Consider the following 57,053-nt stretch of genomic DNA (forward strand, 5'->3'; position numbering starts at 1 on the left):
TTCAAGCAGAAGACGGCATACGAGATGCTCAGGAGTCTCGTGGGCTCGGAGATGTGTATAAGAGACAGGTCGCGGGCGGTGTGGGCGGGCTGTCAGGCAGGTGGGGTGGGCGAGCAGCCGGGCAGGTGGGGTGGGCGGACGGTCGACTGGGGCGCGCGGTGGCGGGCGTGGTGGTGATCACGCCTCTCGGGCCGGGACGTGGTCGGTCCTGCCGCTCTACGATCCCCTTCATGACCCCAGGGCTCAGCACGCGCGTCAGCGACGGCACGGCGATCGTCACGATCAGCAATCCCGCCAAGCGGAACGCCATGACGGCCGACATGTGGCGCGCGGTCCCGGAGCTGGTGGAGCGGCTGGCCGGTGACCGGTCCGTCCGCGTCCTCGTGCTGACCGGCGAGGGGAGCACCTTCTGCGCGGGCGCGGACATCGGGTCGCTGCGGGAGTCGGGGGACGAGAACCGGGGCCTCGCGCTGGCCGCCGAGGAGGCGCTCGCCGCCTTCCCCAAGCCGTCGCTGGCCGCGATCCGCGGTTACTGCGTGGGCGGCGGCAGCCAGCTTGCGGCCGCCTGCGACCTGCGGTTCGCCGAAGAAGGCGCGCTGTTCGGCATCACGCCGGCGAAGCTGGGCATCGTCTACCCGGCCGCGTCCACCCAGCGGCTGGTGCGGCTGGTCGGCCCGGCGACCGCCAAGTACCTCCTCTTCTCAGGTGAGTTGATCGGCTGTGAGCGGGCGCTGCGCACGGGGCTCGTGGACGAGGTGCTGCCGGAGGGCGAGCTGGACAAGCGGGTCACGGACTTCTCGGCCGTGCTGGCGAGCCGGTCGCAGCTCACCCAGGCGTCGGCGAAGGAGTTCGCCGACGGCCCCGCGAGCCCGGAGCGGCGCGCGTACTGGGAGGAGCAGGCGCGCGGCAGCGGCGACACGGCGGAGGGCGTCACCGCCTTCCTGGAGCGCCGGGCACCGCGCTTCGACTGGACGGTGTGAGCCGCCGGGCCATCACTGCCGGTCCGGCCCCCCTCGGCTCCCCGGCCCCCGACTTCCCGGTCCGTGGCCCTCGGCCCGTCGCCCCCTCGGGGCTCAGCCGAAAGAGACCCGGTCCAGCCAGAAGTCCAGCAGCTCCGCGTCGCCGAGGATCTCTATGCCGTCCCGATGGGCGGGCCGCCGCCGATAGACCGTCAACAGCAGCTCGGTCAGCGGGCCGCGCAGCGCGACAGCGGACTTCTCATGCGCCCGGCGCCACTCGATGGCCTCGCCGGTGAGGTCGACGACCCACTCCGCCTGCGCCTCGGGCGCGGTGTCCGTGGCGTGGAAATGCAGGGTGCGGCCGGGGCCCAGCAGTTCCCGCAGCTCCGGGTGGTACTCGAACATCACCGGCAGCGAGCCGAGCTCCAGCCACTCGTCGAGCGCGTCCAGCGCCACCTCCTCATCGAGGACGTACTCCACGCCGAGGGCCAGCGCGGCGTCGGCCCGGTGGATCACCGTCTCGTGCGCGAAGCGGCGGGCGAAGAACGTCGAGCCCCGTCCGGCGTTCTCGGGGAGCGGGGTCCACATCTCCGCGTCGGGTCCCGCCTCGCGCAGCGCGTCCGCGAGCAGCCCGGCCCCCTCGGCGAGCCAGCCGTCGAGCTCGGCCGGGTCCTCGCCGGCGTATCCGGAGAGGTCGCGGAAGAAGTCGTCGGGCGGCGGCGCCGATGCCCGGCCGCGGACGATCTCCGCCGCCCAGCGCTGTGCGCCACCGAGGTGGCGCAGCAACTGATTGACGGTCCAGCCGGGGCAGGAGGGCACCGGCCGCGAGAGGTCGGCGCCCTTGATGTGGGAACGCAACAGGTCGGTCTGCGCCACGATTTCGGCGCGGTGTCGGTCGTAGCGCAGTCGAGTCATGGAATGACGGTAGACCGCACCACTGACAACGCCCCGCCGAACCGCTGCCGTCAGGCCGATCCCGTCAGGAGGAACCGGCTGCGCCCGCGCAGCGCCTCGACGATCGCGGCAGGGGCCTTCTCCGGCGAGCCGCTGTCGTACGGCGGCTGCGGGTCGTACTCGATGCCGAGCTGCACGGTCTGCGCGACGGTGTCGTCCGCCAGCCGGCCGAGCAGGGCCAGGCCCATGTCGATGCCGGACGAGACGCCGGCGGCCGTGACGTACTTGCCGTCGACGACGACCCGCTCACCCGTGGGTTCCACGCCGTACTGCTTCAACTGGTCGAGCGCGAGCCAGTGGGACGTGGCGCGGCGGCCCTCCAGGAGGCCGGCGGCGGCCAGCAGGAGCGAGCCGGTGCACACGGAGGTCGTCCAGGTGGTGGTGGCGTCGACGGTTCGCAGCCACTCGTGGAGCGGCCCGTCGGCCATCAGGTCGCTCTGCCCGGGGCCGCCGGGGACGACCAGGACGTCCGGCGCGGTGACCTCTTCCAGGGTCGCGTCGGCGACCAGCGCGAGGCCACCGCTGTCGTTGCGTACGGGGCCGGTGCGCTCGGCGACGAAGACGGTCTCCGCGCCGGGCAGCCGCCCGAGCGTGTCGTACGGTCCGACGGCGTCCAGCGCGGTGAAGCGGTCGTAGAGCAGGATCGCGATCTGCATGAGAATCCTTTCAAAGCGGCGAGTTACGTGGTCTGCGCGTGCGGCCGGAACCGGCGCCGGTACTCCGCCGGGCCGGTGCCGAGGGCGCGCACGAAAGCGCGGCGCATGGCTTCGGGGGTGCCGTAACCGCAGCGCCGGGAGACGCGTTCGACGGCGTCGGTGGTGTCCTCAAGGAGCCGCCGTGCGGCCTCCAGCCGGACTCTGTCGACATAGCGACCTGGCGTCATGCCGACTTCGTCGCGGAAGGCGCGGGCGAAATGGCGAGGTGAGAGTCCGCAACGGGCGGCGAGCGCGTCCACCGACAGATCGGCGGCCGGGTGCTCGGTGATCCAGTGCTGCACCTCGCGCAGCGGCGGGCGCTCGGCGGTCTGCGCGGCGAGCTGGGCGCTGAACTGCGTCTGATTGCCGGGTCTGCGCAGGAAGACGACGAGATGGCGGGCGACGGTCAGCGCGACCTCCCGGCCGAGGTCCTCCTCCACGAGGGCCAGCGCGAGGTCGATGCCCGAGGTGACGCCGGCGGACGTCGCCAGGTCGCCGTCCCGGATGAAGATCGGCTCGGCGTCGACGTCGACGCCGGGAAAGCGGTCGGCCAGCGCGTCGCACAGCGCCCAGTGGGTGGTGGCGCGGTGACCGTCCAGCAGCCCGGCGGCGGCCAGCAGGAACGCGCCCGAGCACACGGAGACCTTGCGGCGGGCCCGTGGCGCCTGCGTGCGCAGCCAGTCGACGAGCCGCGGGTCGGGGTCGCGGGTGCCCTGTCCGCCGGGCACGAGGAGGGTGTCCGGGGGCGCCGCGTCGGCCAGCGCGAGGTCCGGGGTGATCCGCAGGCCGCTGGAGGTGCGGACCGGGCCGCCGTCGAGCGTGGCGGTACGGACCCGGTAGGCGCCGGGCACGCAGAGGCCGGCGCCCGTGAAGACCTCCAGCGGGCCGGTGACGTCCAGGCTCTGGACGTCGTCGAAGAGAACGACCAGTACGTCGTGCGGTGGCATGGCCCCATCCTGGGCGCGCGACCGGATGGCGGCAATGACGCCTTTCCCACCTTTCCTGCCATGCCTGGCCGCCACCTCCCCCATGCCGGGTGCGTCCCTTCTTGGCCGCCCCGGTCTACCGGCCATACCGACGGGTCGGTAACGTGCCGCCATGACCACAACGGCTTCCCCGCAGGACCGCTCCGCGCTGCCCGACCGCGCCGGACGACGCTGTCACAACGTCATCAACCCGCTGCACTCCACGGTGTACTTCTCGCCCGACTTCCCCCAGGAGCTGGCGAAGCTCGGCATCGAGGACCGCAGCGCCGCCTACTTCCTGGGCCGGGCCGCCGCCATGGGCCCGGTGGGTCCCGGCGTCATCGCCGCGACGTTCTACAACTTCAAGTACGAGCTGATCGCCCGGCACATCCCGGACGCCTGGGCCGCCGTCACCCCGCAGCAGGTGCTCGACGCGCGGCTGCGCGCGGCCGACAGCACGCTGCGCCGGCTGCTGGGCGACGAGCTGGTGGAGTCCGACAAGATGGCCGAGGCCGCGCGGCTCGCGCTGCGCGCCGCCGAGGCGTGCTCCCGGCACGCCCGTCCGCTGTACGCCGCCCACGCCGACCTGCCCGTACCGGACGCGCCGCACCTGGCGTACTGGCACGCCGCGACCCTGCTGCGCGAACACCGCGGCGACGGCCACCTCATCGCGCTCGCCGACGCGGGCCTGGGCCCCCTGGAGGCGCTGGCCTCGCACACCGCCAGCGGCCGCGGCATGAGCACCAAGTGGATCCTGGCGACCCGCGGCTGGTCGGCCGAGGAGTGGCAGGGCGCGCGCGACGCGCTGCGCGAGCGCGGCATCCTGGACGCCGACTTCGGCCTGACCGAGGCCGGTACGCAGCTCCGCGCCGAGCTGGAGGAGGCCACCGACCGGCTGGACGCGGCCCCGTACGAGCACCTCGGTGCCGAGGGCGTCGCCCGGCTGACCGAGCTGGCCACGGAGTTCACCACCACCGCGGTCGGCAACGGAGCTTTCCCGGCCGACCTGTTCGGCCAGGGCTGAGCCCGGCCACGGGGCGGGCCCCCGGTCGTACGGCCGCCCGCCCCCGTGCCGTGCCTCTTGTCACACCTGTGCCCTCCTGCCCGGGTCACGCGACAGGCCGTACCGCGACCCTGCACAATGCAGGCTCAAGCACAGCGCGAGAAGGCAGGTCGGGAGCATCGTGACGGCAACCACCGAGTCCACCGGACCCACCCAGGCCCCCGGGGCCGCCGTGGCCCTCGGGTCCATCGAGAGCAGGATCGCCGGGGAGCTCGGCGTGAAGGAGCGGCAGGTGAAGGCCGCTGTCGAACTGCTCGACGGCGGCTCGACCGTGCCGTTCATCGCCCGGTACCGCAAGGAAGCGACGGAGATGCTCGACGACGCGCAGCTGCGCGCGTTGGAGGAGCGGCTGCGGTACCTGCGTGAGCTGGAGGAGCGCCGGACGGCGGTCCTGGAGTCCGTACGGTCCCAGGGGAAGCTGGACGCGGCCCTGGAGGCGCAGATCCGGGGCGCGGAGTCCAAGGCCCGCCTCGAGGACATCTACCTGCCGTTCAAGCCCAAGCGGCGGACGAAGGCACAGATCGCCCGTGAGGCCGGTCTGGAGCCGCTCGCGGACGGACTCCTGAGCGACCCCTCGGTGGAGCCGCAGGCGGCCGCCGCGGCGTTCGTGGACGCCGACAAGGGCGTCGCCGACCCGGCCGCGGCCCTCGAAGGCGCGCGCGCCATCCTCACCGAGCGGTTCAGCGAGGACGCGGACCTCATCGGTGAGCTGCGCGAGCGGATGTGGACCCGCGGGCAGGTGGCCTCGAAGGTCCGCGAGGGCAAGGAGGAGGCGGGCGCGAAGTTCGCCGACTACTTCGACTTCGCCGAACCGTTCACGGAGCTGCCCTCGCACCGCGTACTGGCGATGTTCCGCGGCGAGAAGGAGGAGATCCTCGACCTCGCGCTGGAGCCGGAGACCGAGCCGGCCGAGGGCCGGACGTCCTACGAGCAGGCCATCGCGCACAAGTTCGGGATCGCCGACCGCGGCCGCGCGGCCGACGGCTGGCTGCTGGACACCGTGCGCTGGGCCTGGCGCACCCGCGTCCTGGTGCACCTCGGCATCGACCTGCGGCTGCGGCTGCGCCAGGCCGCCGAGGACGAGGCGGTACGGGTCTTCGCGTCGAACCTCCGCGACCTGCTGCTGGCCGCGCCGGCCGGCACCCGCGCCACGATGGGCCTGGACCCCGGCTTCCGTACGGGCGTGAAGGTCGCCGTCGTGGACGCGACCGGCAAGGTGGCCGCGACGGACACGATCTACCCGCACGTGCCGCAGCAGAAGTGGGACGCCGCGCTGGCCACTCTGGCGAAGCTCGCCCGTGAGCACGATGTCGAGCTCATCGCGATCGGCAACGGCACAGCCTCGCGCGAGACGGACAAGCTGGCCGCCGACCTGATCGCCGCGCAGCCGGAGCTGAAGCTGACGAAGGTGATGGTGTCCGAGGCGGGCGCCTCGGTGTACTCCGCCTCCGCGTTCGCCTCCCAGGAGCTGCCGGAGCTGGACGTGTCGCTGCGCGGTGCGGTCTCCATCGCGCGCCGCCTTCAGGACCCGCTGGCCGAACTGGTCAAGATCGACCCCAAGTCGATCGGCGTCGGTCAGTACCAGCACGACCTCTCCGAGGTGAAGCTCTCGCGCTCGCTGGACGCGGTGGTCGAGGACTGCGTGAACGGCGTGGGCGTGGACGTCAACACCGCCTCCGCGCCGCTGCTCTCGCGGGTGTCGGGCATCGGCTCGGGGCTGGCGGACAACATCGTGGCGCACCGCGACGCCAACGGCCCGTTCCGTACCCGCAAGGCGCTCAAGGACGTGGCGCGGCTGGGCCCGAAGGCGTACGAGCAGTGCGCGGGCTTCCTGCGCATCCGGGGCGGCGACGACCCGCTGGACGCCTCCAGCGTGCACCCGGAGTCGTACCCGGTGGTGCGGCGGATCGTCTCTGCAGCGGGCAGCGACGTGCCCACGCTGATCGGCAACACCGCTGTCCTGCGCACCCTGAAGCCGGCCGACTTCGTGGACGACTCCTTCGGTCTGCCGACGGTGACGGACATCCTGGGCGAGCTGGAGAAGCCGGGGCGCGACCCGCGGCCCGAGTTCAAGACGGCCACCTTCAAGGAGGGCGTCGAGAAGATCGGCGACCTGCAGGCCGGGATGCTCCTGGAGGGCGTCGTCACGAACGTCGCCGCCTTTGGTGCCTTTGTCGACATCGGCGTCCACCAGGACGGTCTGGTGCATGTCTCGGCGATGTCGAAGACGTTCGTGAAGGACCCGCGTGACGTGGTGAAGCCGGGCGACATCGTGCGCGTGAAGGTGCTCGACGTGGACATCCCGCGCAAGCGGATCTCGCTGACGCTGCGGCTGGACGACGACCACACGGCGGCCGCCGGTCAGGGCGGCGAGGGCGGCGCCCGCGGCGCGCGGCGCGAAGAGCGTGGCGACCGCGGTGAGCGGCGTGGGGGCGGTGCCCCGCGGCAGCGGCAGGGCGGCAGCCAGGGCGGCGGCCAGGGCCGGCGTGGTGGCGGCAACGACCGCGCCGGGCGCGGCGGCGGCCGGGACGCGGCCCCCGCGAACGGCGCCATGGCCGACGCGCTGCGCCGTGCGGGCCTGCTCGGCAAGGACAAGGGCGGGCGCTGATCCCGTAGGCAGCGCGGCGCCGGGGCACGTAGGGCGGCGGGCGGGGCGTACGTACGCCCCGCCCGCCGCCCTACGTATGCTCCGGCCGCCGTCAGTCCTCGCCGACGTGCGTCAACCGGTCGTCGCCGAGCCGGTGCTGCACGTCCTGGAGGACGGTGCGGAGCAGGTCGGTCAGCTGGGCCTGCTTCTCGGGGGCGAGGCCGTCGAGCAGTTCGGTTTCCCGGTGGAGCACCTGGTCCACGGTCGCCTCGACGACCTCGTGTCCGGTCGTGGTCAGCGTGACCTCGACGGTGCGCGGCCGCCCCTGCGCGGGGTGTCGGGCCACCAGACCTTCCCGTTCGGCACGGGCCACCCGTTGTGAGACGGCGCCGGCCGTGATCATGCTGCGGCGGCCGATCTCGCGGGTGCTGAGGGTGTAGGGCTCGCCGCTTCGCCGCAACACGCTGAGCAGGTCCAGGGTGGCGGTGTCCACGCCGGCCCGGGCGAGGACCCGGCGCCGGTCGTCGCCGAAGAGCTTGGCCAGCTGCCAGATGCTCGTGACGATCCCGATGGACGAGACGGGTGTACCCGGGCGCTCGCGTTCCCACGCGGCGGCGATGTCGCGCACCGGGTCGGAGGGAACCCCGCCCTCCGGTCGGCCGCCCCCCGCCTTCGTCCTCGCTTCACTTGCCACGGTACCCCTTCCGACTGCTACGTTTAGCTCTAAATTTAGACCTGAATGAACGTGAGGGGTTCAGTTTATGGCACGCAACGTCCTGGTCACCGGCGGCGGTACGGGCATCGGGTACGCGATCGCGCAGCACTTCGCCGAGCAGGGGGAGACCGTCTTCGTCACCGGACGCCGCACCGGACCGCTCAAGGAAGCGGCGGACCGTATCGGCGCCCGGGCCGTGGTCTGCGACCACACCGACCCCGAAGCGCTCGCCCGGCTGCTCACCGAGCTGCCCGAGAGCGTCGACGTGCTGGTCAACAACGCCGGCGGCAACACCGACTTCGACACCGGGGCGGCATCGGACCTGGCGTCCTACGCCAGGGACTTCCGCGCCAACCTCGACGCGAACCTGGTCAGCGCCGCACTGACGACGAAGGCCCTGGAGGAGCGGCTCGCCGCTGGGGGCGCGGTGGTGCACATCGGGTCGATCGCCGGCAACCGGGGCGGCGGTTCGTACGGTGCGGCCAAGGCCGGGCTGGCGACGTGGAACATCGACCTGGCCGGTGCCCTGGGGGCGCGCGGCATCACCGCCAACGTGGTCGCGCCCGGTTACATCGCCGACACCGAGTTCTTCCGGGACCGGCTCACGGACGAGCGGCGTACGCAGCTGGTGACCGAGACCGCCGTCGGCCGGCCCGGCTCCCCCGCGGACGTGGCGGGCGCGGTGGCGTTCCTCGCCTCCCCCGCGGCGCGGCACATCACGGGGCAAGTGCTGCACGTGAACGGGGGCGCGCACCCCACCCGATGAGGCGAGGGGCGCCCCCCGTGCGTCTCACACCGCCCCCGCGTACCCCCGCATCCGCTCCAGTTCGGCCGCGACGTCGCTGAGCGTGGCGCAGTCCGGGGCCGACTCCAGGGCGGGCGGCGGCAGCGGCCGGGGGCGGTGGCGGCGCGGCGCGTTCAGCGCGGCCGCCATGTCCGTGAGGACGGCGCACAGCCGCCGCGCGTCCTCCTCGCTGGGCCGCTGCGCGCCCTGGTCCAGGCGGACGGCCGCCGCCGTGGTGGCGTCCACGATGCGCTCGGCGGCCTTGACGACGGTCGGCCAGTCGGGGTCGCCGCGGCGGTGCGCGAGCAGCTCGGCAGCCGCCGTCTCGGCGGCGGTACGGGCCTCCCCCAGCGCCTGGTAGGCCGCCCGGCGCAGCGCCAGCCGCTCCCCCGTGTCCGTCCCCGGCTCGGTCGCGAGGACCTGCCGCAAGTACGCCTCCGTGCAGTGCAGCGCGGCGGCGACCCGCGGCCCGACCCGGCGCCGCGGGTCCGCCAGCCGTGGCAGGTGGCCGACGACCAGCACGATGAGGCAGGCGATCGAGGTGTCGACGATCCGCTCGGGCGCGGCCTCCGGTGCGCCGCTGACGTGGACGAACGACAGCACCATGAGCGTGATCGCGACGGTCTGCAGGGCGAAGTGCCGGGTGGCGAAGGGCAGCAGCGCGCCGCCCGCCGTGGCCATCACCACGGGCCACCACGCGTCGGGGAGCGCCAGTCCGGCCAGGGCGAAGATCAGCACGCCGCAGGCGGTACCGGCGAAGCGGTTGACCGTACGGGAGAACAGCGGGCCGAGGTCGGGCTTGACGAGGAACGTGGCGGTGGCGGGCAGCCAGTACCAGTGCTCGGCGCGCAGCAGCAGCGCCATGGCGGTGCAGGCGGCGATGCAGATGCCGACCCGCAGGCCGTAGTCGCGCCCGGCGGGCCCGAAGACGCGGCGGCCGGGCCCGCGCCGCCAGGCGAACACGCCCGCGACGCCGCGCGCGAAGGAGGCCCAGCGCCCGGTCTCGAAGGCCGCGCGCGACCCGAAGGGGGTCCAGGCGCCGCTGTCCTCCTCCGGTACGGGGCGCTCCAGCGCGTCTACGGGGGCGACGGGACGCAGCCCCCGGAGGAGCCGCTCGTCCGTGGCGCCCGCCGCGGTGCCGCCGGCCGGCGGCTGGGTGCGCGCGAAGACCACCGCCGCGTCCAGCAGCGCCCGGTCGAAGGCGCTGCGCGCAGGCGTGGAGGTCTCGGGCGCCGGCAGCCGGCCCGGCGCCCGCCCGGTGCGCAGCGCCCTGGCGAGGGCGCGCGGGCCCTGTGCGACGCGGGCCGGCAGCGGCTTGGCCTCCCAGAGCAGGGCGACGCTGGCCTCGCAGAGCGTGGTGGCGGCGGCGAAGCGTTCGATGAGCCGGCGCTCGTCGGTGCGGGGCCTGCGGCGCAGCAGCCGGCGCAGCCGCATGGCCTCGTCGGCCCGGTCCAGTGCCGTGGTCAGCCGGCGCCTGGCCGGTTCGGCGCCCGGCGTGCCGACGGCCACCAGCGCGTCGGCGAGCGCGTCGAAGACGGTGGCGACGGTCGCGCGCTCGCCGCTGAGCGACCCGCCCGGGGGCCGCGGCGAGCGCAGTACCAGCCGCAGCAGGAGCAGCCAGCCGGCGCCGGCCAGCGTCAGCAGGCCCTTGGTCCACGGCTCCAGGTGCGGCAGCGGCATGCCGGCGCCGAGGATCGCGGCGGCCAGCATCTGCATGCCGGCGGTGGAGCGCACGGGCCCGGCGACGCTGCCGGCGCCGGAGACGAACCCGATGCCGAAGAGGGCGAGCACCAGCCACCAGCCGACGTCCGCGAGGGAGGCGCCGGCGAACATGCCCAGGGCAACGGCCAGCGCGGGCAGCCCGATGTGCACGACACCCCTGCGCCGGGTGCCGGGGCGGTCGTTGACGCCCGCGAGCATCGCGCCCAGGCCCGCGAGGACGCCGGCCGCCGGGTGCCCGGTGGCGACGCCCGCGCCCAGCAGCGGCCCGGCGCACAGCGCCCCTCTGACCACCGCCGACCACGGCACGGGCAGCCGCTGCCAGCGGAAGGGGTGGGCGAGCCAGACGGGTACGGCGGGGGGCATGGGCCTCCTTGAGTCGGCTGCGTACGGGTGCGGGACGGTGCGTCAGGGGTCTTCGCTGCGTACGAGTACGGACGGTCCGTGGGGCGTCGTCGGCCGACGGTCTGCTGGTACCAGCCTAAGTGCCGGGATTGTCCCGGTCGCTGCCGGAGGGTTAACCCAAGATCACAAACGTGCGGCGGTGCTCCGGATACGGTCCTGGCATGACGAACGATGTGATCGTGGTGGGAGCCGGTGTCACCGGTCTGACCTGCGCCGTCCAGCTCGCCGAGACCGGCCGTGCGGTCCGGGTGATCAGCCGGGACCGGGCCGCCGGCACGACGTCCTCCGTGGCGGGCGGGCTGTGCTGGCCGTACCGCATCCTCCCGGAGGAGGCGGCGGTCCGGTGGTCGGTGCGCGGCTACGAAGCGCTGGCGGGACTCGCCGGGACCGAGGGCACGGGCGTACGGATGGTGACGGGCACGATGGCGGCGGCCTCGGTGCCGGACCGCTGGCGGGACGCCGTACCGGGACTGCGCGCCGCGCGCCCCGAAGAGCTGCCCGCCGGCATACCCGAGGGCCTGCGGGCCCGCACTCCTCTGGTGGCCATGGACGCACATCTCCAGTACCTGGAACGGCGGCTGGCCGCGGCCGGCGGCACCGTGGAGCGGCGCCCGGCCGGCTCCCTGGATGCCCTGACCCTGGAGGCCGGCGCGGTGGTGAACTGCTCGGGCCTGGGCGCCCGGGAACTGGTGCCCGACCCGGACGTGCGTCCCGTACAGGGCCAGCTCGTGATCGTGGAGAACCCGGGCGTCGAGGAGTGGTTCGTCGACGCCGACGGCCACGCGGACACCACGACGTACATGCTGCCGCAGCCGTACGGCGTCGTGCTGGGCGGTACGGCGGTCGAGGGGGCGTGGTCCACCGAGCCCGATCCGGCGGTCGCCGAGGCGATCGTGGCGCGCTGTGCGCGCATCCACCCCGCGCTGGCCGACGCGCGGATCCTCGCGCACCGGGTGGGGCTGCGCCCGGCCCGGCCCGCGGTGCGCCTGGAGGCCGAGCGGCTGCCCGGCGGCGGGCTGTGCGTGCACAACTACGGGCACGGCGGCGCGGGCGTCACCGTGGCGTGGGGCTGCGCGGACGAGGTGGTGCGGCTGCTGGACGCGGCGGCCTGAGACCCTCCGGACGCGCCGGAGCGGAGGGCCACGACGGCCCTCCGCTCCAGTGACGCACACGGCACCGACAAGGCCGGTGACGCGCCTGCCGATCAGTCCTTCCCGGTACCCGCCGGAGCCGGCCCGTCCGTGTCGCTGACGACCGTCGTCTCCTCGGCCGAGCCGCCGTTGGACGGCCCGATCCGGATCTCGAAGTCGCCCTCGTACTTCTCGTGTCCGGCCACGACCGCGGCCTCGATGACCTCCTCGCCGATCTGGCCGCGCACGATGAGCGGGTCGCTCCGCAGGTCCTTCAGCAGCGCCCAGCACATCATGATCATGACCAGTGTGAACGGCGCGGCGACCAGGATCGTGAGGTTCTGCAGACCCGTGAGCGCGTCGCCGCTGCCGCCGCCGATGAGCAGCATGATCGCGGCGACCGCGCCCGTGACCACGCCCCAGAAGATGACGACGGGCTTGGTCGGCTCCATGGTGCCCTTCTGGGACAGCGTGCCCATCACGATGGACGCGGCGTCCGCACCGGACACGAAGAAGATGCCGACCAGGATCATGACAAGCACGCTCATGAGGGTGGCGACCGGGTACTGATGCAGCACATCGAAGAGCTGCCCCTCCACGGAGGCGGTGTCCGAGAGCTGCTTGTGCTCCTTCAGGAACATCGCGGACTGCCCGAAGATCGCGAACCAGATGAGGCTCACGACGCTGGGCACCAGGATCACGCCGCCGACGAACTGACGGATCGTGCGGCCCCGGCTGATGCGCGCGATGAACATGCCCACGAAGGGCGTCCAGGAGATCCACCACGCCCAGTAGAAGACCGTCCAGCTGCGCAGCCAGGCGTCGACGTCCTCACCGCTGCTGGCGCCCGTACGGCCGGCCATCTGCGACAGTTCGCCGAAGAACGTGGCCACACCGGTGGGCACCATGTTCAGGATGAGGATGGTCGGCCCCGCGATGAACACGAAGACGGCCAGGATCAGCGCCAGCACCATGTTGATGTTGGACAGCCACTGGATGCCCTTGGCGATGCCGGAGACCGCGGAGAGGATGAACGCGACCGTCAGCACGGTGATGATGACCACCAGCAGGGTCGTGCTGACGCTGTCCTTCCAGCCGAGCACCTTGATGCCGCTGCCGATCTGCAGCGCCCCCAGACCCAGCGAGGCGGCCGAGCCGAAGAGCGTCGCGAAGATCGCCAGGATGTCGATGACCCGGCCGCCCGCTCCGTTGGCCCGGCGGACCCCGATCAGCGGCGTGAAGACGGCACTTATCGTCTGCCTGCGACCCCGCCGGAAGGTGCTGTAGGCGATGCCGAGCCCGACCACCGCGTAGATGGCCCACGGGTGCAGCGTCCAGTGGAACAGCGTGGTGGCCATCGCCGTGTCCATGGCCTGCGCGGCGTCCCGGGGGTGGGTGCCCGGCGGATGGGTGCTGAAGTGCCCCAGCGGCTCGCTCACGCCGTAGAACATCAGGCCGATGCCCATGCCGGCGCTGAACATCATCGCGATCCAGGAGACCGTACGGAACTCGGGCTGCTCGCCCTCCGTTCCGAGCGTGATGCGCCCGTACTTGCTGATCGCCAGCCAGATCGCGAAGATCACAAAAGCGGACGCGGCCAGGACGAAGGCCCAGCCGCCGTTCTTGATGAGCCAGTCGAGCATCGTGCTCGACGCGTTCTCGAGTGACTTGGTGGAGGTCGCTCCCCAGACGATGAAGGCCAGGGTGAGCAGTGCCGTGACGCCGAAGACCACGCGGTCGGTCTGGGCGGGGCGGGCACTTTGCGACTCCGGGGGCAGGTCGATCCGGGCCGTTGGCCCGCTCCCGCCCCCCGGTTCGTTCTCTCTGTCCGTCACGTGGTGACCTTTCGATGGGCTGGATTTCCCCTAGCCATTACCCCCTACCACGGTTTAACACGCGGTCGACGGCTTCGCGGCCGTAAGGTGATATGCCGATCGTTCATCGAGCAGCAGCGGCACGAGCGCCCGCTGGGGCTGGCGCAGCCGTACGACGGCACCCTCGCCGTCGCGTTCGGCCTGTACGCCGTGCAGCGCGAGCTCGTCCCCGACCTCCGCATAGCTTCCCTTGTCCAGCCGGTAGGCGCACGGCGGGTCCTGGAGGATCTCCTCGTCCGTTGCCGGATCGTTGTCGGCGCCGCCGAAGTAGACGGGCCCGCGGTCCGCGTATCCTGCCAGCCGCGCCGCCGTGGTGGCCGCCTCGATCCGGCCACGGCGCTCCCCGAGGAAGGCGAACGCGCCCTCAAGCCCGGCGAGCTGGGAGATCAACCGGCGCCGGTTGTTCACGGCCGGGTCGTCCTTCTCGGCCTGCGTGAGCGGCGTCGTACGGGTCTCGACGAGCAGCCCGACGGAGTTCTTCACGCCTGCCGTGTTGCGCAGGATGCGTTCCTGTCCGTCGCCCGCCACCTGCTTGATGGGCTCGCCGGTCTCCGGGTCGGTCCAGATGCCGTAGATGCCGGTGCTGAAGCCGTTTTCCTGCACGGTGGGGCGTACGTACCGTTCGGAGAGCGTACTGGCCTCCTCGTGCACCGCGTCCTGGGTGTTGAGGCTGCGCGGCCACAGGGACAGCAGGTCCTTGTCGTAGTACGGCGGGGTGGCTCCGTACTCGTGCAGGTCGTAGACGGTGTCCGGGCGGTAGTCGCGGAACAGCGTGGCCATCGTGCGGGCCTCGGCGGTCTTCAGAGCGAGGTGGTCGCGGTTGATGTCCACGCCGTCGGAGTTGCCGCGGGTGTTCGCGGCCCGGCCGTCGGGGTTGGCGGTCGGCAGGACGAGGACGCTGGTGTGCTCCAGGAAGCGGCGGGTGGCCGCGTCGGTGGCGTACGCGAGGTTCCGGACCGTGGACAGGCACGCCTCGCGCCCGGACGGCTCGTTGCCGTGCTGGGAGCAGATCAGCAGGACGGAGTTGCCGCGGCGTATCCGGTCGGCGGTGGGCGGCTGCGTGGCGCCGATACGGACGAGCTGGAGCGGGCGTCCCTGCTTCGTCGAGCCGATGCGGTCGACGCGCGTGCGCGCGCTGTCCCGGTCGAGGCGGGCGAGGAACTCCTGCTCCTCGGGCTGGGTGGTCCAGCGCGCGCCGTTGCTGGTCTCGAAGCCGGTGCGCGGCCCTTCGTGCGCCGCGGCCGTGGCCGGCGCCGGTGCGGCCAGGAAGGCCGTGGTCAGCGCGGTGGTGACGGCGCCGAGGAGCGCGGCGCGGAATCTGTACCTCACGAAGCGGTGCCTCCTTGGTGGAGCGGACAGGGTGCTCCGGGCCGGGACCGTGTGCGTACGCCGCGGCCCCGGCCCGGTGGTCAGCGGGCGTCCGGTACGGGCCGGCCGGGACGCGGCGCGTCCAGTCCGGCGAGCGGCCCTGCCTCGGTGTGCGTGGCCTTGGGCGTACCGGAGAGAGCGCGCGTTGCGCCCGTGAGCGGCAGTTCGGCCTTGGTGCGGGACAGGTCGAGGGCGAGCGTCGGCCGGGTGGACGGCGGGTCGATGAGCCCGGCGTCCGTGCCGCCCACGATCAGCGCGAGCCGGTGCCCGGCGGGCACGACATGGTCGGTGGCGGCCAGGTCCACGGTGATCGTGTACGGCTTGCCGGGCGTCAGCGGGCGGCCCTTGTGCGGGTCGGCGTACGTGCCGAGGTCGGCCCAGCCGCGGCTGAAGACGGTCTGCCGCACCTTCTCGGTGTCGGGCGCGGTCTCCTTGAAGCAGGCGCTGTCGCCGTCCCGGCTCGCGCCCCAGCAGGTGCGCCGGTCCAGCGTGGTGATGCCTTCACCCTCCCCCGCGTAGTCGCGGACGGTGGCGGGGCCGAGGTCGACCAGTACGGCCGAGAGGTGGGCGGTGGCGGTGGACGGGGTGGCGGTCACGGTGACCTTGCCGGAGCCGGACAGGCGCAGCGGTGCCGCCAGCGGCGCGGTGCTGAACGCGGCCTTGGCGGCGGTCGGTTGGTCGGCGTGCGCCGCCCAGTCGGTCTCGCTCAGCTTCGGGTCGTCGGTGAAGGTCTCGGTGGCGCCGGGCGGCGCGGGCTTCGTCCCGAGCACCCCGACACCGGGCTGCTCGCCCTTGCCGGGCCGCAGGGTCGTACGTGCTGCCGTGCCGGGCGCGGGCCAGACGCGGTCCATCGACCACTCCCCGGGCGCCCGCTCGATGTCGGCCATCGGGGCGCGGTCGACGCCGTTCTCGTAACCCATCAGGTAGTGGTCGAACCACCGGTGCAGTGCCGGAACCCAGTCCGTGCGCCGGAAGTCGAACGGATCGACGTGCCCGGTCCGGGAGAGCCAGATCTTGCGCTCGACGCCGTTCTTCGCCAGCGCGTCCCACCACTGCCCGAAGTGCTTGGTGCGGACATTGAGGTCCTGCATGCCGTGCACAACGAAGACGCTGGCCTTCACCTTGCGCGCGTCCTTCACGTAGTCGCGCGCGTCCCACAGGTCCGTCCAGTCGCCGGTGCGCGGCGCGCCGTCGACGAGCTGCTTCTGTACGGCGGCGCAGCGGGTGCGGGCCGCCGGGCTCTCGACGTAGTCGGACAGCCACTCGGGGCCGGAGTCGTAGAGCGGCGCGCCCTGGGAGAAGTAGTAGTCGTACCAGGAGGAGATGGCGCCGATGGGCACGATGGTCTTCAGGTTCGGCACACCGGTGGCGGCGACACCGTTGGCCACCGTGCCGTCGTAACTCTTGCCGATCATGCCGGTCCTGCCGTTGGACCAGTCGGCGGCGACCCGTTTCCCGCCCGTGGGGGCGTCGTAGCCGCGGGCGCGGCCGGCCAGCCAGTCCACGACGGCCTTCGCGGACTGCACGTCGGAGCGGCCGCCGACGTCCACGCAGCCGTCGGAGTGGTTGGTGCCGGCCAGGTCGACCAGGACCGTCGCATAGCCGCGCGGCACGAAGTAGTTGTCGTAGAAGAGCGGGAACTGCACGGGGCGGCCGTCGGCGCCGTAGGTCTTCTTCTGGCTCTCGTTGCCGCGGCCGCAGCAGGAGTAGTACGGACTCGCGTCCATGATCACGGGTATCCGGCGGCCCTGCTGCGCCGGTTCGCGCGGCCGGACGATGTCGACGGCGACCCGGTCGGTCCTGCCGTCCGAGTCGCCGTCGATCCTGGTGTCCACCCATACCGACTCGCGGATGGCGCGGTCGTAGGAGTACACGGGTCTGCTCTCCCCGGAGGCGCCGGGTGCGGCCTGCGCGACGCCGCCGGGCGGGAGCAGGACGGCCAGTAAGGCGGCGGTGGCCGCCACGACGAACGCTTGCCACGGTGTGCGGCCCAGCCGCGTGCGTATGGTCACCCGCGGGACCGTAGCGCGAGGCCAGGCGGGTACGTAAGGGTGCGGCAGGGACGGAAGTGACCATGACGACCCGATGTCGGTCATGTGTCAGATATGGCCATGCACCTGACGTGGGGCGCGGCAGTACATAGGGTCAGAAGCGATCCCGACCAGGATCGGCACCACCCCCCACGAAGGCCGGAACCGACCGGCCTCTCCGACGAGTTGGAGGACTCGTGCGTCACAGACTCCTCGTGCCGGGCGCCGCCGCGCTCAGCCTGCTGCTGGCGATCCCGGCATCGGCTGCCGACTACTCCCCCGGCGCGCCGGGCGTGGGTGACTCGTACTACCCCGAGAGCGGCAACGGCGGGTACGACGTCTCCCACTACGACCTGCGCCTGAAGTACCAGCCGAAGACGGACCTGCTGGAGGGCACCGCGACCCTCCTCGCGAAGACCACGCAGGACCTCTCGCGCTTCAACCTCGACTTCGGCCTGAAGGTCAGCGAGGTCCGCGTCAACGGCAAGAAGGCGGCCTTCAAGGCGTCCGGCAAGCACGAGCTGGAGGTGACGCCGGCCGCGCCGCTGCCCAAGGGCAAGGACATCAGCGTCGTCGTGCGCTACGCGGGCAAGCCCTCCGAGCTGAAGATCGACGGCTTCACGGCCTGGGCGCGCACCCCCGACGGCGGCGTGGTCGCGCAGGAGCCGGACTCGGCGGTCTGGTGGTACCCGAGCAACGACCACCCCACCGACAAGGCCACGTACGACATCTCGGTGGCCGTGCCGGACGGCACCCAGGCGCTCAGCAACGGCTTGCTGCTCTCGCAGTCCTCCAAGCTCGGCTGGACGCGCTACAACTGGCGCTCGGACAAGCCGCAGGCGACGTATCTGACCACACTCGCGGTCGGCAAGTTCGACATCACCAAGGACACCACGGCGAACGGCCTGCCGGTCATCAACGCCGTCAGCAAGGACCTCGGGAGCAACGAGGGCGCGGCGAAGTCCAGCATCGAGCGCACCACCGAGGTCGCGGAGTGGCTGGAGACCGTCTTCGGTCCGTACCCGTTCAACGCACTCGGCGGTTACGTACCGAACGTCCCGGCCGGTTACGCGCTGGAGACCCAGACCCGCCCCTTCTACGGCAAGAAGGCGTTCGACGCGGGCACCAACGTCTCCGTCGTCGTCCACGAGCTGGCCCACCAGTGGTACGGCGACAGCGTCTCGCTCAAGGACTGGAAGGACATCTGGGTCAACGAGGGCTTCGCGCGCTACAGCCAGTGGCTGTGGTCGGAGAAGGAGGGCGAGGGCACGGCGCAGGAGCTGGCGGACTACGTGTACGACCAGCACCCCGCCGACGACGCCTTCTGGACGGTGAAGCCGGGCGACCCGGGCCCGGACAACCAGTTCGACATCGCGGTCTACGACCGGGGCGCGCTGGCCCTCCAGGCGCTGCGCAACAAGCTCGGCGACAAGACCTTCTTCTCGATCCTCAAGTCCTGGCCGACCGAGAACAAGTACGGCAACGCCTCGGTCGCCGACTTCGTGAAGTTCGCCGAGGAGAAGTCCGGCAAGCCGCTCGCCGCCTTCTTCGACACCTGGCTGTACCAGCCCGCCAAGCCGTCGGCCCCGGCGGCGAAGGGCGCCACGATCGCGGCCGCCGAGACCCGCGCGGAGCGGCCGAAGTCCTGGAAGTCGATCGCTGCGACGAACGACGTCCACGCGCACGGCGACGTCCATGCGCAGGATGGCCACCGCCCGGAGTAAATCTCCCCGCCGACCGGCGGTTACCAGAAGGTAATGACTGCTGATTGGATGTGCGGCGCCGGATCAACACCCCTACCCCACAGGGAGATTCAGTGCCGCACTCCACGCCGCGACGTCACCGCGCCGCCGTCCTCGCCACCGCGATCGCCGTCGCCTCGTCGCCGCTCCTCACGGCCGCCACCGCAACGGCCGCACCGGCCGCCGCCGCGGACACCCCCGCGCTCAAGGTCCTCACGTACAACGCATTCCTGTTCAGCAAGACGCTCTACCCCAACTGGGGCCAGGACCACCGCGCGAAGGAGATCCCCGCGGCGGACTTCTTCCGCGGCCAGGACGTCGTCGTCCTCCAGGAGGCGTTCGACAACTCTTCCTCCGACGCCCTGAAGGCGAACGCCGCCGCGGCGTACCCGTACCAGACCCCGGTGGTGGGCCGCGGCAAGGACGGCTGGGACGCCACCGGAGGCGCGTACTCCTCGCTCACCCCGGAGGACGGCGGCGTCACCCTGCTCAGCAAGTGGCCGGTGCTCCGCAAGGAGCAGTACGTCTACAAGGACGCGTGCGGCTCCGACTCCTACTCCAACAAGGGCTTCGTCTACGCCGTACTGAACGTGAACGGCACGAAGGTGCACGTCGTCGGCACCCACACGCAGTCCACCGACCCCGGCTGCGCCGCGGGCGAGGCCGCCACGACCCGCGCGAAGCAGTTCACCGAGATGGATGCCTTCCTGGACGCCAAGAACATCCCGGCCGACGAGGAGGTCATGGTCGCGGGCGACTTCAACGTCGACTCCCGCGGTGACGAGTACGGGGCGATGCTCAAGGCGGCCGATCTGGCGCCCGCCGACGCCCGCACCGGCCACCCGTACTCCTTCGACACCCAGGAGAACTCCATCGCGAAGGACCGGTATCCCAACGATCCCCGCGAGGACCTGGACCACGTGCTGCACCGCAACGGCCACGCCCGCCCCGCCAACTGGCAGAACGAGGTCGTCAAGGAGACCAGCGCCCCCTGGACGGTCACCAGCGGCGGCAAGGACTACACGTACACCAATCTGTCGGACCACTATCCGGTGACGGCGGGCTGACGACCACCGCCCGGCCGGCCGCGGCAGAGCCGCCGGAACGCCCGCGGCCGCGCTCGCCGGAAAGGCGAACGCGGCCGCGGAAACCGCTGTGAACTCCGGGAGGGTCAGCGCTGCCCGGGGATCTTCGGCGCGTCGGGCCCGTCCAGGGCCGCCCGCTCCGCCGCGATCCGCGCCACCTTGCCGCGGACCGCGAACCAGCCGATGACCAGGGCCGCCGCGAGGACCGGGATCAGCATCACGGTCTGCCGGCCGACGCCGCCGTCGAACCACATCAGGACGATGACGCCGAGCAGGAAGACGATCGTGGCGATGTCCGTGACCGGCGTACCGGGCAGCCGGAACTTCGGCCGGTCGGCCAGCCCCGCACGGGAGCGGCGGACGAACACCATGTGACAGATCATGATCACGACCCAGGTGCTGATGACACCCAGCGCCGCGATATTGATGACGATCTCGAACGCTTCTTCCGGCAGGAAGTAGTTCAGGCCGACGCCCAGCACACACACCGCGGAGGTGAGCATGATGCCGCCGTACGGAACCTGGTGGCGGTTCATCCGGCCGACGAACTTGGGCGCGGACCCGGACATCGACATCGAGCGCAGGATGCGCCCGGTCGAGTAGAGGCCGGAGTTGAGGCTGGACATCGCGGCGGTCAGGACGACGAGGTTCATGACGTCGCCCGCGTACGGCACGCCGACGTTGGACAGCACGGTGACGAAGGGGCTCTCCCCGTCGGTGAACTTGTTCCACGGCAGCAGCATCGTGAGCAGCACGACCGAGCCGACGTAGAAGACGCCGACCCGCCACATGATGGAGTTGACGGCCTTCGGCACGACCTTCTCCGGCTCGCTGGTCTCGCCCGCGGTGACGCCGACCAGCTCGACGGCGGAGTACGCGAAGACGACTCCCTGGAGCACGATCACGACCGGGAGCAGGCCGGTCGGGAAGAGGCCGCCGTTGTCGGTGATCAGGTCGAGGCCCGGCGTATGGCCGCCCACGGGGTGCTGGGTGGACAGCAGGAAGATGCCGATGAGCATGAAGGCGACCAGCGCCGCGACCTTGATGATCGCGAACCAGAACTCCAGCTCGCCGAAGATCTTCACCGAGATCAGGTTCACGGCCAGCACGACCGCGAGGGCGATCAGCGCCATCACCCACTGCGGGATATCGGTGAACATGCTCCAGTAGTGCGTGTAGAGCGCGATGGCCGTGATGTCGGCGATACCGGTGGTCGACCAGTTCACGACGTACATCCAGCCCGCCACGTAGGCGCCCTTCTCGCCCAGGAACTCACGGGCGTAGGAGACGAAGGAGCCGGAGGAGGGGCGGTGCAGCACCAGTTCGCCGAGCGCCCGCACGACGAAGAAGGCGAAGAGGCCGCAGACCGCGTAGGCGATGGCCAGCGCGGGCCCCGCGGAGTGCAGCCGGCCGCCGGCGCCGAGGAAGAGGCCGGTGCCGATCGCGCCGCCGATGGCGATCATGTTGATGTGCCGGGCCTTGAGGCCCTTGCTGTATCCGGCGTCGCCCGCGTCGTGCGGGGCGGAGCCGTTCCCCCCGTCCGGCGGCCGGTAGGCGTCTTCCTGGACGGTTTGCGTGCTCACAGGTGCGTCATCTCGCTTTCGGGAGGGCGGTGGAGCGACGGCCGGCTGCTGCGGATCGCGCGAGCCGGACCGACCGCACACCTTCCCCGAAGTCCGGGCATCCGTCTGTGAAAGAGATCACAGACGGTCGACTGCGGAGCTCGTCCGAGCCCTTGAGGACCGGTTGAGGACCGGTCCGACGGCCTCCCTCAGTCCTTCAGGATCAGTACCAGCGCCAGTACTGCCGCCAGCGGCCAGCCGGCCAGCAGGACGACCGCCCACAGGCCGCCGCCGGGCCCCCTGAGCAGCGCCACGAGTCGCTCGACCAGGCCGAGGCGGTCCTCGGGGCCGTCCTCGGTGCTGCCCTCGCCCTGCTGCGCCCCTGCGGCCGCCCCGGACCCCGGTACCGCCTTCTCGGCCCCTGCCGGGGCGTCGGAGGCATCCTTGCGGCCGGACGTGGCGGGCGCCGACTCCCCCGCCCGCCCGGGCTCCGGCACCGGTACCGTCCCCGCCGCCAGCTCCGCCACCGGCACCCGCGCGGAGACCGCCGGCGGGAACGCCCGCTCGTCCTCCAGGAAGCGCGCGAAGACGTCCAGCACCATCGGCCGCAGCCCCGGCAGGTCGGTGTCCGCCACGGACATCCGCGCCCGCGCGCCCGATCCCCCGGTGACGACCACGCCGTACGCGAGCTCGATGGGCCGGCCGCTGCGGTCGCGCAGCACCACCCCGTCCGCGCCGGGCGGCGACGCCTGGACGATGCGGTACGAGAGTCCGATGCGCCCGCCGCCCGGCAGCGCCGCCTCCGCGTGCCGGCTCTCCCCCTCCTGCGTCAGGCTGCCGGTGATCGCGTCGCGCAGCAGCCCGGACAGATTGCGCTCGCTCAGGAAGCGCGGCACGAGCAGCGTGCGCTGCCCCACCCTCCGGCCGCGCGCCACCAGGAAGGGCCAGCAGCCGGCGTCCCGGGACCCCCTGCGGCTCACGGCGCCTCGCCGTCGCGCAGTACGGAGGCCGGCATCTTGGCCACGAAGGAGGCCAGTTCGGCGTTCATGCGGTCCATCGCGATCCGCCGCGCGGAGGCCGCCTCCTCGGTGAGCCGGTCGACCTTTCCCAGCTCACGCTCCCGCAGGCCCATCTTGATGTCGCCCGGCTCCGTCAGCCGGCTGGCGAACATCTCCACCGCGGCCTCGCTCACCTTGTCCAGCCTCTTCCCGCCGACCACGGCACCCAGGGCGCCGGTGAGGGCCTTGCTGAGCCGGGTGCTGAGCATGCCGCTCAGCCACTTGATTCTCTCCGCCGCGGTGAGCGCGGTCCCGATCTGGATGTCTTCGATGAGCCGGCGGCGGGTGGCGTCGTCCAGCTGCCCGAGGATCGAGGCGAAGATGTCGGGCAGGATCGCGAGAAACGGCACCTCGACGTACTGCGGGTGCGGCGCCGCCCCCCGCTGCTTGCGCATCCGGCCGTCCGGCTCCAGCGTCGCGTAGTCGGGGCCCACCGAGCTGACCGGCAGCAGCCGGACGGCGGGCGCGTATTCGTTGCCGGCCATAGCGACGTTCCCCACGAGGTGCGCGAACTCCTCGACGGCGCACAGCGCGTCCCGGACCGCGGCCAGGGACGCCCCTTCCGTGGGGGCGTGCCCGGCGAGCAGATCCCACTTGGTGATCACGAAGTGCACCGGCTTCTCCGCCGACTGCAGCAGCCCGAAGATCATCGACATCTCGTGGTGGAAGTGGTCGAGGCCCGCTTCGGTGCCGACCAGGAGCTCGCGCACATACTGCCCGTCCAGCAGGCACAGGATCGTGTCCGCGGCCACCAGCCGCTCGGTCAGCTCCTCCTGGGCCCGCGAGGCGGCGTCGTCCTCGGTGGCTTCCGTCAGCAGCTCGCCCGCGTAGTCCAGGTACTTGATCCGCAGCACCGAGTGGTTCTTGGTGCTGCGCCGGGTCTTGCAGTCGAAGGTGTACTCGCGGCCGTTGTGCACGCGCGTGGAGGCCGGCCACTCCTCGCGGTCCCGCACCTGGCGGTAGATGTCCATCAGCTCGATGCGCTGCGCGTGCGAGCACTCCAGGAAGACCGCGGCGCTGCTCTGCACCTGGAGGCGCTTGAAGAGGCTGGAGAGGTAGACGGTCTTGCCTGATCCGGACGGCCCCAAGACCAGTACGCGCACGGTGAACGGGTCATCGCTGAGTTCGAGCATGCGTCCCCCGGGGAGCTCAGTAACGGGAGGGACGCTACTGACAACGGACGGCGGGACGACGAGGAACCGGGGGTGCGTCACCCGTCGGAGTGGTGACAAAGCTGGTGAGACAGCAATACTGTCCAACATGATGGAGTCCGCTGCCGACCTGAGCCTGACCGTCGACGAGCTGGCCGCCCGGGCCGGTGTCACGGTCCGTACGATCCGGTTCTACAGCACCCGCGGGCTGCTCCCGCCGCCGGAGATCGGCCCGCGCCGCGTCGGCCGGTACGGCCCCGGCCACCTCTCCCGGCTCGCGCTCATCGAGGAGCTGCAGCACCAGGGCATGACGCTGTCGGCGATCGAACGGTACCTGGAGCAGCTGCCGCCCGACCTCAGCGCCGAGGACCTCGCCATTCACCGCGCCCTGGTCGCCGGCTGGCTCCCGGACCGGGCCGAGGAGCAGTCGCTCGCGCAGCTGGAGCGGCGGGTGGGCCGGTCGCTCACCGACCAGGACCTGGACCGGCTGGCCGCGATGAGCGTGCTGGTGCGCACCGAGGAGGCCGGCGTCTTCCAGGTGGATCCGGGGCTGCTGCAGCTCGGCGTGCGGCTGCTGGACGTGCCGATCGCGCTGGAGACGATCCTCGCGGCCCGTACGGTCGTGCTGGAGCACACCCGCTCGGCGGCCCGGGAACTGAGCCGGCTGTTCAGGGACGAGGTCGGGGCCGCGTACGAGGACGGCGGGCCGGACGCCGCCGAGGTGGCCCGGCGCAAGTCCCTCTCCGCGGATATGCAGCCGCTGGTCGTACAGGCGCTGGTCACAGCCTTTCAGCGGTCGATGAAGGAAGAGCTGCGGGAGTGGTTCGGCGGGCGGTGAGGGAGCGGGCCGCCGCGCGACCCGCCCCCACCTCCGTCAGTCGCTGAAGCGCTCGCCCTTCGCCGCCTTCTCCAGCAGCAGCGCCGACGGCGCGAACCGCTCGCCGTACGCCGCCTGGAGCTCCTTGGCGCGGGCCACGAAGCCGGCCACGCCGCCCTCGTACCCGTTGATGTACTGCATCACGCCGCCGGTCCAGCCGGGGAAGCCGATGCCGAAGATGGAGCCGATGTTGGCGTCGGCGACCGAGGTCAGCACGCCTTCCTCGAAGAGGCGCACGGTGTCCAGGGCCTCGGCGAAGAGCATCCGCTCCTGCATGTCCTTGAACGGGATCTCCGCGTCCGGCTTGGCGTAGTGCTCCCGCAGTCCGGGCCACAGGCCCTTCCGCTTGCCGTCCTCGCCGTACTCGTAGAAGCCCGCGCCCCCGCTGCGCCCCGGCCGTCCGAACTCGTCGACCATGCGGTCGATCAGCGCGTCCCCGGGATGCGGCGCCCAGCTTCCGCCCGCCTCCTCGATCGCCTTGCGGGTCTCGTTGCGGATCTTCCGCGGCAGGGTCAGCGTCAGCTCGTCCATCAGGGAGAGCACCTTGGCCGGGTAGCCGGCCTGGCCCGCGGCCTGCTCGACGGAGGCCGGGTCGACGCCCTCGGCGACCATCGCCACGCCCTCGTTGATGAAGTGGCCGATGACGCGGGAGGTGAAGAAGCCGCGGCTGTCGTTGACCACGATGGGGGTCTTGCGGATCTGGCGTACCAGGTCGAAGGCGCGGGCCAGCGCCTCGTCGCCGGTCCGCTCGCCCTTGATGATCTCCACCAGCGGCATCTTGTCGACCGGCGAGAAGAAGTGCAGGCCGATGAAGTCCTGCTTGCGCTGGACGCCTTCGGCGAGGCCGGTGATCGGCAGGGTGGAGGTGTTGGAGCACAGCAGCGCGTCGGGCGCGACGATGCCCTCGATCTCCTGGAACACCTTGTGCTTGAGCGCGGTGTCCTCGAACACCGCCTCGATGACGGCGTCACAGCCCGCCAGGTCCTGCGGGTCGGCGGTCGGGGTGATGCGGGCGAGCAGCTCGTCGCGCTTGGCCTCGGTCGTGCGCCCCTTGGCAAGCGCCTTGGCGAGCAGTCCTTCGCTGTACGCCTTGCCCTTCGCCGCGGCCTCCGGGGTGACGTCCTTCAGCACGACCTCGATACCGGCCCTGGCGCAGCTGTATGCGATGCCCGCGCCCATCATGCCGGCGCCGAGCACGGCGACCTTGGTGACCTTGCGCTCCTCGATGCCCTTCGGGCGGTTGGCCCCGGAGTTGACGGCCTGGAGGTCGAAGAAGAACGCCTGGATCATGTTCTTGGAGGTCTGGCCGGTGACCAGCTCCACGAAGTACCGCGCCTCGATGGTCTGCGCGGTCTCGAAGTCGACCTGGGAGCCCTCGACGGCGGCCGCGAGGATGTTGCGCGGGGCCGGGTACGGAGCGCCGTTGAGCTGCTTCTTGAGGTTGGCGGGGAACGCCGGGAGGTTCGCAGCGAACTTCGGGTTCGAGGGCGTGCCGCCGGGGATCTTGTACCCCTTGACGTCCCAGGGCTGCTGGGATTCGGGGTGGGCGTCGATGAACGCGCGGGCCTTGGCGAGCAGGTCCTCGGGGGTCTCGGCGACCTCGTGGATCAGCCCGTTGTCCTTCGCGCGCGTGGCGTTGTACTGGGTGCCCTGGAGGAGGACCTTCAGCAGCGCGTCGGCGATGCCGAGCAGCCGTACCGTACGGGCGACGCCGCCGCCGGCCGGGAGCAGGCCGAGGGTGACCTCGGGCAGGCCGATCTTGGTGCCGGGGGTGTCGAGCGCGACGCGGTGGTGGCAGGCGAGCGCGATCTCGTAACCGCCGCCCAGCGCCGCGCCGTTGATGGCCGCGACGACGGGCTTGCCGAGCGTCTCGATGCGGCGCAGGTCGCGCTTGATGCCCTGGCCCGCCTCGAACGCCTGCTGGGCGTTCTCCGGGCGGACGGCGATCAGCTCGCGCAGGTCGCCGCCGGCGAAGAAGGTCTTCTTGGCGGAGGTGAAGATGATGCCGCGTACGGTGTCCTTCTCGGCCTCCAGACGGTCGGCGACCGCGGCGAGGGAGGTCTTGAAGGCGTCGTTCATCGTGTTCGCCGACTGGCTCGGGTCGTCGAGGACGAGGGTGACGACGCCGGTCTCGTCCTGCTCCCAGCGGATGGTGCTGGCTTCACTCATGGTGCGTTCTCCGTAAGGGGTCGGGACGGACGGTCAGAGGCGCTCGATGACGGTGGCGACGCCCATGCCGCCGCCGACGCAGAGGGTGGCCAGGCCGTAGCGCTTGTCCTGGCGCTCCAGCTCGTCGATGAGGGTGCCGAGGATCATCGCGCCAGTGGCGCCGAGCGGGTGGCCCATGGCGATCGCGCCGCCGTTGACGTTGACCTTGTCCAGGCTCAGGCCCATGTCCTGCACGAAGCGCAGCACGACGGCCGCGAACGCCTCGTTGATCTCGACCAGGTCGATGTCGTCGATGGTCAGGCCGGCCTTGGCGAGCGCCTTGCGGGAGGCGGGGGCCGGGCCGGTGAGCATGATGGTGGGCTCGGAGCCGGAGACCGCGGCGGAGATGATCCGGGCGCGCGGGGTCAGGCCGTAGCGCTCGCCGACCTCCTTGGAGCCGATCGCGACCAGCGCCGCGCCGTCCACGATGCCGGAGGAGTTGCCCGCGTGGTGGACGTGGTCGATGGACTCGACCCAGTGGTACTTCTGCAGCGCCACGGCGTCAAAGCCGCCCATGTCGCCGATGGCGGCGAAGGAGGGCTTGAGGGAGGCGAGCGAGTCGGCGGTCGTGCCGGGGCGCATGTGCTCGTCGTGGTCCAGGACGGTCAGCCCGTTGCGGTCGGTGACCGGGACGACGGACCGCTTGAAGCGGCCGTCCTTCCAGGCCGCGGCGGCCCGCTCCTGGGACAGCGCGGCGTACTCGTCCACGTCGCGGCGGCTCCAGCCCCCGATGGTGGCGATGAGGTCGGCACCGATGCCCTGCGGGACGAAGTTGGTGTCGAGGTTGGTCATCGGGTCGTTGAACCAGGCGCCGCCGTCCGAGGCCATCGGCACGCGCGACATCGACTCGACGCCGCCGGCCAGCACCAGGTCCTCCCAGCCGGAACGGACCTTGGCGGCGGCCAGGTTGACGGCCTCCAGGCCGGAGGCGCAGAAGCGGTTCTCCTGTACGCCGGCGACGGTGTCGGGCAGCCCGGCGGCGATGGCCGCGATGCGGGCGATGTCGGAGCCCTGGTCGCCGACCGGGCCGACGACGCCGAGCACGATGTCGTCCACGGCGGCCGGGTCGAGGTCCGGGAAGCGCCGGCGTACTTCGTGGATCAGGCCGACGACCAGGTCGATCGGCTTGGTGCCGTGCAGCGCGCCGGCGGCCTTGCCGCGGCCGCGCGGGGTGCGGATCGCGTCGTATACGTACGCTTCGGAAGTCACGGTGTGCAGCCTTTCAAAGGGGTGAGGGTGGGCCCGGCGTGGCGGAGCCTGGGTCAGCCGAGCAGCGAGCGGCCGATGATCTCCTTCATGATCTCGGTGGTGCCGCCGTAGATCGTCTGGATGCGGCCGTCGGTGAACGCCTTGGCGACGCGGTACTCGTTCATGTAGCCGTATCCGCCGTGCAGTTGCAGACAGCGGTCGGCCACCCGCTTCTGCAGCTCGGTGGCCCACCACTTGGCCATCGAGGCGTGTACGGCATCCAGTTGCCCGGCCGAGTGGTCGACAATGCAGCGGTCCAGGAAAGTGCGGGTCACCGCACACTCCGTGGCCATCTCGGCGATCTCGAACCGGATGTGCTGCAGCTTGGCCAGCGGCCGCCCGAACGCCTCGCGCTCCTTGACGTACTGCGTGGTGATCTCCAGCAGGTGCTCGGCCGCGGCGATGCCCGCCACCGCGATGCCCATCCGCTCCTGCGCGAGATTGGTCATCAGGTGGATGAAGGCACCGTTCAGCTCGCCGAGCAGGTTCTCCTTGGGCACGCGCACGTCATTGAAGAACAGCTCGGCGGTGTCCTGGGCCTTCTGCCCGATCTTGTCGAGGTTCCGGCCCCTCTCGAAGCCCTCCATGCCGCGCTCGACGACCAGCAGACTGAGTCCGTGAGCGCCCCCTTCGGGGGTCGTCCTGGCGACCACGACCACCAGGTCGGCCAGGATGCCGTTGGAGATGAAGGTCTTGGAGCCGTTCAGTATCCAGTGGTCGCCGCGGTCCTCGGCGGTCGTTCTGATGCCCTGGAGGTCGGAGCCGGCGCCCGGCTCGGTCATGGCGATGGCGGTGATGATCTCGCCGCTGCAGAAGCCGGGCAGCCAGCGCCGCTTCTGCTCCTCGGTGGCCAGCGAGGTGAGGTACGGGCCGATGATGTCGTTGTGCAGGCCGACGGCCAGGCCCGCGGCGCCGGCCCGGGTGAACTCCTCGGCCAGTACGGCGGAGTAGCGGAAGTCGGCATTGCCTCCGCCGCCGTACTCCTCGGGCACGGCGAGCCCCAGCAGCCCCTGGCGGCCGGCGGCGCGCCATGCCTCCCGGCTGACGATGCCGTCCTGCTCCCACTGCTCGTAGTGCGGCTCGACCTCCTTCTTGAGGAAGGTGCGCACGGTCTCGCGGAAGGCGTCGTGGTCCTCGGTGAAGATCTGGCGCGCCATCTGCGTCGGCTGGGTCATCGTTGCGGGCCTTCCTCGGTGCCGTCGCCGGGACGATCGGTGGTGGTCAGGGCGGGGACGTCCCAGTCGCGGGCCACCGCTTCGGTGTCCGCGCCGGGCAGGGCGGGGCCGCCGCGCACCGCGCCGGGCGTGCGCGAGAAACGCGGCGCGGGCGCCGGCTGGGTGACACCGGCGTGTTGGACGAAGGTGCCGCGGGCCGCGAGATGGGGGTGATCCGGCGCCTCGCGCAGCGACAGCACGGGCGCCACGCACGCGTCGGACCCGTCGAAGACGGCCGTCCACTCCTCGCGCGTACGGGTACGGAACCGGTCGGCGATGGCCGTACGCAGCGCGCCCCACCGGGCGAAGTCCTCGCGCGGAGGCACCTCGTCCGCCAGGCCGAGCAGTCGCAGGAACTCGGCGTAGAACCGCTGCTCCAGGGCGCCGACGGCCATATGGCCGCCGTCGGCCGTCTCGTACGTCCCGTAGAAGGGCGCCCCGCCGTCCAGGAGGTTGGCGGCGCGCCGGTCCTGCCAGGCGCCCGCCTCCAGCATGCCGCGGATCATGGTGGTGAGGTGGGCCGTGCCGTCGACGATCGCGGCGTCCACGACCTGGCCGCTGCCGCCTTCGGTGCGCGCGTGCTGGAGCGCGGCGAGGATGCCGATGACGAGGTAGAGCGAGCCGCCGGCGTAGTCGCCGAGGAGGTTGGCGGGGGCGACGGGCGGGCCGTCGGCGGTGCCGGTCATGCCGAGCGCGCCGGTGAGCGCGATGTACCCGATGTCGTGCCCTGCGGTGTCGGCGAGCGGGCCGTCCTGGCCCCAGCCGGTCATCCGGCCGTAGACGAGGCGGGGGTTGCGGGCGAGGCACGCCTCGGGGCCGACGCCGAGCCGCTCGGCAACACCCGGCCGGTACCCCTCGATCAGTACGTCGGCGCGCTCGGCCAGGCCGAGGACCTGGCCCGGCCCCTCCGGAGCCTTCAGGTCGACCAGCACCGAGCGCTTGCCGCGGTTGGTGAGGTCGTGCGCCGGATCGACGCCGATGCCGGAGCCGCCGGGGCGGTCCACGCGTACGACGTCGGCGCCGAGGTCGGCGAGGTGCATCGCGGCGAACGGGCCCGGCCCGATACCGGCGAGTTCCACCACGCGCACTCCGCTCAGCGGGCCGTTCCCTGTCTGCGCCATCGCGCCCCCAGCTTGTGACACCAATGCTGTAACACTCGTGATGTTAAGAACGTGTTCCAGTTTCCACAAGCCCCTTCCGGCAGGTTGCGGAGCGGGTTCCCGGACCGCCTCCCTTGCTCGCGCGGGCACAGCGATGACAATGGCCGGATGCCGTACTCGCACCTCGCCGCCGCACTGTTCGATCCCGCCACCGGCCAGGGCTGGCGCCAGATCATCGAGCTGGCCATGGCGCTGCTGCTGTCCTCCCTCATCGGGCTGGAACGCGAGGCGCGCCAGAAGAGCGCGGGGCTGCGCACCCACACCCTCGTGGGCGTCGGCAGCGCGCTCTTCATGGAGGTGTCGATCCACGGCTTCGGGGCGGTCGCCGGCATCGAGGGCGTCGGACTCGATCCGTCCCGGGTCGCCGCACAGGTCGTCTCCGGCATCGGCTTCATCGGCGGCGGCCTGATCTTTGTGAAGAAGGACGCGGTACGCGGTCTGACCACCGCCGCGACCATCTGGCTGACCTGCGCCATCGGCATGGCCTGCGGCGGCGGGCTGCCGCTGCTCGCGCTCGCCTCGACGGCCGTGCACTTCCTCGTCGTCCGCGGCTTCCCCAAGATCACCGACCGGATGTCGATGGCCCCGACCCTGGAGCGCTTCGAACTCCGGCTCGCCTACCGCTCTCAGCACGGCCTGCTCGGCCGGATGCTGGAGATGTGCACCAGCAGCGGCTTCCAGGTGACCGACGTACAGGTCGAGACCGGGCCGGAAGAACGCGACCGGGTCGCCAGTGAAGTACTGCTCCGCCTGGAGGGCGTCGCCTCCCCCCACGATCTGCTGGAACGCCTGGCTGAGCTGGACGGCGTCCGCGGGATCACCATGGGGCGGGAGGCGGACCGCACGGAGTGAGACCCGTGACCGGCCGAAGCGGCCATCTTGGCACCACGGCGCGCGCAGCGCCGTGTTGACGCCACGTACAGCTCGTCCCTAGCGTGCGACACCTGCCGACACGATCACACCGAAGGGCCGCACCATGGGACGACAGGCTGCCGCGGGACGGGCGTACGACGTCGTCCTCTTCGGCGCGACCGGCTTCGCGGGCCGGCTCACCGCCGCCTACCTGGCCGCGCACGCCCCCGAGGGGTGCCGCTGGGCGCTGGCCGGGCGCAACAGGGCGAAGCTGGAGCGGCTCCGCGACGAGCTGGCGGCGGATCATCCGGCCTGCGCCGAGCTGCCGTTGCTGCACGCCGACGCCGCCGACCCCGAGTCGCTGCGCGCCGTGGCCACCGCGACGCGGGTGCTGGCCACCACCGTCGGCCCGTACCTGAAGTACGGCGAGCCGCTGGTGGCGGCCTGCGCCGAGGCTGGCACGGACTATGTGGACCTCACCGGCGAGCCGGAATTCGTCGACCGGATGTATCTGCGCCATCACGCGACGGCGCTCGCCTCGGGCGCGCGCCTGGTGCACGCCTGCGGCTTCGACTGCATTCCGTACGACCTCGGCGTGCACTACACGGTGGGGCTGCTGCCCGAGGGCGTACCGCTGCGCGTGGCCGGCTTCGTGCGCACCAACGCCACCTTCTCGGGCGGCACGCTGGCCTCCGCGCTGACCGCGATGTCCCGTCCGCTCGGCATGGCGCGCGCCGCCCGGGAGCGGCAGCGCGTCGAGCCGCGCCCGGTGAGCCGTACGGTGCGCGCGGCGCCCGGGACGCCGACCCGGGAGCAGGGCGTCTGGGGCGTACCGCTGCCGACCCTCGACCCGCAGATGGTCGCCCGCTCGGCGTCCGCGCTGGAGCGGTACGGGCCGGATTTCCGCTACCGCCACTACGCCGGCGTCAAGTCGCTTCCGGTGGCGGTCGGAGGCGTACTGGGCGCGAGCGTCGCGGCCGGGCTGGCCCAGCTCCCGCCCGCACGCCGGTGGCTGTCGGCCCGGCTCGCGCCCGGCGACGGACCGGACGAGGCGCGCCGGGCGAAGAGCTGGTTCAAGGTCCGCTTCGTGGGCGAGGGCGGCGGCCGACGGCTCGTCACGGAGGTCGCGGGCGGCGACCCCGGATACGACGAGACGGCGAAGATGCTCGCCGAGTCGGCCCTCTCCCTCGCGTACGACGAACTCCCCGAGACCGCGGGCCAGGTGACGGCCGCGGTCGCCATGGGCGACGCGCTCACGGAACGGCTGACGAAGGCGGGAATGCGCTTCCGGGTGGTCAGCTCGGACTGAGGCGCACGGGCGGGGTGCGGGGCGCGCCCCGCACCTTCACGCCTCCGCGAGCGCCTTCCGGCACAGCGCGTCCGCGGCCCGAGTGGTCTCCGGCTGCCGGTACTTCGTCGCCAGCCGCAGCGTATGGGCACACGCGCGGTCCAGCCCGACACGGTGCCCCACGGACACGAAGACCGGCTTCACACCCCGCCGCGTCCGCAGCGCGCGGCCGACCTCCTCGCCGCCGTCCAGCAGTGCGGAGGTGGCACCGCGCTCCGTCCCCGGCGCTTCGTACGTGAAGGTGAACGGGTTCTTCCCGACCCCGATCACCGGCAGCCCGGTGAGTACTCCCAGGTGGCTGGCGAGCCCGAAGCGGCGCGGGTGGGCGAGCCCGTAACCGTCGCAGACCACGAGGCCGGGCACGCGCTCGAGCCGGTCGAGCGCGTCGAGCACGGTCGGGATCTCCCGGAAGGCGAGCAGCCCGGGAACATACGGGAAGGACACCGGCCCCACCGCCGTCGCCTCGTCGACGACGCGCAGCGTACGGGCGTCCAGCGCGACGGCCGCCGCGGCGACGACACCCCGCTCGTCGTCGTACGCCACGTCCACTCCTGCCACCGTGCCGTCGAAGTCGGGCTCGGGGCCCGGCTCGTCGAGCACCACATGGCGGCGCAGCCGGTCCTGGGCGGCGCGGGCCGTGGCCTCGTCGGCGGGCCAGTTGCGCAGTTCGTCGTCGCGGGAGACCGTTCCAGTGATCATCATGATTCCACCACGCTACCGGGTCCCGACCGGCTGACCGACTGATCCGCCGACCGCTGACCGGACCCTGCACTTGGGCGCCTAGGCGTCGGCCGGTCGCCGCAGGCGGGCCAGCGCCGGTGCCGTGGAGTGGGGCAGCAGGTCGGCCGGCCGGGCGGGGCGTACGACGTCGACGGTCACGCCGTCGGCGAAGCGGTACGGGCGGTGCTGGAGCAGTCCCGTCAGCCGGCGGCGGAGCCGGGACACCTCGGCCCGCACCGTGACCGTACGGCTGCGCTCCCCGAACAGGTCGTCGGCCAGCTCGGCGGCCGTGCGGCCCTCCGGGTGCGCGGCCAGCACGAAGAGCAGTTCGGCGTGGCGCGGGGTGAGGTCGTGGGCCCACGTACCGCTCGGGCCCTCGACGGTCAGCGACGCCTGGTGCGGGCGGCTGACGTCCAGTACGGCGCGGGCGGGCGCCGCGGTCTCCTCCTCGATGACCCGCAGCAGCCAGCCGCCGGGCAGCGGTTCCACCGCACAGCGCCCGAGGGCGGGCAGCCAGGTCTGCGCCTCGTGCACCGTACGGGGCAGCAGCAGCCGGTCGATGGGGCTCAGGCCCGTGACGGCGGCGACCCAGCCGTGCCGGTCGGTGACCACCGCGCGCCCGGTGACCCGGGCGAGCAGCGGCGCGGCGACCGCCCGCAGCCGTTCCAGCTCGCCGAGGTGGGCCGTGCGCAGCTCGGACTCGGCGAGCCGGGCCACCGCGTCGACCAGCGCGAGCGTGCTGGGGTGCACGGTCGTGGCGGGCCCGCTGACGTCGACCACGCCGAGCACCCGGCCGTCCTTGGGGCCGCGGATGGGAGCCGCGGCGCAGGTCCAGGCGTGGTGCGTACGGACGAAGTGCTCGGCGGAGTGGATCTGTACGGGCCGCCGGGTCACCAGCGCGGTGCCGATGGCGTTCGTGCCGACGGTCTCCTCCGTCCAGGAAGCGCCCTCCACGAAGCCCAGTTGCCGCGCCTTCGCCAGGACCGTACGGCTGCCGCCGCGCCACAGGACGCGGCCCTGGCTGTCGGCGATCACCAGGATGTGCCAGGCGGCGTCGGCGATGGAGAGCAGCCCGCCGCGCAAGGTGTCCAGCGCGTCGCCGAGGCCGCACGCCCTGCGCTGCCGCTCGACCTCCTCGGGGCTGAGCGCGCCGGGCGGCGAGCCGTGGTCGGGGTCCACTCCCGTGCCCATCATGCGTTCCCAGGACTGGGCGATGACCGGCCGGGGCGGCGTCGGCGGGGCCATCCCGCTCAGTACCGCCTCGTGGGCCTGGGCGAGCAGGCGGGCGTACTGGCGGGGGTCGGTGCCCCCGGGCGGCGTCGCTGGGTCGAGGTGCACAGGGGGCACGCGGTTCTCCAGTCGTCCCGGGCCGGTGCGACGGCCTGGCAGGCCGCCGGGCAACCCCATGGTGCGCCGGGCGCGCGGCGGGGTAAACCCCTCGCCCGCGACCTGACCGGACGAGGGGGACGACACAGGGAGGGTGGGCCGTGCGGAGTACGGAGGGGCCGCCGGCCGGACCGGGGCGGGCGCGTCGGTACGGTCCGGCCGGCGGCGGCTTTCATGCGCGGCCCGCGGCCTCCTCGACGGCCGCGACCACGGCGGCGGGCGTCTCCATCTGCGCCATGTGGCCCGCGCCGTCGACGACGTGGACGGTCGCGAACGGCCGCAGGGACTCGGCGCCGGCCACCGGGATCACCTGGTCGGCGCGGCCCCAGACGGCGACCGTGGGCACGCCGGCCTTCGCCGGCAGCGCGGCCACGTCCAGCGCGGACCGCTCGCCGTCCAGCAGGGTGCCGAGCAGCGTTTGCAGCGCCCGGTCCACGCCGTCCAGCCGCTTGTACTTCAGCAGGTCGTCCACCAGTTGGCGGTTGACCAGGCCGGGGTCGGCGAACAGCTTGAGCAGGTGCGGCCTGAGCTCGCGCCGGGTGCCGGCCGAGGCGAAGCCGCGCAGGTAATCGGCGTCGATCTCCGGGCCGTACCCGGCGGGCGAGACCAGGGTCAGGGACCGTACGCGGTCGGGGGCCGCGGCCGCCGCCGCGGTGACCACGGCGCCGCCCAGCGAGTGCCCGACCAGGTGCGCGCGCTGGATGCCGAGCGCGTCCAGGAAGCCGAGCACGGTGTCCGCCAGGGTGCCGAGGCTGCCGTCGCCCACGTCCTTCGCGGAGTCGCCGTGGCCCGGCAGGTCCAGGGCGTGCACGGTACGGCTCCGGGCGAGCGGTTCCTGCACGAACAGCCAGGAGTCCTTGTCGCCGCCGTATCCGTGCACCAGGACGACGACGTCCTCGCCGTCGCCCATGGTGGTGTACGAGACCGCGCGCCCGCCGACCTCCGCGGTCCGCTGCCGCGGTCCCTCGTCCTCCTCCACGGCGCCGCTCGCGAGCTGTTCCTCGGCTTCCTTCACGACCGCGTCGATGTCGGCGTCCGGTACGTCGGCGGGGGCGACGACGGCGATGGTGCAGCCCACGGGCGCTTCGGCGCCGGCCTCGACGACGATGCGCCGCAGCACTCCCCCGTCCACGGCCTCCAGCGTCCCCGCGATCTTGTCGGTGTCGATCTCGGCCAGGTCGTCGCCCGCCTCGACCTCGTCGCCCTCGGCGACCACCCACTCCATGATCTTGCCGGTCTTCATCGACAGGCCCCACTTGGGCATCGCAACGCGCCCGATACGGTCGTCGGCCATGATCAACGCTCCCAGCCGGTGACGGACTTCACGGCATTGACGACCCGCTGGGCGTCCGGAATGTACAGGTCCTCCAGGACCGGGCTGAACGGTACGGGCGTATGCGGCGCCGTCACCATCTCGATGGGCGCGCGCAGCGATCCGAAGGCTTCCTTGGCGACCAGCGCGGAGACGTCGGTGGCCATGGAGCAGCGTGGCGTGGACTCGTCGACGACGACGAGCCGGCCGGTGTTCTCCACGCTCTCGATGATCGTGTCGGCGTCCAGCGGGCTGGTGGTGCGCGGGTCGATGACCTCGCAGCCCACGCCCGCCTTCGCCAGCTCGTCGGCGGCCTGCTCGGCGACGGAGACCATCCGCCCGAAGGCCACGACGGTCACGTCGTCGCCCTCGCGTACGACGTTGGCCTCGCCGAACGGGATGGTGTAACTCTCCGCCGGCACCTCCCCCGTGGTGTCGTACATCGCCTTGTGCTCGCAGAAAATCACCGGGTCGTCGTCCCGTATCGACTGGATCATCAGCCCCTTGGCCTCGTACGGCGAGGAAGGGATGACGACCTTCAGGCCCGGGATGTGGGTGAACAAGGGGTACAGCGCCTGCGAGTGCTGGGCGGCGGCGCGCAGCCCCGCGCCGTACATGGCGCGGATGACAACCGGCGTGACGGCCTTGCCGCCGAACATGTACCGGAACTTCGCCGCCTGGTTGAAGATCTGGTCGAAACAGACGCCCATGAAGTCGATGAACATCAGCTCGGCCACCGGCCGGAGGCCACGGGTCGCGGCGCCGACCGCGGCACCGACGAACGCCGACTCCGAGATCGGGGTGTCCAGCACCCGACCCGGGAACTTCGGGTACAGGCCCTTGGTGACGCCCAGTACGCCGCCCCAGGCGTCCGGTTCGCCGGGCGCACCCGCGCCGCCCGCGTTGTCCTCGCCCATCACGATGACCGAGCTGTCCCGCTCCATCTCCTGCATCAGCGCCTCGTTGAGCGCCTCGCGATAGCTGATCGTGCGTGCCACGGTGCTGCCTCCGTATGTACGTCGGTGAACGTCGGTGATGGGGCGGTCAGTACGAGATGTGGACGTCGGTCTCCAGGTCGGCGCGGGTGGGCAGGGGCGCGGCCTTGGCCTCCGCGACGGCCTCGTCGATCAGCCGGCCGACCTCGGCGTCCACCTGGTCCAGCTGGTCCGCGGCGAGCTGCCCGGACTCCGTCACCCGGCGGCGGAACTGCTTGAGGCAGTCCAGCGTCTCCCGGGCCTCGGCGACCTCGGTGGACCGGTACGTCTGCTGATCGCCCTCGAAGTGGCCGTAGTAGCGGGTGAGTTTGACCTCGATGAGGGTGGGGCCGCCGCCGTTCCTGGCCCGCTCCACGGCCTCGGCGGCCGCTTCGTGCACGGCGAAGAAGTCGAAGCCGTCGACGATGACACCCGGCATACCGAAGGCCGCGGCCCGGTTCGCGATGTCGCCGCCGCCCACGGACCACGCCGCCGAGGTGGCTTCGGCGTACCCGTTGTTCTCCGCTATGAAGACGGCGGGCAGGTTCCACACCGATGCCAGGTTCAGTGACTCCAGCGTGGTGCCCTGATTGCTGCCGCCGTCCCCGAAGAAGGCAACGCCCACGCCGCCGTCGCCGCGCAGCTTGGCGGCCAGCGCGGCGCCGCAGATCAGCGGCGGACCACCGCCGACGATGCCGTTGGCGCCGAGCATGCCCTTGCTCAGGTCGGCGATGTGCATCGAGCCGCCCTTGCCGTGGCAGGACCCGGAGGTACGACCGTAGATCTCGGCCATCATCTCCTTCACGTCCACGCCCTTGGCGATGCAGTGGCCATGGCCGCGATGGGTGCTGGAGAGGGCGTCCCGGTCGTCGTCGAGATGCATGCACACCCCGGTGGCCGACGCCTCCTCGCCCGCATACAGGTGGACGAAGCCGGGGATGTCGCCGGTCGCGAACTCCTCGTGCAGCCGCTCCTCGAAGACGCGGATGGTCCGCATCGTCCGGTAGGCCGTGAGCAGGGCCTTGTCGTCCAGGCCCGGCGCCGGTCGGGCGGGCGCGGTCTCGGTCATGGCAGCTCCTTGTCTCCTGGGCGGAGACGGGCGCGGCGCGGCAGGCGCCCGGCGCCCGTCATGTGTCGGCAGCGTGAGGCCGGTGCTACGTAGGGGTGACGTCGGTGCGGCCAATCTGCTGCCGGGCCGCGGGGGCGACAAGGGTTGCAGGGGGTTGCCGAGCGGGTGCTGAACCTTTGGTGAGCGGTTGCGGGTCCCGGTGTGGAGAGGCGGCGTCCAGGTGGCGTGCCGCCCCCGACGCGTGTCGCGTCCCCTCGCCCCCCGTAGCGGGCGCAAGGCTGGCCCCGAGTACGCGTACCGGGCGCAACGGCGGCCCGAGTACGGGCAGGGCCCGCTCCGAGTACGGGCAGGTGCAATCCGCCACCGGGCGGGAACCCGCGGCGGCAGCTCCCCCGCACCGCACCGCCACGGAAGGCTGATCACTGAAGTGACGGCCCACCACAAGGAAACCCTCACCCACATCAAGTGGATCAAGACCCGCGTGAAGAAAGCCTGTCCGCAGGCTCATACGGTCGCGGACTGACCTGGCAGTCGCGGGCCGGCCTTCTTGCCGAGCGCCGGCCTTCTTGCCGAGGGCTCTCCGGTCCCGGATGGGGCTTGTCGGCCCATGGTGATGCGGGCGCGGGTGCACCAGGCTGGGGTGGTCGGCCCGGGGGACTCGACAGCCCCGGTCGACACCGCGCCCGGACAAGGACAAGGACGGAGCCGAGACCATGACGGAGCCCGGCGGTGCGAAGGCATCCCCCATCCGCGTCTTCCTGCTGGACGACCACGAAGTGGTCCGCCGCGGCCTGCGCGACCTCCTGGACGCCGAGCCGGACCTGACCGTCGTCGGCGACGCGGCCGACGCCCGCCAGGCGCTCGCCCGCGCCCCCGCACTGCGGCCGGACGTCGCGGTGCTCGACGTACGCCTGGGCTCCAGTACCGACAGCGGCGACCACGAAGGCATCGGCGTCTGCCGGGAGTTGCGCGGCGCGCTGCCCGGCCTGGCCTGCCTGATACTCACGTCCTTCGACGACGACGAGGCGCTGTTCGACGCCATCATGGCCGGCGCCGCGGGGTACGTACTGAAACAGATCAAGGGTTCCGACCTGGTGACGGCCATACGGACGGTGGCGGCCGGCCAGTCGATGCTGGACCCCGGCGCCACCGCCCGCGTCCTGGCCCGCGTACGTGGCCCGGTGGCGCCCGCCGGCCCGCCGGAACTGGCCCGGCTCTCCCCCAGGGAGCGGCAGATCCTGGACCTGATCGGCGAGGGCCTGACGAACCGCCAGATCGCCGACCGCCTCTTCCTCGCCGAGAAGACCGTCAAGAACCGGATCTCCGCCATCCTGACCAAGCTCAAGGTCGGCCGCCGCATCCAGGCCGCGGTCATCGCGGAACGCGTACGGGACCGGGAGCGGGGGCCGGAGCCCGATCGCGAGCCGGAGGAGCTCCCCGGCGGCTAGCCGGAGCAGATCCATCGCCGACCCCGGCACCAAGCCCCGGCCCCCAGGAAGCGCCATGGCCAAGTACCGCGTACTGATCGCCTACGCCTACGGCATCAAGGCGGAATTCACCCAGGGCATCGCGGAGGAAATAGCCGCCGTGCTGCGCGAGGACGGCTTCGATACGGAACTGCGCCCGGCGGCGGAGGTCGTCAGCGTGGGCCCGTACGACGCCGTCGTCCTCGGCGGCGCGCTCCGCGCGAACCGCTGGCACCGCGATGCCCGCCGCTTCGCCCGCCGGCACGCAGCGCAGCTTCGCTCCCGCCCGGTCTGGCTGTTCAGCAGCGGCCCTTCGAGTACCTCGGCGAGCGAGCCCGACGTGCCGCCGGTGCCGGGCGCGAGCCGCGCGATGAACCGGGCGGGCGCCCGCGGGCACATCACGTTCGGCAGCCGCTCCGGTCGCCGCGGTCGCCCGGGGCGTTACGGCTCCGCCGACGGCCCGGTCCGCCCCGCCCGCCGCCTCCGCGGACTGCTCGACCGCTCAGCGGCGGACCGGGATCGGGACCAGGACCGGGCCCGGCCCGACGACAACCGGGACCCGTACGCCGAGCACCAGGACATGACCCGCGTCCGCGACTGGGCCCACCACATCGCCAACGAGGTGAACGGCCCCTGAGAACGGACGAAGGCGAGCCGTGGGCCACTCGCGGTGCCGGCGTTCTTGTACGGCGCGTTACTGTGCGGCGCCGGCGTTATGGTGCGGCGCCGGCGCGGCCGCGAGGCGTCAGCCCTGACCGCCACCGAAGAGCGCGCCGAGCACGTCGCCGGCGAACTCCAGCCCCGCCTGCTCGCGCGGGGTCAGCTGGTCCGGTTCGTCGGCGGGCGCCGCGACGGCGGACCCTGTGGCGAGGAGCCCGGCGGCGAAGAGAGCGGTGAGCATGACAGTGAGACGACGCATCATGTGCTGTTCCCAACCGTGAGGAGACAGGTGCGGCCTCCATCCTCGGCCGCCCTCCGACCGCCCGCCACGCGACGCCCCACCCACTGCTGCGAACGGACCACCCGATCGCCCTCCCGACCGTCCTTCCGACCGCTCTCCTGGCCGTCCTTCGCCCTCCTGCGGCCACCCCTCCACCCCGTCACCCACCGCGCCGTCGCCCGTTCCACCTGCCCTATATTCCAGAGATGTTCGTACTCGAATTGACCTACACCGCTCCCCTCGACCGCGTGGAGGCCGCGCTCGACCAGCACGTCGCCTGGGTGGAGCAGCACTTCGCCGCAGGGCATTTCCTCGCCTCGGGCCGCAAGCAGCCCCGCGACGACGGCGTCATCATCGCCTCGGTCGACGACCGCGCCACCGCGGAGAAGATCACCCAGGAGGACCCGTTCGTCACGGCCGGCGTGTGCGAATACCGGATCACGGAGTTCATCGCCACCAAGACCGTCGCGGGCCTGGCGAGCTACCGACAGCAGCAGCCCACCTGACAACGACCGGAACCAGCCGGACAACAGCAGAGCTCAGACGAAGCCCGACAGAGGGGTGTGCGGCCGGAACCGGCCCGCGCACCCCTCCTCTTTCATCCACGCCCCCACACAGCTGACCCGAACGAGGGATGGCACACCCTCTCGCTCATGCGTACAGTTGATTGCAACGAGGTCGAATATTGCACTTTCACTCACTAGCTCGGCGCCAACGCGCACAACGCAATCCGACCGAATCACCAACCGACCGGCACCGGGATTGACCGACAGACGGAGGGGCGGGATCACCATGACCGGCACGTCGTACATGGAGCAGGAGCTGAGCAGCCAGCCGGAGACGTGGCGCGAGGCCGCGCGCCTCGGCGGTGAAGACGGCCCACTGCCGAAGCACGGCCTGCGCGTCGCGGTCATCGGCTGCGGCACGTCATGGTTCATGGCGCAGTCGTACGCCGCGCTGCGCGAAGCCAACGGCGCCGGCGTCACCGACGCCTTCCCCGCCTCCGAGAGCTTCCTCGGCGCCGACCGCGGCTATGACGCGGTGGTGGCCATCACCCGCTCCGGGACCACGACAGAGGTCCTGCGCATACTCGAGGCCGCCCGCGGCCGGATTCCCACGGTGACCCTGCTCGGAGACCAGGACACCCCGGCGAGGAGGCTCTCCGACGAGACCGTCGCGCTGCCCTTCGCCGACGAACGCTCCGTCGTACAGACCCGGTTCGCCACCACGGCCCTGGCCCTGCTCCGCGCCCATCTGGGCGAAGACCTCTCCTCGGCGATACGCGACGCCGAGGAAGCACTGACCACCCCCGTCGCGCAGGAGTGGATCGACGCCGAGCAGTTCTCCTTCCTCGGCACCGGATGGACCGTCGGCCTGGCCAACGAGGCGGCGCTCAAGATGCGCGAGGCGTCCCAGAGTTGGACCGAGTCCTACCCGGCCATGGAGTACCGGCACGGCCCGATATCCATAGCCGCTCCGGGCCGCGTCACCTGGCTCTTCGGCGACGCGCCGGACGGGCTGGCGGAGGAGGTCACCCGGACCGGCGCCCGTTTCGTGACGCACGACCGTGACCCGCTCGCAGACCTCGTACTGATCCACCGCGTCGCACTGGCCCGAGCCCGCGCCCGCGGCCTGGACCCCGACAACCCCCGCAGCCTCACCCGCTCGGTCATGCTCGACAACGCCCCATCGGCCCCCTGATCACCCGATGGCCCCCTGATTCCCAACTGCCCTGCCCTGTGTCCTGACCTGACTGTCTTTCCTCACCCGTCCATACGCCAGGGAGGCCGGCTCCATGCCCCTCGTCCCCACGTCAGAGATAGTCCAGGCCGCCGATGAGGCACGGGTCGGCGCGGTGTCGTTCAACGTCATCCACCTGGAGACCGCCGAGGCGCTGGTCACCGCCGCCGAGCGTACGGGCATCCCGGTCATCCTCCAGATCAGTGAGAACTGCATCCGCTATCACGGCAGCCTGCTGCCGATCACCCGGGCCACCCTCGCGCTCGCGGAAGCCTCCCCCGCACGGACAGCGGTGCACCTGGACCACATCACCCAGCCGCAGTTGGTGCACGAGGGAGTCGCGGCCGGGGTGAGTTCGGTGATGGTCGACGCCTCGGCCCTCCCCTACGAGGAGAACGTCGCGACCACCGCCGAGCTGACCGCCTGGTGCCACGACCGGGACGTGTACGTCGAAGCGGAGCTGGGCGAGGTCGGCGGCAAGGACGGTGTCCACGCACCGGGCGTGCGCACCGACCCGAAGGAAGCACTGGCTTACGTCACGGCCACGGGGGTCGACGCGCTCGCCGTGGCGGTCGGGTCGTCGCACGCCATGCGGGAGCGCACGGCCGTACTGGACAAGGAGCTCATCGCCGAACTGCACGAGAAACTGCCGGTTCCGCTCGTACTCCACGGCTCCTCGGGCGTACCTGACGAAGAGCTGCGCCGGGCGATCGCCGCCGGCATGACGAAGATCAATATCTCGACCCACCTGGTCTCGGTCTTCACCCGCTCCCTCCGGGACACGCTGGCCGGCGACCCGGACCTGGTGGACTCGCGGAAGTACATCAAGCCGGCCCGGGCGGCGGTCGCCGACGAGGCGGCCCGAATACTGAGTGTCCTCGGCGGGACGACGGCGCTCCCGGGCCAGTACTCCCCCGCGGCCTCGGCCCGCGGCTGACGCCGAGGCCGGCGCCGACGTTCACGCCCACGCCCGGCGCCGGGGCTGACGCCGGCGCCAACGCACCAGCGCTACGAGCGGCGTACAGGCGGCGGTTAGGGTCTTCGCATGAAGCGCCATGAACGGATGAATGCCCTGCTGGAGCTGCTCGGGGAACGCGGCAGGGTGGAAGTCGACGAGGCGGCGACCGCGCTGGAGGTCTCGGCCGCGACGATGCGCCGCGACATGGACGCGCTGGCCGAGCAGCAGTTGCTCACCCGGACGCGTGGCGGTGCGGTGCTGAGTTCCGTGGCGTACGACCTGCCCATCCGTTACAAGCACGCCCATCGCGCGGCGGAGAAGGAGGCGGTGGCCCAGGCGGCGGCCAGGCTGGTCGAGCGCGGCGACGTTGTCGGGCTCAGCGGCGGTACGACCACCACGGAGATCGCCCGGGTCCTCGCGACCCGGCCGGAGTTCGCGGAGGCCGGTCCGCAGCCGCACCTGACGATCGTCACGAACTCGCTCAACATCGCCAACGAGCTCGCCGTACGGCCACAGATCAAGATCGTGCTGACGGGTGGCGTCGCACAGTCGCGGTCGTTCGAGCTGGTCGGCCCGTTCAGTGAGCTGGTGCTGCAGCAGATCTCCGTGGACATCGCGTTCATCGGCGCGAACGGCATGGACCCGCAGATGGGGGCCACCGTGCACGACGAGGCGGAGGCCCGCGTCAACCGCCTCATGGCCGAGCGGTCCCGGCGAGCCGTCGTCGTCGCGGACTCGTCCAAGATCGGCGCCCGCTGCTTCGCCCGGGTCGGCGACGCCGATGTGTTTGACACGTTCATCACCGACGACAGGGCGGATGAATCCGCCAGAAAGGAGTTCACCGACCGCGGCCTGCGCGTCATCACCGCCTCGGCCCAGCACCATGAGACGGTCACGATTGCGGAGGACTGACGAGGCGTGATGGGGGCCGGTGCGGTCCGAGCTGCGCGACGAGGTCTGGCATGGCCTGAGCGACGCGGCGAGGAGTGGCCAGAGCGGCGTGACGGGGACCGACGCAGCCCGAGCGGCACGGTGAGGGCCGGCGCGGCCTGACCGGCGGGACGAGGGCCGGCGCAGCCTGAGCGGTGACTTGACGGGGGCCCGCGCGGCACGAGCGGGGACGTGACGAGGGCCCCCGTGGCCTGCGGCGGCAACGTGACGGGACCCGCGCGGCCCGAGCGGAGATGTGACGGGGGCGCGCGGCCTGAGGCGGGGAGCGGGACGAGGGCCCGCGCAGCCCGAGCGGTGACGCGACGAGGGCCCCGCGGCCTGCGGCGGGGATGTGACGAGGGCCCTCGTGGGTTGAGGCGGGGGCGTGACAAGGGCCCTCGCGGGTTGAGGCAGGGATGTGACGAGGGCCCCGCCACCTGAGGCGGGGCGTGACGGGGGCCCGGGCGGGCCGAGGCGGGGGCGTGTCGAGGAGTGGCGGGGCCTGAGCGGCACGGCGGGGCCGGCGCGGGCAGAGCAGCGTGACGGGGTCGGTGCTGTCGCGGCCGCGACGACCGGGGGCACGGGTGTCGTACGTCCATCCCATGCGCCATGGCCGGCGTCCGCTGTGGGCCGCTGTGGGTCCGCCGGGGGCGGCCGTTACGTGGGGCGGAGGAGGGCTTCGGCGCCGCCGTCTATGAAGAGGAGCTGGCCGGTCACGTGGGTGTTCTCGGGTGAGGTGAGCCAGGTCAGGAGCGGGGCGACCTGTTCGGGGCGGGCGTAACCGTGGAGCGGCATCGGGACGGCGGTGTCGACGGCCTGGCGCGTGGCGGGGTCGGCGAGCATGCCTTCGGTCATCGGGGTCAGGACGGTGCCGGGGCCGATGGCGTTCAGGGGGATGCCGGCGCCCGCCCAGTCGGGGGTGACCGCGGTGCGCCGTACCCAGCGGGCGATGGCCGCCTTGGACGAGCCGTAGAGGAGGTATCCCTCGCCCCGGTCGATGGCGCTCTGCGCCGCAGTGGTCGTCGCCGCCTCGTCACCGGCCAGTGCGGCGTCAACGACAGCCGGATCGGAGGGGTGCACGGCGGCGACGGAGGCGACAACGGCCGCGCGCGGGTCGGTGCCGGCGGCGAGCAGCGGGCGCAGGCGTTCCAGGGTGGCGACCGCACCGAAGTAGTTGACCTTGAGGGTGTCGGGCGTGAAGTGCGCGAGGCCGGCGCAGGCGATGACGGCGTCGAGCCGGCCACCGGCGAATTCCCGGGCGCGGGCGGCCAGTTCGGCGCGGCCCTGCTCCGTGGCGAGGTCGGCCGCTATCGCGACGCCGGCTGCCTCGATGGTCCGGTCGGCACCGATGACGGTGTGGCCCTCCGCGCGGAGGCGGGCCGCGGTGGCCTCGCCGATGCCTGATGCCGCTCCGGTGACGAGGTAAGTGCGCGAGGCAGAGGGCATGGTCGGTGGCTCCTTCGCTGCCGGCACCGCCGGCCTCGGGCGAGTGGAGTGACCAACCTAGGTTAAATGGCATGGCGTGCCAATAAGGGCGGTAAGGGATGGGGGTGGCGAGAGGGACGGGGGGAGAGACGCTCGGGTGCGGTCCGAAGAGGCACGCCCAATCTGTGGCGCAGGTGAGGTGAGTGGCGTGGGGGGGCTGTGGCAGAGTGACGAGGTTCCGGGGGCGACGCCGGAGTACGGGCGGCAGGGCGCGGCGGGAGAGGGGCGACGCACATGGCAGCAGGGCGGGGGCGGCCGTCGATCGGCGAAGCGCGGCGTCAGGCGACTCGGATGGCGATTGCCGAGGCGGCGGCGGAGTTGTTCTCCGAGCGTGGGTACGAGGCGACGACGGTCGAGCACATCGCGGGGGCGGCCGGTATCTCGCTGCGTACCTTTTACCGGTACTGCCCGGCGAAGGAGGACGCGCTCACGCCGGTCTTCACCTCGAGCGTCAGCGGTCTCGCCGACGAGCTGGCGGCGCGGCCTGCCGAGGAGCCGCTGAGCAAGGCCGTCGAGGCGGCGTTCGCCGAGGCGGCGTCCCTGCGCCGCCTGGCGGACGCGGACCGGGCGCGGCGGCTGCTCCGGGTGATGGACTCGGTACCGGCACTCCGTACGCGCTGGCTGGCAGCCGGGCGGGAGCTGCAGGACCGGCTGGCGCCGGTGCTCGCGCCGCGTACCGGCGGCGATCCCGAGAGCATGGAGACCCGGCTGCTGGCCGCGGCGCTGATCGATGCGATCACGGTGGCGATGGAGTACTGGGCACGGGGAGACGGGGCGGAGGACGTCATGGCGCTGACGGCTCGGGCGTTGCGGTACCTACGGATCGACCACCTGTAGCCAATCGACGACCGGCATCCACTGACCGACGACGCCCCGGTCGGTCGGTGGCCGCAGCACGGGCGGAGCGTCCTCGTGGGCGTGCTCCCGTGCCGGGCGCCCCGCGTGCCCCCCGTACCGCAGCGTGCTCCCTTGCACGGGTGGGGTGCCCCTTGTCCGGCTCGCGGAAAATGCGATAGTCAAGTGGACCGATCACGGGGGGACCCATGCGTAGATTTCTGGCTGCAGTCGTCACTGCCGCCGCGCTGAGCGGGGCGCTGGGGATAGCGTCGGCGGAGCCGGCCGCCGCCGCGTCCGGGCACCAGCGGGCACCGCAGTGCGTCAAGGTGGTCAAGTACTTCACGAAGAAGCACAAGCGGTACGTCCGGCTGACGAACCTGTGCGACAGGCGGACCGCCTGTTACACCGTCGTCGTACCGGCGCGCCCCGATAAGCGCGGCCGACTCAAGAAGGACACGACGAAGAACGTGCGCTACGGAACGGACCGCGACCCGCGGGCGCTGTACGTCAAGAATCGTCCCTGCTGATGAGGAAGACGCACAGCACGTAAGGACGGGCTGACGGCGGCTGGTGATCAGCCCATGGCGGCTGCGCCTCGGGCTGATCCGCCCCCGACCGACGGCGCCCGTGACGCGTCCCTCACCCCGGCCTAATTCTTCACTAGTAAAACACCTGCTAATCTTTATGTATGGGCAAGCACGCTGGACCGACACGACTGAGACAAAAGGACACGAAGAACCACGCCAAGAGCGACACGAAGAACGTCGGCGGCGTCATCCGGACGCGGCCACTGCCGGTCAAGAGCACCGTGCGGCTGCGTCGTCCGCTGGAGAGGCGGCACTGGCACAAGCCCGCGTTCAGCGCGGCCGTCGCGATTGCCGTGCCCGACCTGGCGCTGCTCGCCCTGGACCGGATGGACCTGGTCCTCTACACCTCGGCCGGTGCGATGTGCGCACTCTACGGGCACAACAAGCCGTACGCCGCGCGCGCCCGGACCGTCGCCTGGGTGGTCCTCTCCATGATCGCCAGCCTTGCCGTCGGGCTGGTCAGCTCCGCCTTCATCGGCAACACCATGCTGCTCGTGCTGATCGCCTCGGCGCTGGCGGCGGTGCACAAGATGATGTGCGACGCGACCCGTATCGGACCGCCCGGCAACCTCATCATCACCTTCATCTCGGCCTCCGCCTTCTTCGTGCCGCAGCAGCCGGGCCTGATCCCCTTCCACCTGCTGCTCGCCGTCGCGGGCGGCGCCGTCGCGTGGCTGGTGTGCATGGCGCCCTGGCTCGTACGGCCGGAGGGACCGCAGCGGATCGCCACGGCGCGGGCGCTGGAGGCCGCGGCCGGACTGCTGCGTGCCGCACCCGACGCCGCCGGCCCCCGCCATGCCACCTCGGCCGCGGTCAACGCCGGCTGGCAGACGCTGTTCCTCGTACCGGCCCGCAGCGCGGCCAAGTACACCGCCAGGGCCCGCCTGGAGCGCCTGCTCATCCACGCCGAATCCGCCCTGGCCGAGCCGGCCGCCGGTGCCCGCGCCGCGGACGCCGCGCGCTTCGACGCCTGGGCACAGGACCTGCGCCGCGGCCGGCCGCTCCCCGAGGTCGCACTGGACGCCGGGCAGGCCGCGGAACTGGCGGGCATCGCTGCCGACCAGGCGGCACTGGCCGGGGCGGGGCAGGAAGCACTGGCCCGGACCGCTGCCGGGTCCGGACCGGACGGTGGCGCGGTCGATCTGCGCCGTCCCTCCCCCGACCACCTGCGCGGCTTCCGGCCCGTACTGAAGCAGCTACGGCCCGGTTCGCCGCTGCTGCCGATAGGGGCGCGCGTCATGATCGGCTGTACGCTCGCGGGCTGGGCCTCCATGGCCGTCGGCTCCGAGCACCCGTACTGGGCGGTGGTCACCGCGGCCTCGGTCTTCCAGGCCAACACCACGCTCTCCTGGCAGCGCGCCGTTCAGCGTGCCCTGGGCAACCTCCTCGGGCTGCTGCTCTTCACCGCGCTGCTGCCGGTGATCCACACCGGTCACCTGGCGATGGTGCTGCTGGTGCTCCTCTTCCAGATCGGCGCTGAGGCGTGGATTCCCCGCAACTACTGGCTCGGCTCCGTCTGCGTCACCCCGATGGCACTGCTGCTCACCTCCTTCGGCAACGCGATGCCCGCGGGCGTCCTCGTCCGCGACCGGTGGGTGGACACAGTGGTCGGCGCGGTCATCGGCCTGGTCTGCTGCGTACTGGTGACCAACCGGCGCGCCACCGACCGCATCGAGGCCGCGGTGGCCCGCGTCGTCGCGGCCCGGGAAGCGGCGGCCGCGGTGCTCGAGGCGGACCTGCCGGACGACCCCGAGACGGGAAACGGGGGCCGGTACGAAGCGGGACACGAGGCGGGATGCGAGGCAGGACGCGAAGCGGGCTGGGCCCGCGACCGGCTCGCGGCGGCGCTGGTCGAACTGCGCGAGGCCGTCGAGGTCGCCTCGGGCGAGTGGTGGCAGCGCGCCCTGCCCGCCGAGCGCGTCGCCCTCACCGAGCGCGACGGCCACCGCACCCTCGCCCGCCTCGTCCGGCTCCTCACCGCGCCGACGCTGGCGGCGTAGCGACCCAGCGCCCAGTGCCCAGCGGCTGCCAGCAGTACCAGACAGGCACACAACCCAGGCGTACGAACCAGGCGTACGCACAGGTCGCACGCACCAGTCGTACGCAGCAGGTGTACACGCGAGTCGCACAGACCTGTCGTACGCGCCAGTCGTACGGACCTGCCCTACCAACCGGACGTACGCGCCAGGCGTACGAGGCAACAGCGTCGGTGGTCCGGCCCCGGCGTGAGACACGGGTGCGCGCCCCGTGGGCAGAATGGGCGCGGAAGAACGGCGGACGAAGGAGAGCTGAGCGTGGCCGAGGACATCGTCGCAGGGGTACTGCGGCAGTGGCAGCAGGTGCATCCCGGTCTCGACACCGGGCCGATGGCCGTGATCGGACGGCTCAACCGCTGCTCCGCGCTGCTCCAGCAGGCGGTGGACGCTCCCCTCGTACAGGAGGGGCTGACCCGCGCCGAATTCGACCTGCTCGGCACGCTGCGGCGCACCGGACGCGAGCTGACGCCGGGGCAGCTCGCGCGGGAGACGTTCGCGTCGGGCGCCGCCGTCACCAAGCGGCTGCGGCTGCTGGAGGAACGCGGCCTGGTCGCCCGGCGCGCCGACGCGCGCGACCGCCGGGTCGCCCACCTCAGCCTCACCGACCAGGGCCGCGAGCTGATCGACCGGCTGCTGCCCGATCAGCTCTCGTTCGAGTCCAGCCTGCTGTCCGGGCTGTCCGGCGAGGAGCTGGGGAACCTCTCCACGACCCTCTCCGACCTGTTGCTGCACCTCGAAGGAAGGCTGGGCGCCCCTCGTACCTGAGAGCGGCCCCGGCCGTCGGGGCCCCCGGCCCGGCCGTCGGGACAAAGCCTCGCCGCGCCGAATCGCGGCCGGGTGCGCCGCTTCCTACAGTGAGCCGTAAAGGCCCAGGGGCTTGTCCGGTAGTGAGGAGTGACCCATGGACCAGCAGGAGATCCTCTCCCGTATCGCGGCGATGGTGGAGACCGAGAAGGCGCTGCGCGAGCGCATCGCCACCGAGGAGAGCAGCGGTGACGAGGAGCGCACGCAGCTCGCGGCGCTGGAACGCGAGCTCAACCAGTGCTGGGACCTGCTGCGGCAGCGGCGCGCCAAGAGCGAGTTCGGGCAGAACCCGGACGAGGCGGCCGTCCGCCCGTCGTCCCAGGTGGAGCAGTACCGGTCGTAGGACCGGTTATCGATCGTAGGAACAGTTGGCGATCCTAGGACCAGTTTCCAGTTGTACGACCGGTAACCGGCGCGGTGGCCGATCGTACGACCGACTCCGGCACGGCTCCGCTCCGGAGTGGCGTACGTACGCTCGGTGGCGACGGCCGGTACGTTCGGCGTATCCGGCGGTCGCCCCGGGCGCCGGAATGCGTACGGGAACCGGCGGAGAGCGAACGCGTCTCGCTCCCGGCCACTGCCTCCGGGAGACGGTGCGCGGTCGGTGTGAGGAGCGGTTGTCCGTTTCCCCTCAGGGCCCGTGACGCAGCTCACGCGGAAATCCGGTGCACTGCCGTAACGATGCGGCCGTCATAGATGTCGTACAGGCAAGGAACCGCACCGGACAGACACCAGGGAGCCGACGATGCCGGACATCATCGACCACGCTGTTCAGGCCGGCCTCATCGCGACGGAACCGCAGTCGCGTGCCGTCCTCGCCCGTCTGCGCTACAAGAGCACCGATCCGTTCGCCGTCCAGGCGATCTTCCCGGCCGCGGCCTCCCTGGACGGTGCGGAGGTCCGCTGGACGTTCGGCCGCGATCTGCTGGCGGAGGGGCTGCTGGGGCCGGCCGGGGACGGGGACGTGCACGCCTGGCCGTGCGGCCCGCGCCACACGATGCTGGAGTTCCACGCCGCTGACGGCATGGCGATGGTCCGGTTCGCCTCGGCCGATCTCCGGCGCTTCCTGGCGAGTGCCTACCTGGTGGTACCCCGCGGCGCCGAGCCCCGCTTCCTGGACGTGGACGCCGACCTCGCGGCACTGCTGCGCGAGGCGTGAAAGCCGGGCGCCGGGTACGAAAAGTCAAAACCGGGTGCGAAAGCCGGGTACTGGGCGCGAAAGAACAAACCCAGGCGCGAAATGCCAGACCCGAGCACAAACGGCCAAACCCGTTCGAGAAAAGCCGGGAGCCCGGCGCGAAAGGTGAAACCCGGGCGTGAACGGCAGGACCTGGGCGTGAAGGGCGGAACCCGGTCAGGAAAGCCGGAATCCGGGCAGGAAAGGCGGGATCCGGACGTGAAAGCCGGGCCCCGGGTGCACACCCGGTACGAGCACCTGATATTCCGTATCTGACACACCAGACCGGGAGGGGGCCGAATGTGGGCGCCTCCCCCAGATGACACGGTTCACACCTGACATGACATAGATCACACCCCTGTCACAGGCACGGCTCACCCGGGCACAGCGTCTAGGAGAGTGAGCCGTGTGCACACCCGGCCACCATCACGACCCGACAGCCGTAAGGGAGCAGCCGCGATGCAGAGCGCCATCGACCAAGCCGTACAGGTCCGTCTGATCGCGACCGCACCGGGGTCGCGTCCGGTGCCCGCCACCCTGCACTACCACCCGGCCGACCCGCTGGCCGTGCGGATGTCCTTTCCGCCGGAGATCTCGCTGGACGGCGCCGCGGTGGAGTGGACGTTCGCACGGGAGCTCCTCTCCGAGGGGCTGCGCGGGGCGGCGGGCACCGGCGACGTACGGGTGCGGCCGCTCGGCGGCGACCGGACCGTACTGGAGCTGCACGTGGCGGACGGTGTCGCGATGGTTCAGATGAGCTCCGCCGACATCCGGCTGTTCCTGGCGCGCGCGTACGAGGCGGTGCCCGCCGGCGAGGAGCAGCTCGACGTGGACGGCGGCCTCGCGGAGCTGCTCGGCGGCGAAAGCTGAGAAAGCCGAGCGAGCCGGGAGAGCTGAGAAGCCAAGAGGGCCGGGAGGGCTGAGCGACCCGAGAGGGTCCGACGGGCCCCGCCGGGCGCCCCTGTTACCGACCCGTCAAGAAACGTATCGATACTGGTCGCATGCCACGAGTACTGCTCATCGAGGACGACGCCGCCGTTCGGCACGGGGTCTCGCTCGCGCTGCGGCGGCGCGGCCACGAGGTGGCGGCCGCGGCCAGCGGCGAGGAGGGGCTGACCACGCTGCCGGCCTTCCGGCCCGACATCGTGCTGCTGGACCTGATGCTGCCGGGCAAGGACGGCTTCGAGGTGTGCCGCCGTATCCGGGCCGACCGGCAACTGCCGATCATCATGCTCACGGCGCGCGGTGACGACCTCGATGTGGTGCTCGGCCTGGAGGCGGGCGCGGACGATTACATCGTGAAGCCCGCCCGTGGCGAGGTGCTGGAGGCCCGCATCCGGGCGGTACTGCGGCGTACGGCGCCGCCCGCGCTCGGCGATGCCGGGCCGCAGGAGCCGGGGCCGGTACCCGTGGAGGCACACGGCGAACTGGTCGTGGACCGGGCCGGGCTGGTGGTGGCCAAGAACGGCCAGGACCTGGCGCTGGCACCCTCGGAGATGAAGCTGCTGCTCTTCCTGTCGGCGGCGCCGGGGCAGGTGTTCAGCCGTCAGCAGTTGCTGGAGCACGTGTGGGAGCACAGCTACCACGGGGACGCGCGGCTGGTGGACGCGTGTGTGATGCGGCTGCGGACGAAGATCGAGGACACCCCGCGCAGCCCGCGGTACGTCCAGACGGTCCGCGGCTTCGGCTACCGCTTCGGCCCGCTGTGACGGGAGCGGAGACGGGAACGGCCGCGCCGGTCGCACGGTCCGATGAGTCCCGCCGGACCCGGCTGCGACAGTTGCTGCGTGGTCTGCGGGCCCGGCTGGTCGTGGCGTTCCTGCTGGTCGCGGCCGTCAGCGCGCTGACGACTGCCGCGCTCACGTACCGGGAGGCGCGGAACGCGATCCTGGAGCGGTCGCAGGACACCGCCATCAACGATCTGCGGGCGCAGATCAATTCGCTCGCGCCCGATCTGCCCGTGCCGCCCGGCCGGGCCGATCTGGATGAGTTCGCCCGGCAGTTGGACCGGTCCGGCAAGGCCCGGGACTGGGACGTCGAGGCGGACTACGAAGGCGTACCGGGCGAGGGCTCGGACGCGGACGTGGCGGTGCCCGACGCGCTGCGGGAGTCCGTGGAGCAGCGGCATGTACCGGCGTTCCAGCGGGTCGAGCGCGACGGCGAGCCGTGGTTGCTGATCGGCATGCCGGTCACCCGGGCGCACGATCACGCCCCGTCCAAGCTGTCCGTGTACGCGCGGCTGCCGCTGCGGGCAGAAGAGGCCAACGTCGAGGAGCTGGTGAACGCCGCGCAGCGGGGCGCGCTGCCCGTGCTGGCGCTGGCGCTCGTACCGGCGCTGTTCGCGGCCCGCGGCGTGCTGCGGCCGGTACGCAAGCTGCGGCAGGCGGCCGGGCGGCTCGCCGAGGGCAAGCTGGACACCCGGCTGGAGGTCAAGGGCGGGGACGAACTGGCCGAGCTGTCCCGTACGTTCAACGACATGGCGGCGCACCTGGAGGAGAACGTCGCGGAGCTGCGCCGGCTGGAGTCCAACTCGCGGCGGTTCGCGGCGGACGTCTCGCACGAGCTGCGCACGCCGCTCGCCGCGATGAGCGCGGTCACGGATGTGCTGGACGAGGACGCGGAGGCCGGGGAGCTGGACCCGGACACCGCGTCGGCGGTGCGCCTGATCAGCCAGGAGACCGGCAAACTGGCCCGCATGGTGGAGGACCTGATGGAGGTGTCGCGGTTCGACGCGGGTGCCGCGGCGCTCCATGTGTACGACGTGGACGTGGCCGAGGCGATCCGCAAGACGCTGCAGGCCAGGGCGTGGCAGGAGCGGGTGACGACCGATCTCGCGGCGGACGTGCGGGCCCGGCTGGATCCGCGTCGGCTGGACGTGGTGGTCGCCAATCTGGTCGGCAACGCGCTGCACCACGGGGGCGAGCCCGTCGCGGTACGGCTGCGCGCCCCGCAGGACGGCCGGCTGGAGATCGAGGTGGCCGACAACGGACCGGGCATCGACCCGGAGGTGCTGCCGCACGTCTTCGACCGCTTCTACAAGGCGGACTCGGCCCGGGCCCGGTCCGAGGGCAGCGGCCTGGGGCTGGCGATCGCCATGGAGAACGTACGACTGCACGGTGGCACCCTGCGCGCGGCCAACTCCGAGGAGGGCGGCGCCGTCTTCACCATCGACCTCCCACTGCGCGCGGGCGAGGAGGAGGCGTGAGCGGGAGTCTGAGAGGCGGCGTGCGTGGCGGCGTGAGAAGCAGCGTGCGCGGACGCACGGGACGAGGGGCGGGCCGGCGCCCGGGAGCCGGGGCGGCCGTCGTCCTCGCCGCGTTGCTCGTCGGCGCCCTGGCCGGCTGCGGCATCGAGCCCAGCGATGTGATCGACGCCGGGGAGCCGGCGACGGGGCTGAAGTCGGACGGGCAGGCCCCCGCCGACGTGCAGCTCTTCTTCCTCGCCTCGACCGGGCTGCGGTCCGCCGCCCGCTCCGCGGACCGCCCGGCCACCCCGCAGCGCGCCGTCGACCTGCTGCTGACGGGCCCGAACGCGGCCGAGCGGCAGCGGGGTCTGACGACAGCGCTGCCGGATCTGCGCGGCCGGGTCACGGTCGCCTCGCGCGCGGGCCGCCTGACGGTGTCCATGCCGGCCGACCCGGAGAAGCTCGACCAGCCCGCGCTCAGCCAGTTGGTGTGCACGGCGGCCAATGGGCAGGTGCCCGGCGGCCGGCCGCCCGAGGAGGTACCGGTGACCGTGCGCGGCAAGGACGTGGAGGTCGGCCCGCTGGTCTGCGGCGGCAACAACGCCTATCCGTACATCACGCCGCGGTCCGCGTCGCCGAGTGCCGTCCCCACGGCGGCCCCGGACAGCACCCCGACCGCGGCCCCGCACTCCTGACCGCACCGCCCCCGCACCCCTGACCGCGCGGCGCCCGTTCCTCTACGCTGCAGTCGGCGATCACTCCGGTCACCATGCCGACGGCGCAAGGGAGTTGCGGATGGTACGGCGGTCAGGACCGCGCGGGGGCGCGGCTTCGGGAACGTACGACTACACGTACGACTACATCGTCGTCGGGGCGGGCTCCGCGGGCTGTGTGCTCGCCGCCCGGCTGTCCGAGGACCCGACGGTGCGGGTCGCACTGGTCGAGGCGGGCGGCCGTGACCGCAGACAGGAGGTCCGCATCCCGGCGGCCTTCCCGAAGCTGTTCAAGACGGCGTACGACTGGGACTTCACCACCACCGCGCAGGATGCGCTGGACGGCCGGGAGCTGTACTGGCCGCGCGGCCGCACTCTCGGCGGCTCGTCCTCGCTGAACGCGATGATGTGGGTGCGCGGCCACCGCGACGACTACGACGCCTGGGCGGCGACGGCGGGCGAGGAGTGGTCGTACGACCAGGTCGTACGCTACTTCCGGCGGGCCGAGCGATGGGCGGGCCCGCCGTCGACCCGCGAGCCGGGGAAGCAGCCGGTGCACGGCTCGGCCGGCCCCCTGTGGATCTCCCCGGCACGCGATCTGCACCCGCTCTCCACCGCCTTCCTCGACGCGTGTACGGAATCCGGCCTCCCGCTGCTGCCGGAGCTCAACGGTCCCGATCACAGCGGCTGCGCGGCGACCCCGCTCTCGCAGCGGCGCGGGCGGCGCTGGAGCACGGCGGACGGCTATCTGCGGCCCGCGCTGCGGCGCGCCAACCTCACGGTGCTGACGGACAGCGAGGCGCGCCGGGTCCTCTTCGACGGGGACCGGGCGTGCGGCGTGGAGCTGGCGGACGGCGTGCTGCGGGCCCGGCGCGAGGTGCTGCTGAGCGCCGGCGCGATCGGCTCCCCGCAGCTCCTGCTGCGCTCGGGCGTCGGGGACGCCGAGGACCTCAAGGCGCTGGGGATCGCGCCGGTGGCCGATCTGCCGGGCGTCGGGCGGCACTTGCAGGACCACCTCTCCGTGCCCGTACTGCGGTATGCGCAGCACCCGGTCACGCTCACCGGCGCCGATACGCCCGCCAACATCGCGCGCTATCTGCTTGCCCGGCGCGGCCCGCTGACCTCGAACGTCGGCGAGGCCGTGGCGTTCGTGCGCAGTGCGCCCGAGGTGGCGGCGCCGGACCTGGAGCTGATCTTCGCGCCGGTGCCGTTCGTCGGCCACGGCCTCACGCCACCCGCCGAGCACGGCGTGACCATCGGGGTCATCCTGCTGCAGCCGGAGAGCCACGGCCGGATCACGCTGACCGACGCCGGTCCGGCCGCGCCGCCGTGCATCGAGCCCGCGTACCTGAGCGCGCCGGCCGACCTGCGGCGGATGGTCGCGGGGGTGCGCTTCGCCGAGGAGCTGTACGGCACCGCGGCGCTGCGCCCGCACGTCGGCGGCGCATTGCCGCCGTGCCCGAAGCCCGCGGACGATGCCGGGACCGAGGCCATGGTGCGGGCGCTGGCGGAGACCCTGTACCACCCGGTGGGCACCTGCCGGATGGGCACGGGCGACGACGCGGTGACCGATCCGACGCTGCGTGTCCGCGGCGTCGAGGGCCTGCGGGTGGTGGACGCTTCGGTCATGCCGAACATCACCCGTGGCCACACCAACGCCCCGACGATCATGATCGCCGAGCGCGCCGCCGATCTCATCCGGTACGGCGACGGCAACTGACGCTCACTCAGGTCCCGTCATCCGGATCCGCAGGAACCGCGGCCGATACAGCGTCACATCGTCGTTGACCGCGCCGGTGGCGGGGCTGCCGGGCGGGCCGAGGGTGTTGACGTCGTAACTGAGCAGCAGGCCGGGCCGGGCGGTGAACTCCGGGTGCGCCTGCGGGTTGTAGACCGCGGTGCGCTCGTCGGAGTCCGCCGGGTCGGGCGGCCGGGGCGGGGTGACCGCGCCGTTCGGGCCGTGCCAGGGGCCGTGTGCGGTA

General features: G+C 72.2%; 50 protein-coding genes (1 of these 50 running past the window's edge). 27 read left to right on the top strand and 23 right to left on the bottom strand.

Features of this window, described 5'->3' with window-relative positions:
• Positions 1-230 precede the first annotated feature (230 nt).
• The gene (locus IG84_RS0122560) at positions 231-980 is read left to right on the top strand and encodes an enoyl-CoA hydratase/isomerase family protein (protein WP_031060181.1); all 750 of its coding nucleotides are present in this window, start codon (positions 231-233) and stop codon (positions 978-980) included.
• Positions 981-1,073: 93 nt separating this feature from the next.
• On the opposite strand, the gene IG84_RS0122565 is transcribed toward IG84_RS0122560, so the two are convergent.
• Genes IG84_RS0122565 through IG84_RS0122575 form a run of 3 tightly spaced genes read right to left on the bottom strand, consistent with a single transcriptional unit; the run spans position 1,074 to position 3,555 of the window.
• Positions 1,074-1,874 carry a maleylpyruvate isomerase family mycothiol-dependent enzyme gene (locus IG84_RS0122565; protein ID WP_031060184.1) on the bottom strand — a complete coding sequence of 267 codons (801 nt, stop codon included), beginning with the start codon at positions 1,872-1,874 and terminating at the stop codon, positions 1,074-1,076.
• Positions 1,875-1,924: 50 nt separating this feature from the next.
• Complete coding sequence (locus IG84_RS0122570; RefSeq protein WP_031060187.1) at positions 1,925-2,569, bottom strand: DJ-1/PfpI family protein; 645 nt, start codon at positions 2,567-2,569, stop codon at positions 1,925-1,927.
• Positions 2,570-2,592: 23 nt separating this feature from the next.
• Positions 2,593-3,555, bottom strand: a complete 963-nt coding sequence (locus IG84_RS0122575; protein WP_031060190.1) for a GlxA family transcriptional regulator — start codon at positions 3,553-3,555, stop codon at positions 2,593-2,595.
• A gap of 151 nt (positions 3,556-3,706) precedes the next feature.
• Here IG84_RS0122575 and IG84_RS0122580 point away from each other — a divergent pair, with 151 nt between their 5' ends.
• Complete coding sequence (locus IG84_RS0122580) at positions 3,707-4,597, top strand: SCO6745 family protein (protein WP_031060193.1); 891 nt, start codon at positions 3,707-3,709, stop codon at positions 4,595-4,597.
• A 160-nt stretch (positions 4,598-4,757) separates the two neighbouring features.
• Positions 4,758-7,244: a Tex family protein gene (locus IG84_RS0122585; protein WP_425424054.1), complete on the top strand. Its 2,487-nt coding sequence runs from the start codon at positions 4,758-4,760 to the stop codon at positions 7,242-7,244.
• Positions 7,245-7,335: 91 nt separating this feature from the next.
• Here the strand turns inward: IG84_RS0122585 and IG84_RS0122590 are convergent, their stop codons facing one another.
• The gene (locus IG84_RS0122590; protein WP_031060200.1) at positions 7,336-7,917 is read right to left on the bottom strand and encodes a MarR family winged helix-turn-helix transcriptional regulator; all 582 of its coding nucleotides are present in this window, start codon (positions 7,915-7,917) and stop codon (positions 7,336-7,338) included.
• Positions 7,918-7,984: 67 nt separating this feature from the next.
• Between IG84_RS0122590 and IG84_RS0122595 the strand changes: the two genes are divergently transcribed.
• A complete protein-coding gene (locus IG84_RS0122595) occupies positions 7,985-8,704 on the top strand; it encodes an SDR family NAD(P)-dependent oxidoreductase (RefSeq protein WP_031060203.1) in 720 nt (239 codons plus the stop codon).
• 24 nt (positions 8,705-8,728) lie between these two features.
• Here IG84_RS0122595 and IG84_RS0122600 read toward each other — a convergent pair whose 3' ends face one another.
• The gene (locus IG84_RS0122600) at positions 8,729-10,807 is read right to left on the bottom strand and encodes an FUSC family protein (protein WP_031060207.1); all 2,079 of its coding nucleotides are present in this window, start codon (positions 10,805-10,807) and stop codon (positions 8,729-8,731) included.
• Between the two features lie 200 nt (positions 10,808-11,007).
• Between IG84_RS0122600 and IG84_RS0122605 the strand changes: the two genes are divergently transcribed.
• Positions 11,008-11,958, top strand: coding sequence for an FAD-dependent oxidoreductase (locus IG84_RS0122605; RefSeq protein ID WP_031060210.1), 951 nt, complete (start codon positions 11,008-11,010; stop codon positions 11,956-11,958).
• 92 nt (positions 11,959-12,050) lie between these two features.
• Here IG84_RS0122605 and IG84_RS0122610 read toward each other — a convergent pair whose 3' ends face one another.
• The 3 genes from IG84_RS0122610 to IG84_RS0122620 all read right to left on the bottom strand — a co-directional run bounded on the left by IG84_RS0122610 (position 12,051) and on the right by IG84_RS0122620 (position 17,230).
• On the bottom strand, positions 12,051-13,811 hold the full coding sequence (locus IG84_RS0122610) for a BCCT family transporter (protein WP_078649225.1): 1,761 nt from the start codon (positions 13,809-13,811) through the stop codon (positions 12,051-12,053).
• A 54-nt stretch (positions 13,812-13,865) separates the two neighbouring features.
• Positions 13,866-15,179: a M14 family zinc carboxypeptidase gene (locus IG84_RS0122615; protein ID WP_031060215.1), complete on the bottom strand. Its 1,314-nt coding sequence runs from the start codon at positions 15,177-15,179 to the stop codon at positions 13,866-13,868.
• A gap of 80 nt (positions 15,180-15,259) precedes the next feature.
• The gene (locus IG84_RS0122620; protein WP_051862241.1) at positions 15,260-17,230 is read right to left on the bottom strand and encodes a Xaa-Pro dipeptidyl-peptidase; all 1,971 of its coding nucleotides are present in this window, start codon (positions 17,228-17,230) and stop codon (positions 15,260-15,262) included.
• Positions 17,231-17,445: 215 nt separating this feature from the next.
• Between IG84_RS0122620 and IG84_RS0122625 the strand changes: the two genes are divergently transcribed.
• Positions 17,446-18,972, top strand: a complete 1,527-nt coding sequence (locus IG84_RS0122625) for a M1 family metallopeptidase (RefSeq protein ID WP_031060222.1) — start codon at positions 17,446-17,448, stop codon at positions 18,970-18,972.
• A gap of 92 nt (positions 18,973-19,064) precedes the next feature.
• Positions 19,065-20,057 carry a sphingomyelin phosphodiesterase gene (sph, locus tag IG84_RS0122630; protein WP_031060223.1) on the top strand — a complete coding sequence of 331 codons (993 nt, stop codon included), beginning with the start codon at positions 19,065-19,067 and terminating at the stop codon, positions 20,055-20,057.
• A gap of 104 nt (positions 20,058-20,161) precedes the next feature.
• Here sph and IG84_RS0122635 read toward each other — a convergent pair whose 3' ends face one another.
• From IG84_RS0122635 to IG84_RS0122645, 3 genes are all read right to left on the bottom strand, one after another.
• Positions 20,162-21,658 (bottom strand): amino acid permease, encoded by a 1,497-nt coding sequence (locus IG84_RS0122635; RefSeq protein WP_051862244.1) that lies wholly within the window; start codon positions 21,656-21,658, stop codon positions 20,162-20,164.
• A gap of 188 nt (positions 21,659-21,846) precedes the next feature.
• The gene (locus tag IG84_RS0122640) at positions 21,847-22,617 is read right to left on the bottom strand and encodes a hypothetical protein (protein ID WP_157848930.1); all 771 of its coding nucleotides are present in this window, start codon (positions 22,615-22,617) and stop codon (positions 21,847-21,849) included.
• A complete protein-coding gene (locus tag IG84_RS0122645) occupies positions 22,614-23,828 on the bottom strand; it encodes a TRAFAC clade GTPase domain-containing protein (RefSeq protein WP_031060229.1) in 1,215 nt (404 codons plus the stop codon). The genes IG84_RS0122640 and IG84_RS0122645 overlap by 4 nt, the downstream gene beginning before the upstream one ends.
• A gap of 127 nt (positions 23,829-23,955) precedes the next feature.
• On the opposite strand from IG84_RS0122645, the gene IG84_RS0122650 reads away from it, so the two are divergent.
• On the top strand, positions 23,956-24,684 hold the full coding sequence (locus IG84_RS0122650) for a MerR family transcriptional regulator (protein WP_031060232.1): 729 nt from the start codon (positions 23,956-23,958) through the stop codon (positions 24,682-24,684).
• Positions 24,685-24,720: 36 nt separating this feature from the next.
• Here IG84_RS0122650 and IG84_RS0122655 read toward each other — a convergent pair whose 3' ends face one another.
• From IG84_RS0122655 to IG84_RS0122670, 4 genes are read right to left on the bottom strand one after another with little or no spacing between them, the layout of a single operon-like run.
• Positions 24,721-26,892 (bottom strand): 3-hydroxyacyl-CoA dehydrogenase NAD-binding domain-containing protein, encoded by a 2,172-nt coding sequence (locus IG84_RS0122655; protein WP_031060236.1) that lies wholly within the window; start codon positions 26,890-26,892, stop codon positions 24,721-24,723.
• A gap of 33 nt (positions 26,893-26,925) precedes the next feature.
• Positions 26,926-28,140, bottom strand: coding sequence for an acetyl-CoA C-acetyltransferase (locus IG84_RS0122660; RefSeq protein WP_031060240.1), 1,215 nt, complete (start codon positions 28,138-28,140; stop codon positions 26,926-26,928).
• A 53-nt stretch (positions 28,141-28,193) separates the two neighbouring features.
• A complete protein-coding gene (locus IG84_RS0122665) occupies positions 28,194-29,336 on the bottom strand; it encodes an acyl-CoA dehydrogenase family protein (protein WP_031060243.1) in 1,143 nt (380 codons plus the stop codon).
• 14 nt (positions 29,337-29,350) lie between these two features.
• A complete protein-coding gene (locus IG84_RS0122670) occupies positions 29,351-30,514 on the bottom strand; it encodes a CaiB/BaiF CoA transferase family protein (RefSeq protein WP_078649230.1) in 1,164 nt (387 codons plus the stop codon).
• Positions 30,515-30,661: 147 nt separating this feature from the next.
• On the opposite strand from IG84_RS0122670, the gene IG84_RS0122675 reads away from it, so the two are divergent.
• Together IG84_RS0122675 and IG84_RS0122680 are read left to right on the top strand one after the other, a co-directional pair.
• Positions 30,662-31,405 (top strand): MgtC/SapB family protein, encoded by a 744-nt coding sequence (locus IG84_RS0122675; protein WP_031060248.1) that lies wholly within the window; start codon positions 30,662-30,664, stop codon positions 31,403-31,405.
• Positions 31,406-31,529: 124 nt separating this feature from the next.
• Positions 31,530-32,714 (top strand): saccharopine dehydrogenase family protein, encoded by a 1,185-nt coding sequence (locus IG84_RS0122680; protein WP_031060251.1) that lies wholly within the window; start codon positions 31,530-31,532, stop codon positions 32,712-32,714.
• A 36-nt stretch (positions 32,715-32,750) separates the two neighbouring features.
• Here IG84_RS0122680 and IG84_RS0122685 read toward each other — a convergent pair whose 3' ends face one another.
• The 5 genes from IG84_RS0122685 to IG84_RS0122705 all read right to left on the bottom strand — a co-directional run bounded on the left by IG84_RS0122685 (position 32,751) and on the right by IG84_RS0122705 (position 38,214).
• Positions 32,751-33,455 (bottom strand): endonuclease V, encoded by a 705-nt coding sequence (locus tag IG84_RS0122685; RefSeq protein WP_031060254.1) that lies wholly within the window; start codon positions 33,453-33,455, stop codon positions 32,751-32,753.
• A 78-nt stretch (positions 33,456-33,533) separates the two neighbouring features.
• Positions 33,534-34,820, bottom strand: a complete 1,287-nt coding sequence (locus IG84_RS0122690) for a GAF domain-containing protein (protein WP_037800757.1) — start codon at positions 34,818-34,820, stop codon at positions 33,534-33,536.
• 211 nt (positions 34,821-35,031) lie between these two features.
• Complete coding sequence (locus tag IG84_RS0122695; protein ID WP_031060260.1) at positions 35,032-36,153, bottom strand: acetoin dehydrogenase dihydrolipoyllysine-residue acetyltransferase subunit; 1,122 nt, start codon at positions 36,151-36,153, stop codon at positions 35,032-35,034.
• 2 nt (positions 36,154-36,155) lie between these two features.
• Entirely contained in the window at positions 36,156-37,169 is a 1,014-nt protein-coding gene (locus IG84_RS0122700; protein ID WP_031060262.1) for an alpha-ketoacid dehydrogenase subunit beta, read from the bottom strand.
• Positions 37,170-37,215: 46 nt separating this feature from the next.
• Positions 37,216-38,214 carry a thiamine pyrophosphate-dependent dehydrogenase E1 component subunit alpha gene (locus IG84_RS0122705; protein ID WP_037800758.1) on the bottom strand — a complete coding sequence of 333 codons (999 nt, stop codon included), beginning with the start codon at positions 38,212-38,214 and terminating at the stop codon, positions 37,216-37,218.
• Between the two features lie 713 nt (positions 38,215-38,927).
• Between IG84_RS0122705 and IG84_RS0122715 the strand changes: the two genes are divergently transcribed.
• Positions 38,928-39,662, top strand: a complete 735-nt coding sequence (locus IG84_RS0122715; RefSeq protein WP_031060268.1) for a response regulator — start codon at positions 38,928-38,930, stop codon at positions 39,660-39,662.
• A gap of 55 nt (positions 39,663-39,717) precedes the next feature.
• Positions 39,718-40,317, top strand: a complete 600-nt coding sequence (locus IG84_RS42650; protein WP_051862245.1) for a flavodoxin domain-containing protein — start codon at positions 39,718-39,720, stop codon at positions 40,315-40,317.
• Positions 40,318-40,425: 108 nt separating this feature from the next.
• Here IG84_RS42650 and IG84_RS41635 read toward each other — a convergent pair whose 3' ends face one another.
• The gene (locus IG84_RS41635; protein ID WP_169749893.1) at positions 40,426-40,581 is read right to left on the bottom strand and encodes a hypothetical protein; all 156 of its coding nucleotides are present in this window, start codon (positions 40,579-40,581) and stop codon (positions 40,426-40,428) included.
• Positions 40,582-40,826: 245 nt separating this feature from the next.
• Here IG84_RS41635 and IG84_RS0122730 point away from each other — a divergent pair, with 245 nt between their 5' ends.
• The 4 genes from IG84_RS0122730 to IG84_RS0122745 all read left to right on the top strand — a co-directional run bounded on the left by IG84_RS0122730 (position 40,827) and on the right by IG84_RS0122745 (position 44,230).
• The gene (locus IG84_RS0122730) at positions 40,827-41,126 is read left to right on the top strand and encodes a YciI family protein (RefSeq protein ID WP_031060274.1); all 300 of its coding nucleotides are present in this window, start codon (positions 40,827-40,829) and stop codon (positions 41,124-41,126) included.
• Positions 41,127-41,412: 286 nt separating this feature from the next.
• Entirely contained in the window at positions 41,413-42,321 is a 909-nt protein-coding gene (locus tag IG84_RS0122735) for an SIS domain-containing protein (protein WP_031060277.1), read from the top strand.
• A gap of 94 nt (positions 42,322-42,415) precedes the next feature.
• Entirely contained in the window at positions 42,416-43,297 is an 882-nt protein-coding gene (locus IG84_RS0122740; RefSeq protein WP_031060281.1) for a class II fructose-bisphosphate aldolase, read from the top strand.
• A 108-nt stretch (positions 43,298-43,405) separates the two neighbouring features.
• Positions 43,406-44,230, top strand: coding sequence for a DeoR/GlpR family DNA-binding transcription regulator (locus IG84_RS0122745; protein ID WP_051862247.1), 825 nt, complete (start codon positions 43,406-43,408; stop codon positions 44,228-44,230).
• A 675-nt stretch (positions 44,231-44,905) separates the two neighbouring features.
• Here IG84_RS0122745 and IG84_RS0122750 read toward each other — a convergent pair.
• On the bottom strand, positions 44,906-45,694 hold the full coding sequence (locus tag IG84_RS0122750; RefSeq protein ID WP_031060286.1) for an SDR family oxidoreductase: 789 nt from the start codon (positions 45,692-45,694) through the stop codon (positions 44,906-44,908).
• A gap of 330 nt (positions 45,695-46,024) precedes the next feature.
• On the opposite strand from IG84_RS0122750, the gene IG84_RS0122755 reads away from it, so the two are divergent.
• The 11 genes from IG84_RS0122755 (at position 46,025) to IG84_RS0122805 (ending at position 56,791) form a co-directional block, all read left to right on the top strand.
• On the top strand, positions 46,025-46,570 hold the full coding sequence (locus tag IG84_RS0122755) for a TetR/AcrR family transcriptional regulator (protein WP_051862248.1): 546 nt from the start codon (positions 46,025-46,027) through the stop codon (positions 46,568-46,570).
• Positions 46,571-46,776: 206 nt separating this feature from the next.
• Positions 46,777-47,097, top strand: coding sequence for a hypothetical protein (locus tag IG84_RS0122760; RefSeq protein WP_031060292.1), 321 nt, complete (start codon positions 46,777-46,779; stop codon positions 47,095-47,097).
• Positions 47,098-47,258: 161 nt separating this feature from the next.
• Positions 47,259-49,157: an FUSC family protein gene (locus IG84_RS0122765; protein WP_078649235.1), complete on the top strand. Its 1,899-nt coding sequence runs from the start codon at positions 47,259-47,261 to the stop codon at positions 49,155-49,157.
• A gap of 294 nt (positions 49,158-49,451) precedes the next feature.
• Positions 49,452-49,958 (top strand): MarR family winged helix-turn-helix transcriptional regulator, encoded by a 507-nt coding sequence (locus IG84_RS0122770; protein ID WP_031060298.1) that lies wholly within the window; start codon positions 49,452-49,454, stop codon positions 49,956-49,958.
• A gap of 136 nt (positions 49,959-50,094) precedes the next feature.
• Positions 50,095-50,340: a DUF2630 family protein gene (locus IG84_RS0122775; protein ID WP_031060300.1), complete on the top strand. Its 246-nt coding sequence runs from the start codon at positions 50,095-50,097 to the stop codon at positions 50,338-50,340.
• Positions 50,341-50,742: 402 nt separating this feature from the next.
• Positions 50,743-51,156, top strand: coding sequence for a spore wall synthesis regulator SsgD (ssgD, locus tag IG84_RS0122780; protein WP_031060309.1), 414 nt, complete (start codon positions 50,743-50,745; stop codon positions 51,154-51,156).
• Between the two features lie 477 nt (positions 51,157-51,633).
• A complete protein-coding gene (ssgD, locus tag IG84_RS0122785) occupies positions 51,634-52,044 on the top strand; it encodes a spore wall synthesis regulator SsgD (protein WP_031060313.1) in 411 nt (136 codons plus the stop codon).
• Positions 52,045-52,175: 131 nt separating this feature from the next.
• Entirely contained in the window at positions 52,176-52,883 is a 708-nt protein-coding gene (locus tag IG84_RS0122790) for a response regulator transcription factor (protein ID WP_031060316.1), read from the top strand.
• The gene (locus IG84_RS0122795) at positions 52,880-54,379 is read left to right on the top strand and encodes an ATP-binding protein (protein ID WP_051862250.1); all 1,500 of its coding nucleotides are present in this window, start codon (positions 52,880-52,882) and stop codon (positions 54,377-54,379) included. The genes IG84_RS0122790 and IG84_RS0122795 overlap by 4 nt, the downstream gene beginning before the upstream one ends.
• Positions 54,380-54,423: 44 nt before the next feature.
• Positions 54,424-55,053, top strand: coding sequence for a hypothetical protein (locus IG84_RS0122800; RefSeq protein WP_037800759.1), 630 nt, complete (start codon positions 54,424-54,426; stop codon positions 55,051-55,053).
• Between the two features lie 100 nt (positions 55,054-55,153).
• The gene (locus IG84_RS0122805) at positions 55,154-56,791 is read left to right on the top strand and encodes a GMC family oxidoreductase (RefSeq protein WP_051862251.1); all 1,638 of its coding nucleotides are present in this window, start codon (positions 55,154-55,156) and stop codon (positions 56,789-56,791) included.
• A gap of 3 nt (positions 56,792-56,794) precedes the next feature.
• Here IG84_RS0122805 and IG84_RS0122810 read toward each other — a convergent pair whose 3' ends face one another.
• On the bottom strand, positions 56,795-57,053 hold the end of the coding sequence (locus tag IG84_RS0122810; RefSeq protein WP_031060322.1) for a DUF4185 domain-containing protein. It continues 1,043 nt past the right edge of the window; the window shows 259 of its 1,302 coding nt (coding positions 1,044-1,302); the start codon falls outside the window, past its right edge — the gene reads right to left on this strand; the stop codon is at positions 56,795-56,797.

It is taken from the genome of Streptomyces ochraceiscleroticus (assembly GCF_000720485.1).
GTDB classification, from domain to species: Bacteria; Actinomycetota; Actinomycetes; order Streptomycetales; family Streptomycetaceae; genus Streptomyces; species Streptomyces ochraceiscleroticus.

Excerpts from the sequence above, each read along its gene's own strand:
- ssgD (WP_031060309.1), top strand. The coding sequence starts at position 50,743 with ATGCCGGACATCATCGACCACGCTGTTCAGGCCGGCCTCATCGCGACG.
- IG84_RS0122740 (WP_031060281.1), top strand. The coding sequence starts at position 42,416 with ATGCCCCTCGTCCCCACGTCAGAGATAGTCCAGGCCGCCGATGAGGCA.
- IG84_RS0122790 (WP_031060316.1), top strand. The coding sequence starts at position 52,176 with ATGCCACGAGTACTGCTCATCGAGGACGACGCCGCCGTTCGGCACGGG.
- IG84_RS0122760 (WP_031060292.1), top strand. The coding sequence starts at position 46,777 with ATGCGTAGATTTCTGGCTGCAGTCGTCACTGCCGCCGCGCTGAGCGGG.
- IG84_RS0122580 (WP_031060193.1), top strand. The coding sequence starts at position 3,707 with ATGACCACAACGGCTTCCCCGCAGGACCGCTCCGCGCTGCCCGACCGC.
- IG84_RS0122750 (WP_031060286.1), bottom strand. The coding sequence starts at position 45,694 with ATGCCCTCTGCCTCGCGCACTTACCTCGTCACCGGAGCGGCATCAGGC.
- IG84_RS0122805 (WP_051862251.1), top strand. The coding sequence starts at position 55,154 with ATGGTACGGCGGTCAGGACCGCGCGGGGGCGCGGCTTCGGGAACGTAC.
- IG84_RS0122565 (WP_031060184.1), bottom strand. The coding sequence starts at position 1,874 with ATGACTCGACTGCGCTACGACCGACACCGCGCCGAAATCGTGGCGCAG.
- IG84_RS0122570 (WP_031060187.1), bottom strand. The coding sequence starts at position 2,569 with ATGCAGATCGCGATCCTGCTCTACGACCGCTTCACCGCGCTGGACGCC.
- ssgD (WP_031060313.1), top strand. The coding sequence starts at position 51,634 with ATGCAGAGCGCCATCGACCAAGCCGTACAGGTCCGTCTGATCGCGACC.
- IG84_RS0122575 (WP_031060190.1), bottom strand. The coding sequence starts at position 3,555 with ATGCCACCGCACGACGTACTGGTCGTTCTCTTCGACGACGTCCAGAGC.
- IG84_RS0122735 (WP_031060277.1), top strand. The coding sequence starts at position 41,413 with ATGACCGGCACGTCGTACATGGAGCAGGAGCTGAGCAGCCAGCCGGAG.
- IG84_RS0122665 (WP_031060243.1), bottom strand. The coding sequence starts at position 29,336 with ATGGCGCGCCAGATCTTCACCGAGGACCACGACGCCTTCCGCGAGACC.
- IG84_RS0122645 (WP_031060229.1), bottom strand. The coding sequence starts at position 23,828 with ATGCTCGAACTCAGCGATGACCCGTTCACCGTGCGCGTACTGGTCTTG.
- IG84_RS41635 (WP_169749893.1), bottom strand. The coding sequence starts at position 40,581 with ATGCTCACCGCTCTCTTCGCCGCCGGGCTCCTCGCCACAGGGTCCGCC.
- IG84_RS0122755 (WP_051862248.1), top strand. The coding sequence starts at position 46,025 with ATGGCGATTGCCGAGGCGGCGGCGGAGTTGTTCTCCGAGCGTGGGTAC.
- IG84_RS0122730 (WP_031060274.1), top strand. The coding sequence starts at position 40,827 with ATGTTCGTACTCGAATTGACCTACACCGCTCCCCTCGACCGCGTGGAG.
- IG84_RS0122650 (WP_031060232.1), top strand. The coding sequence starts at position 23,956 with ATGATGGAGTCCGCTGCCGACCTGAGCCTGACCGTCGACGAGCTGGCC.
- IG84_RS0122695 (WP_031060260.1), bottom strand. The coding sequence starts at position 36,153 with ATGGCCGACGACCGTATCGGGCGCGTTGCGATGCCCAAGTGGGGCCTG.
- IG84_RS0122595 (WP_031060203.1), top strand. The coding sequence starts at position 7,985 with ATGGCACGCAACGTCCTGGTCACCGGCGGCGGTACGGGCATCGGGTAC.
- IG84_RS0122600 (WP_031060207.1), bottom strand. The coding sequence starts at position 10,807 with ATGCCCCCCGCCGTACCCGTCTGGCTCGCCCACCCCTTCCGCTGGCAG.
- IG84_RS0122715 (WP_031060268.1), top strand. The coding sequence starts at position 38,928 with ATGACGGAGCCCGGCGGTGCGAAGGCATCCCCCATCCGCGTCTTCCTG.
- IG84_RS0122675 (WP_031060248.1), top strand. The coding sequence starts at position 30,662 with ATGCCGTACTCGCACCTCGCCGCCGCACTGTTCGATCCCGCCACCGGC.
- IG84_RS0122670 (WP_078649230.1), bottom strand. The coding sequence starts at position 30,514 with ATGGCGCAGACAGGGAACGGCCCGCTGAGCGGAGTGCGCGTGGTGGAA.
- IG84_RS0122745 (WP_051862247.1), top strand. The coding sequence starts at position 43,406 with ATGAAGCGCCATGAACGGATGAATGCCCTGCTGGAGCTGCTCGGGGAA.
- IG84_RS0122765 (WP_078649235.1), top strand. The coding sequence starts at position 47,259 with ATGGGCAAGCACGCTGGACCGACACGACTGAGACAAAAGGACACGAAG.
- IG84_RS0122655 (WP_031060236.1), bottom strand. The coding sequence starts at position 26,892 with ATGAGTGAAGCCAGCACCATCCGCTGGGAGCAGGACGAGACCGGCGTC.
- IG84_RS0122705 (WP_037800758.1), bottom strand. The coding sequence starts at position 38,214 with ATGACCGAGACCGCGCCCGCCCGACCGGCGCCGGGCCTGGACGACAAG.
- IG84_RS0122605 (WP_031060210.1), top strand. The coding sequence starts at position 11,008 with ATGACGAACGATGTGATCGTGGTGGGAGCCGGTGTCACCGGTCTGACC.
- IG84_RS0122680 (WP_031060251.1), top strand. The coding sequence starts at position 31,530 with ATGGGACGACAGGCTGCCGCGGGACGGGCGTACGACGTCGTCCTCTTC.
- IG84_RS0122685 (WP_031060254.1), bottom strand. The coding sequence starts at position 33,455 with ATGATGATCACTGGAACGGTCTCCCGCGACGACGAACTGCGCAACTGG.
- IG84_RS0122775 (WP_031060300.1), top strand. The coding sequence starts at position 50,095 with ATGGACCAGCAGGAGATCCTCTCCCGTATCGCGGCGATGGTGGAGACC.
- IG84_RS42650 (WP_051862245.1), top strand. The coding sequence starts at position 39,718 with ATGGCCAAGTACCGCGTACTGATCGCCTACGCCTACGGCATCAAGGCG.
- IG84_RS0122560 (WP_031060181.1), top strand. The coding sequence starts at position 231 with ATGACCCCAGGGCTCAGCACGCGCGTCAGCGACGGCACGGCGATCGTC.